The organism is Enterococcus sp. DIV1279b (assembly GCF_050531515.1).
Lineage (GTDB): Bacteria > Bacillota > Bacilli > Lactobacillales > Enterococcaceae > Enterococcus_D > Enterococcus_D casseliflavus.
Map to the genome: position 1 here is coordinate 642501 of NZ_CP172891.1, position 57671 is coordinate 700171.

52 protein-coding genes, 2 tRNA genes and 1 other annotated feature (2 of these 55 cut by a window edge) are annotated in these 57671 nt (G+C 44.2%); of the genes, 41 read left to right on the forward strand and 13 right to left on the reverse strand.

Annotation, left to right across the window (positions count from 1 at the left end):
- On the reverse strand, window positions 1-918 hold the 5' portion of the coding sequence (locus IGI71_RS03045; protein ID WP_275851999.1) for an ISL3-like element ISEfa11 family transposase. The gene continues 378 nt to the left of window position 1, outside the view; 918 of the gene's 1296 nt are visible here — the first part of the coding sequence; it begins with the start codon at window positions 916-918; its stop codon lies beyond the left edge, outside the window.
- A gap of 227 nt (window positions 919-1145) precedes the next feature.
- On the opposite strand from IGI71_RS03045, the gene IGI71_RS03050 reads away from it, so the two are divergent.
- Entirely contained in the window at window positions 1146-1796 is a 651-nt protein-coding gene (locus IGI71_RS03050) for an HAD hydrolase-like protein (protein ID WP_005225128.1), read from the forward strand.
- A gap of 48 nt (window positions 1797-1844) precedes the next feature.
- On the opposite strand, the gene IGI71_RS03055 is transcribed toward IGI71_RS03050, so the two are convergent.
- Window positions 1845-2201: an iron-sulfur cluster biosynthesis family protein gene (locus IGI71_RS03055; protein ID WP_015509034.1), complete on the reverse strand. Its 357-nt coding sequence runs from the start codon at window positions 2199-2201 to the stop codon at window positions 1845-1847.
- Between the two features lie 392 nt (window positions 2202-2593).
- Between IGI71_RS03055 and IGI71_RS03060 the strand changes: the two genes are divergently transcribed.
- Both IGI71_RS03060 and IGI71_RS03065 read left to right on the forward strand, forming a co-directional pair.
- Complete coding sequence (locus IGI71_RS03060) at window positions 2594-3028, forward strand: universal stress protein (RefSeq protein WP_005225130.1); 435 nt, start codon at window positions 2594-2596, stop codon at window positions 3026-3028.
- Window positions 3029-3665: 637 nt separating this feature from the next.
- Complete coding sequence (locus tag IGI71_RS03065) at window positions 3666-3905, forward strand: hypothetical protein (RefSeq protein WP_081117386.1); 240 nt, start codon at window positions 3666-3668, stop codon at window positions 3903-3905.
- Between the two features lie 95 nt (window positions 3906-4000).
- On the opposite strand, the gene IGI71_RS03070 is transcribed toward IGI71_RS03065, so the two are convergent.
- A tRNA-Thr gene (locus IGI71_RS03070) sits at window positions 4001-4073 on the reverse strand.
- A 194-nt stretch (window positions 4074-4267) separates the two neighbouring features.
- On the opposite strand from IGI71_RS03070, the gene IGI71_RS03075 reads away from it, so the two are divergent.
- Window positions 4268-4341: transfer RNA gene (locus tag IGI71_RS03075), tRNA-Asn, on the forward strand.
- Between the two features lie 115 nt (window positions 4342-4456).
- Here IGI71_RS03075 and IGI71_RS03080 read toward each other — a convergent pair.
- The gene (locus IGI71_RS03080) at window positions 4457-5845 is read right to left on the reverse strand and encodes a hypothetical protein (RefSeq protein ID WP_225001137.1); all 1389 of its coding nucleotides are present in this window, start codon (window positions 5843-5845) and stop codon (window positions 4457-4459) included.
- Complete coding sequence (locus IGI71_RS03085) at window positions 5842-6231, reverse strand: GntR family transcriptional regulator (RefSeq protein ID WP_081116804.1); 390 nt, start codon at window positions 6229-6231, stop codon at window positions 5842-5844. The genes IGI71_RS03080 and IGI71_RS03085 overlap by 4 nt, the downstream gene beginning before the upstream one ends.
- 164 nt (window positions 6232-6395) lie before the next feature.
- Here IGI71_RS03085 and IGI71_RS03090 point away from each other — a divergent pair, with 164 nt between their 5' ends.
- The 6 genes from IGI71_RS03090 (at window position 6396) to IGI71_RS03115 (ending at window position 13152) form a co-directional block, all read left to right on the forward strand.
- Window positions 6396-7412 carry an acyltransferase family protein gene (locus tag IGI71_RS03090; protein ID WP_231472833.1) on the forward strand — a complete coding sequence of 339 codons (1017 nt, stop codon included), beginning with the start codon at window positions 6396-6398 and terminating at the stop codon, window positions 7410-7412.
- 119 nt (window positions 7413-7531) lie between these two features.
- The gene (locus IGI71_RS03095; RefSeq protein WP_005225135.1) at window positions 7532-8860 is read left to right on the forward strand and encodes an aminopeptidase C; all 1329 of its coding nucleotides are present in this window, start codon (window positions 7532-7534) and stop codon (window positions 8858-8860) included.
- Between the two features lie 344 nt (window positions 8861-9204).
- Window positions 9205-10593, forward strand: a complete 1389-nt coding sequence (locus tag IGI71_RS03100; protein WP_010747447.1) for an L-cystine transporter — start codon at window positions 9205-9207, stop codon at window positions 10591-10593.
- A gap of 158 nt (window positions 10594-10751) precedes the next feature.
- A complete protein-coding gene (locus IGI71_RS03105) occupies window positions 10752-11531 on the forward strand; it encodes a tyrosine-protein phosphatase (protein ID WP_010747448.1) in 780 nt (259 codons plus the stop codon).
- A gap of 16 nt (window positions 11532-11547) precedes the next feature.
- Window positions 11548-12378: a fructosamine kinase family protein gene (locus IGI71_RS03110; protein ID WP_156236506.1), complete on the forward strand. Its 831-nt coding sequence runs from the start codon at window positions 11548-11550 to the stop codon at window positions 12376-12378.
- Between the two features lie 15 nt (window positions 12379-12393).
- On the forward strand, window positions 12394-13152 hold the full coding sequence (locus tag IGI71_RS03115) for an acyl-ACP thioesterase domain-containing protein (RefSeq protein WP_015509041.1): 759 nt from the start codon (window positions 12394-12396) through the stop codon (window positions 13150-13152).
- A 50-nt stretch (window positions 13153-13202) separates the two neighbouring features.
- On the opposite strand, the gene IGI71_RS03120 is transcribed toward IGI71_RS03115, so the two are convergent.
- Complete coding sequence (locus IGI71_RS03120) at window positions 13203-14171, reverse strand: asparaginase (protein WP_005225140.1); 969 nt, start codon at window positions 14169-14171, stop codon at window positions 13203-13205.
- A gap of 88 nt (window positions 14172-14259) precedes the next feature.
- Between IGI71_RS03120 and IGI71_RS03125 the strand changes: the two genes are divergently transcribed.
- From IGI71_RS03125 to IGI71_RS03135, 3 genes are all read left to right on the forward strand, one after another.
- Entirely contained in the window at window positions 14260-15090 is an 831-nt protein-coding gene (locus tag IGI71_RS03125) for a DUF72 domain-containing protein (RefSeq protein WP_005225141.1), read from the forward strand.
- 8 nt (window positions 15091-15098) lie between these two features.
- On the forward strand, window positions 15099-15959 hold the full coding sequence (locus tag IGI71_RS03130; RefSeq protein WP_231472834.1) for a Cof-type HAD-IIB family hydrolase: 861 nt from the start codon (window positions 15099-15101) through the stop codon (window positions 15957-15959).
- Between the two features lie 96 nt (window positions 15960-16055).
- Complete coding sequence (locus tag IGI71_RS03135; protein ID WP_231472835.1) at window positions 16056-16586, forward strand: HAD family hydrolase; 531 nt, start codon at window positions 16056-16058, stop codon at window positions 16584-16586.
- 71 nt (window positions 16587-16657) lie between these two features.
- Here the strand turns inward: IGI71_RS03135 and IGI71_RS03140 are convergent, their stop codons facing one another.
- Entirely contained in the window at window positions 16658-18007 is a 1350-nt protein-coding gene (locus IGI71_RS03140) for an aspartate kinase (protein WP_005237529.1), read from the reverse strand.
- 358 nt (window positions 18008-18365) lie between these two features.
- Here IGI71_RS03140 and ezrA point away from each other — a divergent pair, with 358 nt between their 5' ends.
- The 10 genes from ezrA (at window position 18366) to IGI71_RS03190 (ending at window position 31060) form a co-directional block, all read left to right on the forward strand.
- Window positions 18366-20087 (forward strand): septation ring formation regulator EzrA, encoded by a 1722-nt coding sequence (gene ezrA, locus IGI71_RS03145; protein WP_430616173.1) that lies wholly within the window; start codon window positions 18366-18368, stop codon window positions 20085-20087.
- Between the two features lie 186 nt (window positions 20088-20273).
- The gene (locus IGI71_RS03150) at window positions 20274-21416 is read left to right on the forward strand and encodes a cysteine desulfurase family protein (protein ID WP_074934654.1); all 1143 of its coding nucleotides are present in this window, start codon (window positions 20274-20276) and stop codon (window positions 21414-21416) included.
- A gap of 47 nt (window positions 21417-21463) precedes the next feature.
- The gene (thiI, locus tag IGI71_RS03155; protein WP_005225147.1) at window positions 21464-22672 is read left to right on the forward strand and encodes a tRNA uracil 4-sulfurtransferase ThiI; all 1209 of its coding nucleotides are present in this window, start codon (window positions 21464-21466) and stop codon (window positions 22670-22672) included.
- Window positions 22673-22826: 154 nt separating this feature from the next.
- Window positions 22827-23480 (forward strand): redox-sensing transcriptional repressor Rex, encoded by a 654-nt coding sequence (locus IGI71_RS03160; RefSeq protein ID WP_015509044.1) that lies wholly within the window; start codon window positions 22827-22829, stop codon window positions 23478-23480.
- Window positions 23481-23545: 65 nt separating this feature from the next.
- Window positions 23546-24037: a thiol peroxidase gene (tpx, locus tag IGI71_RS03165; protein ID WP_231472837.1), complete on the forward strand. Its 492-nt coding sequence runs from the start codon at window positions 23546-23548 to the stop codon at window positions 24035-24037.
- Window positions 24038-24094: 57 nt separating this feature from the next.
- Window positions 24095-24329, forward strand: a binding site (T-box leader).
- A gap of 781 nt (window positions 24330-25110) precedes the next feature.
- Window positions 25111-27756: a valine--tRNA ligase gene (locus IGI71_RS03170; RefSeq protein ID WP_428210925.1), complete on the forward strand. Its 2646-nt coding sequence runs from the start codon at window positions 25111-25113 to the stop codon at window positions 27754-27756.
- A gap of 147 nt (window positions 27757-27903) precedes the next feature.
- On the forward strand, window positions 27904-29217 hold the full coding sequence (locus tag IGI71_RS03175) for a bifunctional folylpolyglutamate synthase/dihydrofolate synthase (protein ID WP_231472842.1): 1314 nt from the start codon (window positions 27904-27906) through the stop codon (window positions 29215-29217).
- The gene (locus IGI71_RS03180) at window positions 29210-29884 is read left to right on the forward strand and encodes an HAD family hydrolase (protein ID WP_231472843.1); all 675 of its coding nucleotides are present in this window, start codon (window positions 29210-29212) and stop codon (window positions 29882-29884) included. The genes IGI71_RS03175 and IGI71_RS03180 overlap by 8 nt, the downstream gene beginning before the upstream one ends.
- An 83-nt stretch (window positions 29885-29967) precedes the next feature.
- Window positions 29968-30660: a RadC family protein gene (gene radC / locus IGI71_RS03185; RefSeq protein ID WP_005225154.1), complete on the forward strand. Its 693-nt coding sequence runs from the start codon at window positions 29968-29970 to the stop codon at window positions 30658-30660.
- Between the two features lie 199 nt (window positions 30661-30859).
- Window positions 30860-31060, forward strand: coding sequence for a cold-shock protein (locus IGI71_RS03190; protein WP_005225155.1), 201 nt, complete (start codon window positions 30860-30862; stop codon window positions 31058-31060).
- Window positions 31061-31204: 144 nt separating this feature from the next.
- Here IGI71_RS03190 and rnjA read toward each other — a convergent pair whose 3' ends face one another.
- Together rnjA and IGI71_RS03200 are read right to left on the reverse strand one after the other, a co-directional pair.
- Window positions 31205-32884, reverse strand: coding sequence for a ribonuclease J1 (rnjA, locus tag IGI71_RS03195; protein ID WP_005225156.1), 1680 nt, complete (start codon window positions 32882-32884; stop codon window positions 31205-31207).
- A gap of 1 nt (window position 32885) precedes the next feature.
- Complete coding sequence (locus IGI71_RS03200; protein WP_005225157.1) at window positions 32886-33098, reverse strand: DNA-directed RNA polymerase subunit epsilon; 213 nt, start codon at window positions 33096-33098, stop codon at window positions 32886-32888.
- Window positions 33099-33499: 401 nt separating this feature from the next.
- Here IGI71_RS03200 and IGI71_RS03205 point away from each other — a divergent pair, with 401 nt between their 5' ends.
- From IGI71_RS03205 to IGI71_RS03215, 3 genes are all read left to right on the forward strand, one after another.
- A complete protein-coding gene (locus IGI71_RS03205) occupies window positions 33500-35233 on the forward strand; it encodes an ABC transporter ATP-binding protein (RefSeq protein WP_010747462.1) in 1734 nt (577 codons plus the stop codon).
- A complete protein-coding gene (locus IGI71_RS03210) occupies window positions 35230-36987 on the forward strand; it encodes an ABC transporter ATP-binding protein (RefSeq protein WP_231472845.1) in 1758 nt (585 codons plus the stop codon). Before IGI71_RS03205 ends, IGI71_RS03210 begins: the two co-directional genes overlap by 4 nt.
- A gap of 62 nt (window positions 36988-37049) precedes the next feature.
- Window positions 37050-37643: a gamma carbonic anhydrase family protein gene (locus IGI71_RS03215; protein ID WP_231472846.1), complete on the forward strand. Its 594-nt coding sequence runs from the start codon at window positions 37050-37052 to the stop codon at window positions 37641-37643.
- A 61-nt stretch (window positions 37644-37704) separates the two neighbouring features.
- Here IGI71_RS03215 and clpP read toward each other — a convergent pair whose 3' ends face one another.
- Window positions 37705-38295, reverse strand: a complete 591-nt coding sequence (gene clpP, locus IGI71_RS03220) for an ATP-dependent Clp endopeptidase proteolytic subunit ClpP (protein WP_005225161.1) — start codon at window positions 38293-38295, stop codon at window positions 37705-37707.
- Between the two features lie 175 nt (window positions 38296-38470).
- Between clpP and IGI71_RS03225 the strand changes: the two genes are divergently transcribed.
- The 6 genes from IGI71_RS03225 (at window position 38471) to glnA (ending at window position 44187) form a co-directional block, all read left to right on the forward strand.
- Window positions 38471-38989, forward strand: coding sequence for a hypothetical protein (locus tag IGI71_RS03225; protein ID WP_005231097.1), 519 nt, complete (start codon window positions 38471-38473; stop codon window positions 38987-38989).
- A gap of 222 nt (window positions 38990-39211) precedes the next feature.
- Window positions 39212-39961, forward strand: coding sequence for a glycerophosphodiester phosphodiesterase (locus IGI71_RS03230; RefSeq protein WP_231472848.1), 750 nt, complete (start codon window positions 39212-39214; stop codon window positions 39959-39961).
- Window positions 39958-40875, forward strand: a complete 918-nt coding sequence (gene miaA, locus IGI71_RS03235; protein WP_087626943.1) for a tRNA (adenosine(37)-N6)-dimethylallyltransferase MiaA — start codon at window positions 39958-39960, stop codon at window positions 40873-40875. Before IGI71_RS03230 ends, miaA begins: the two co-directional genes overlap by 4 nt.
- Window positions 40872-42116, forward strand: coding sequence for a GTPase HflX (hflX, locus tag IGI71_RS03240; RefSeq protein WP_231472849.1), 1245 nt, complete (start codon window positions 40872-40874; stop codon window positions 42114-42116). The genes miaA and hflX overlap by 4 nt, the downstream gene beginning before the upstream one ends.
- Window positions 42117-42406: 290 nt before the next feature.
- On the forward strand, window positions 42407-42787 hold the full coding sequence (locus IGI71_RS03245; RefSeq protein WP_231472850.1) for a MerR family transcriptional regulator: 381 nt from the start codon (window positions 42407-42409) through the stop codon (window positions 42785-42787).
- Between the two features lie 59 nt (window positions 42788-42846).
- A complete protein-coding gene (gene glnA / locus IGI71_RS03250) occupies window positions 42847-44187 on the forward strand; it encodes a type I glutamate--ammonia ligase (protein ID WP_430616174.1) in 1341 nt (446 codons plus the stop codon).
- Window positions 44188-44503: 316 nt separating this feature from the next.
- Here glnA and IGI71_RS03255 read toward each other — a convergent pair whose 3' ends face one another.
- Window positions 44504-44893 (reverse strand): YxeA family protein, encoded by a 390-nt coding sequence (locus tag IGI71_RS03255; RefSeq protein WP_231472851.1) that lies wholly within the window; start codon window positions 44891-44893, stop codon window positions 44504-44506.
- A 234-nt stretch (window positions 44894-45127) separates the two neighbouring features.
- Here IGI71_RS03255 and IGI71_RS03260 point away from each other — a divergent pair, with 234 nt between their 5' ends.
- Window positions 45128-45730 carry a LysM peptidoglycan-binding domain-containing protein gene (locus IGI71_RS03260; protein ID WP_231472853.1) on the forward strand — a complete coding sequence of 201 codons (603 nt, stop codon included), beginning with the start codon at window positions 45128-45130 and terminating at the stop codon, window positions 45728-45730.
- A gap of 122 nt (window positions 45731-45852) precedes the next feature.
- Here IGI71_RS03260 and IGI71_RS03265 read toward each other — a convergent pair whose 3' ends face one another.
- Complete coding sequence (locus IGI71_RS03265) at window positions 45853-47016, reverse strand: epoxide hydrolase family protein (protein ID WP_231472855.1); 1164 nt, start codon at window positions 47014-47016, stop codon at window positions 45853-45855.
- 227 nt (window positions 47017-47243) lie between these two features.
- Between IGI71_RS03265 and nagB the strand changes: the two genes are divergently transcribed.
- Window positions 47244-47945 carry a glucosamine-6-phosphate deaminase gene (gene nagB, locus IGI71_RS03270; RefSeq protein WP_005225171.1) on the forward strand — a complete coding sequence of 234 codons (702 nt, stop codon included), beginning with the start codon at window positions 47244-47246 and terminating at the stop codon, window positions 47943-47945.
- A 231-nt stretch (window positions 47946-48176) separates the two neighbouring features.
- Window positions 48177-48887: an MgtC/SapB family protein gene (locus IGI71_RS03275; protein ID WP_034858162.1), complete on the forward strand. Its 711-nt coding sequence runs from the start codon at window positions 48177-48179 to the stop codon at window positions 48885-48887.
- 61 nt (window positions 48888-48948) lie between these two features.
- Here IGI71_RS03275 and IGI71_RS03280 read toward each other — a convergent pair whose 3' ends face one another.
- A complete protein-coding gene (locus IGI71_RS03280; protein ID WP_231472856.1) occupies window positions 48949-49773 on the reverse strand; it encodes a DUF92 domain-containing protein in 825 nt (274 codons plus the stop codon).
- 136 nt (window positions 49774-49909) lie between these two features.
- Between IGI71_RS03280 and IGI71_RS03285 the strand changes: the two genes are divergently transcribed.
- The 6 genes from IGI71_RS03285 to IGI71_RS03310 form a co-directional block, all read left to right on the forward strand.
- On the forward strand, window positions 49910-51217 hold the full coding sequence (locus IGI71_RS03285) for an NAD(P)/FAD-dependent oxidoreductase (RefSeq protein ID WP_231472857.1): 1308 nt from the start codon (window positions 49910-49912) through the stop codon (window positions 51215-51217).
- On the forward strand, window positions 51207-52649 hold the full coding sequence (locus IGI71_RS03290) for a helix-turn-helix domain-containing protein (RefSeq protein ID WP_231472864.1): 1443 nt from the start codon (window positions 51207-51209) through the stop codon (window positions 52647-52649). The genes IGI71_RS03285 and IGI71_RS03290 overlap by 11 nt, the downstream gene beginning before the upstream one ends.
- Before the next feature lie 131 nt (window positions 52650-52780).
- The gene (glpK, locus tag IGI71_RS03295; protein WP_005225176.1) at window positions 52781-54301 is read left to right on the forward strand and encodes a glycerol kinase GlpK; all 1521 of its coding nucleotides are present in this window, start codon (window positions 52781-52783) and stop codon (window positions 54299-54301) included.
- 3 nt (window positions 54302-54304) lie between these two features.
- Window positions 54305-56134, forward strand: a complete 1830-nt coding sequence (gene glpO, locus IGI71_RS03300) for a type 1 glycerol-3-phosphate oxidase (protein WP_231472865.1) — start codon at window positions 54305-54307, stop codon at window positions 56132-56134.
- Window positions 56127-56843 carry an MIP/aquaporin family protein gene (locus IGI71_RS03305; protein WP_428210930.1) on the forward strand — a complete coding sequence of 239 codons (717 nt, stop codon included), beginning with the start codon at window positions 56127-56129 and terminating at the stop codon, window positions 56841-56843. The genes glpO and IGI71_RS03305 overlap by 8 nt, the downstream gene beginning before the upstream one ends.
- Window positions 56844-56933: 90 nt before the next feature.
- Window positions 56934-57671 carry the 5' portion of an alpha/beta hydrolase gene (locus IGI71_RS03310; RefSeq protein ID WP_194185653.1) on the forward strand. 318 nt of this gene lie beyond the right edge of the window, so the window shows 738 of its 1056 coding nt (coding positions 1-738); the start codon lies at window positions 56934-56936; its stop codon lies off the right edge, out of view.

Sequence of the window (57671 nt, forward strand, 5' to 3'; positions counted from 1 at the left end):
GAAACTTTTCCATGTTTTGTATTCATAATGGTTGATGTTTGCACGATTTTTTAGCAAAAAGCGCCAGTTCTTTTTCAGTTTTTCTGCCTGGCTTTTCTGTCCGGCTTTACGAAGTTCATTCATTTCACGGATACGCAACTCATTGAACGCTTGATTCATGTGTTTGACAATATGAAACCGATCAATCACTACTTTCGCATTTGGCAGAACACGTTTGGTGAGCTGGAAGTAGGCGGCGTTCATGTCTGTCACCAAGAATTCTACTTCTTCCGGATTGGTACAACCTAAAAAATAACTTGTTAATCGGGGTAATTTACGCGTAGGCAAAACATCTATTAGTTTTCCTGTTTCGCCATCTGCGCAAATAAAGCTCATTTTATCTTCTATGGAAGCATGCGAACGAAATTCATCAACCATCAATACTCTTGGGAGAATCTTCTTAGATTGCTTTGGTAAATAGCTTTTAAACTCTTTCAATGTACGAATAACGGTGGTCAAAGATACCTGACAGCTTTTCGCAATAAAAGATAAAGATACTTTTTCAGTCAGTAAAGAAGCAATTTTATATCTAACATGATTTGCGATTGAATGTCTGGGTTGGACAAAATAACTTTGAGCAGTCCAATGGGTGCGACAGTTTTTACAGGTATAGCGCTGCTTTTTTAGGCGCATAATCAAAGGCATATGATTGTATTGTTCAAAACGGACAATCGTTTCCTTCTTCCCATTTTTCACTATAATTGCTTTCCCGTTTCCATCTACCACAGTAGAACCACAACTTCTACAAGCACGAGGAGTAGGCGAGAGAACAGCATCGACGACCAACGTCTTTTTCTTCTGAAGGGTCTCGTAAGAGACCTCTGTAATCATCAAATCTTTCTCTATTATTCTCAGCATTTTTTTGATAGAATCATTCATATAGCATATCGTCCTCTCAGTTGTTTATTTTGTGGTGATTTAATCATACTAGAGAACGATATGTTTTTTAATACCTAAAATGAAAATGGGGCTGAAGAATCAATTCTGATTCATCAGTCCCATAAATTATAGAGCCCTTTTTTATTTAGATGAGATCAGAACGAAAAGGAAGAAGTGTTGCTTGTACTGCTGTTTTTTTCTATACTATTAGAAAAGGAGACGATGGCGTGAGAAAGAAAGTACTTTTTGATTTAGATGGAACGATCATTGATTCGAGTGAAGGAATCTATGGATCGATTCAATATGCGATGGAAAAAATGGGAAAAGAGCAATTAGCGCAAGACGTACTGCGGAGCTTTGTGGGGCCGCCTTTGATTGAATCCTTCCGTGGCTTGGGCTTCGATGAAGCTGCTGCCCAGCAAGCCGTTGCCTTCTACCGGGAAAATTATCGTCAAGCGGGCATGTTTCAAGTCCAACCATATCCGTTGATCGAAGAAACATTGCAGGAGCTGGCGCAGGATCACGATTTGTATATCGCTACGTCGAAACCAGAAGTTTTTGCAAAAGAGATCCTGACCCATCTCAAGTATGATGGCTATTTCAAAGGAATCTATGGGGCGGATCTTGAGAATAAACGTGGGGAAAAAGCGGCCGTTATCCGCTACGCGTTAACTGAGATCGAAAAGGAGCAAAAAGCGCAGCAAACCATCATGATCGGCGACCGTGAGCATGATATTTTAGGGGCAAAAGAAAACCAGTTACCGGCAATCGGCGTTTTATATGGGTTTGGGTCAAAAGAAGAATTGCTTGATGCTGGTGCGATCGCTTTAGCCGCTGAGACACAAGAACTCTTAGCGTTGATTCCAGATTCATTATAGAGAAAAAGAGCTGACAAGCACCTTACAAGGCGTTTGTCAGCTCTTTAGTTACGCATTCGTTTGTTTCAACTGTGGAGAGGATTCCAATAAAAGATTGGTATCCAAATAGCCGCTTTCGTTTTTCAAAATCAAAGTTCCTGAAGTTGGGTGAACATCTAGAATCAGATGACCAGTCAAGAACATTTGATCATAGGTTGATGTAAAGAAAGTAAACTGATTGCTTGAGACTAACTCATTGTATGGGTCTAACGGTTCGTCGATCGGTGTGATCAAAAAACGTTCGCCGATCATACAGCATCCAGCTGCTGAAGAAAATTGGTTCGATCCGTCATTACTCGTCAAAATATATAAGTCGTGTCCTTCTGGAAAGCGAGCAGCGGCAGTAGGGGTAATATGTAAGTCCATTTTGCATGATCTCCTTTTTGAAACGAGTGAGCAGCAAGCTGTTTCGTTTCGATAATTGTTGATAAACCAAGTGTATCACTCCTCTTAGGGATGTGACAGCAACTTGCTTTTCAACAAACCAAGCTTAAAGTTTTAGCAAGAAAAAGGCGATAATACCGATTATCAGCAAGAAAAGCCCTAAGTACAAGAGCACAGTGACCGCAGCCTGGAAAAAAGAGCGCATTTCTTTCACCTCGAATCATTCTTCTCTTTATTTTACTGCATAATCACGGAGACAAGTAAGGAACTTCACAAATCTTAAAGGAAGTTTTAGGTCTCTTAAGAGTAGACCTTGTCCTTTTTTGTAACGCTTCCATTTTTTGTGGTAAAATAAAGAAAAGGAGGCGATTTGGATGTTACGTAATTGTCAAAATGTACTTGTTGCCTTGGATGGGTCGGATCAGTCAGAAAAAGCGTTCCAAGAAGCACTCGCGATTTGTCGTATGAACAAAGCCAAATTGTATGTCCTCTCTGTTATCAACAATGCTGAGTTATCCACAAGTGCCTATGCTTTTGCAAAAATTTTTGACCAAGAAAAATTGCGTGTGGAAACGGACATGTTGAAAAAAATCTATGATGCCAATCAGCATGGGGTAGAAGATGTTGAGGTGATCGTTGAAGTCGGCGATCCAAAACGCTTTATCATTCATGCAGCAACAGAATTGTACCCGATTGATTTGATCATTATCGGTGCAACTGGTAAAGGTACATTGACCCGAGCTGTCGTAGGCTCAACCACCGATTATGTCGTCAATCATTCGAAATGTACGGTGTTGGTCGTGAAGTAAAAATTTAAATTAAACGGAAAGAATATGTTATTTTTTAAGCCAGCATCATGCATCTCCTTTCAAAAAAATTCAGTTAGTTGAAAAACCCGCTCTCTTAGCTTTAGGAGAGCGGATTTTTTGTGGTAAAAAAGATGTGTCTAAAATTGAGCTGTGAGCACCGATTGGAAAATTCGTTTTGTTTATTTTATAAAAAATATTTATTTAAATTGATAAAAATTGACTATTAGAAGAAATAGTTTGTTACACTTTTAATAAGCAAAGGATGTAGGAAAAGTATTGGAGAGAGGGGCTGATAATTTATCGACTTTACAGAATGCAGCAGAATACAATCGAATATTGTTGGAAAGGAGAAATAAATGATGTAAAAGATTTTTAAAATTTTAATGATCATGTTTGTTATTTTTATAGTAATTATTTTTCTGCCTACTATTATACTTTTCATAATTAAATAGAAAGAAGGCATTTGAAATGAATTGGTTAAATTGAATTGAAGCTTCACCCCGTGGTAATTGTTCAAGTTTGACTTGCGGAATTAAATCTTGTATTTCAGATTCTTGTTCAAATAATGAGGGACATTGAGAGGATGTTGGAATAAATCTTGTTATATCAATTTTAAACAATAAAAAAGGAGAATGAAATGAAGCGTGTTGCAGAAAACGATTTGGTTGTTTTTTCGATTCTTTTGCTGATTATATGGCTAGGCTTGATCCAAGTGAAAGAATATTCGCAAGAAGCAGCCCTGTCGATCATTTACTTTATTAATCTATATACGCTCTTGTTTAAATTTAAAGATACAGCGAGGATAGTGAAAGCAGTTGTATCGGTCCTACTATTGGGTTTTACGATCTTATTTCTTTTGTATATCGCAGGAAATTAGGGGCGTACGAATGATTAAGTTCAGAAATTATCGCTATACTTTGGGAATTAGATGCACAAAAAAAAGACAACGTCCGACAAACGTTGTCCTACCAAAGCCACTTGACGGGCTTGAACCGTCGACCTCATCCTTACCATGGATGCGCTCTACCAACTGAGCTAAAGCGGCGTGTTATTTAACACAAGATATAGAATACCGTAAAGGCGCTACTTTGTCAATGAGATTTTCGGATATTTCTTGAGAAAAACGCTTTGCGGGAAGGTAAGTTTCAAAAAGGGGATTTTCTTGAAAAAAAGGATCAAAAAATTGATTTTTGCTCTTGCTAAATTATCTGACTATTTGGTATAGTACAGATAGATTCTTCCGGCATAGCTCAGTTGGTAGTAGCGCATGACTGTTAATCATGATGTCGTAGGTTCGAGTCCTACTGCCGGAGTATCAAAAACGACCTTCGTTTCGGAAGGTCGTTTTTTTGTTGGAAAGAGTCCGTTCTTTTGTTGGTTGTGGATAGCCTGGGGATAATGGGTTCCCCAGTTTTTTCTCCAGAACACTCACTCCGCTGAGGAAATCTTCTGTAATAGTTCCTCGTATAAATCCGTCGTTTCGGCGGCTTTTTTATTTGTGTAAAAAACTGTTGGGCCATCGTTAGTAGTGACTTTTAAAATGGGCGTCACCTTCGTGTCGACAAACATTCTGGCAGGTTCGCCGGCAACGGTAAACTGACCGATTTGGTAACTGGCGGTTCCTACACCCATGGTACGAACACGAGGAGACGGCAATGTTTCGATCAATTCCACTGTCTCTATATCTGCCAAAGAGACCGTAGTTTTCCCGGTCATTGGTGCATCGAAGGTGACTTCTTGTCCTTGCACTTCACCAGTGATCGCATCAGCAGTAAAATCTAAGCGATACATCGGAATGATGGTCCCGATCATTAACACAAGTAAGAAGACAGCGGTGATGCCTGCGACGATTTGTCCGCTGCGTTTGCCTAAATTGATGCCGATATTCATCCCAACACGGTCAGGAACGAACAGACGCGCATCATTAGGATTGATGTAAAAACCATATCGCCAGTAAGCATCTTCGCCATAATAGCGCGGTTGTGCTGCTGGTTCTAAGAGCTGATCTTGTTTTTTACGCAGATCAAGCAATAAGAAGAAGGTAAAGACGATCAAGAAAACCACCAAAACAATAAAGAGCACTAAGAGGATAGTACTTAATGCTCCGGTAGCGGACATGGACGCCAGCGGGACAGTCAACAAGAGCAGCGTAATGGTGCAAGTCACGGCGATCATTAAGGACCAATAGCGCTTTGTTAAATCATTGATGTGTTGATCGATAGTTGAATTGCCGCTGATCCCGCGAACGGGTAAGCGGCTGATGATCACCCAGAGATAGACGAACAGCGCAAAAATTGCTAAGGAGACGCCGCCCATCAAGTATCCTGTAGAAAGATCAGGCAAATGCCATGCTTGGTACAAACTGATCATCAACAAAATCCCCGCAGGAACGAGGCTATACCACGGCAGCATCCGTTTATTTTTGGCTTGAACGAGTTTTGTATCGATCCGAATCGGATCGATGGGTAGTTCCCATCCATTGGTAAGGATCAATTGCCGCATTTTCCCGATGTAATGCACTTGCACCAGGTAAGCTGTCCCCAGCAAAGCGGCCATATAAAGCCAGAACAGGGTAAGGATGATGGAGTCAGATAAATTGAACAAAAAAAGGAGACTTGCTACACTAAATGTACCAACGATTTGTAAGATACGCTTGCGAAATTCAGTGATCAAGCTGTGGACGCTAGGATCATCCAGATGCTCAGGGGCAAGGGTATTTTCGAGTAAAACATTTTTGTGGGGTTTACTGATCAAGCGTAAACCAAAGGCGGTCGTCCCGCAGAGGACAAGAGCAATAATGAAAAAAAGATAGGTCATTTGCATTCATTCCTTTCAGGAAATTGGTCCAGCAGTTGTTGAAAATCCATTAAAAGCGTTTGCTTGCTTTTGCCGTGTAAGAGAGCGGTTGCTAGCTGCAGTTGCAAGTTTTGACGATACTCCGCTTCTTGTCCAGAAGTAAACGGTGGTGGCGCGGCAACGGCGGTTCCTTTGCGGCGATCCGTGACTAACAAGCCTTCTTCTTTGAGGGAATTGTAGGCTTTTGAGATCGTCATGGTATTAATGCCGATCTCTTCGGCTAATTGACGGACGGATGGTAGCAATTCGCCAGCGGATAAATCGCCTTTTGCGATACCGACAATGATCTGTTCCCGCAACTGCTGGTAGATCGGTTGGTTGCTTTGGGTTTGAATATCAAATATCATCGAAAACAGCTCCTTTGTATTATATACATTAATACAAAACATACAAAATAGCAACTAGTAATCAAATGAACAAGAATCGTTAGGAAAAAGTAAATAGCTTGTTACAGTTCTGTTTCATGGATCAGGTATCCTTTGACAGATACAACTTAGAGGAGGAACTTTTTATGAGCCAATCGCAAAGAACGGCTTACTTTGATAATGCAAAATTTTTACTGATGATCTTGGTCGTCTTCAGTCACTTACTACAGCCTTTTATCGGCGATCAGAAGTTTTATCATGACCTATATTATTTTATCTTCACTTTCCATATGCCAGCTTTTGTTTTTCTGGCTGGGTACTTTGCCAAACCGTTGACGAAGGGACACAAGCTTCGTGAGCTGATGAAAAAGTTCTTGCTGCCTTATGTCTTTTTTCAGGTGTTTTACACCGTCTATTACTGGTTGATCGGTCTACGGGAGTCGTTAAAAATCCAACTGTTGAATCCGCAATGGGCACTTTGGTTTTTGCTTAGCTTGTTCTTTTGGCAGCTCTCCTTGCTGGTCTTTCAAAAAATGTCCAAAAAGCAGGCGATCTTGCTGAGTATCGGCTTGAGTATCTTCGCTGGCTACGTGCCATTTTTAAATCAAGTGTTGACCTTGCAGCGGACCTTTGTCTTTTTGCCGTTTTTCATCATCGGGTTTTATTTTCCCAAAAATGAGATGCGCTTTTTATTGAAACCAAAGATTCGGACTATCAGTTTGCTTTTCTTACCGATCATCTACACCTTTATCGCGTTTTTTCATGGGATGAACAAGTACATGGTTTTTGGTTCCAAGCCTTATGACGATTACTTGAGCTATCCGTTGTTCGGCGGTCCCTTGCGTGCGGTCTTTTTCGTGATCGGGCTGATGGGGATCATCGGCTTTCTGAGCCTCGTGCCTAGAGAGCACCTCTTTTTTACGAAGTGGGGCAAAAACACCCTGCTGGTCTATCTTTTACAGGGGATCTTCATCAAGGGCTTGCGGGCATTAGCGATCACCGACTTGAACCTGTCGGTATTAGGCTTTGTGACGTTGGTGTTAGCCAGTGTTTTACTGACGATCTTGCTAGCTAGTCGTCCGATCCGCTTCCTTTATGCACGATTTGAACGAGGACTATCCTTTGTTTTACTTGGCTTTTTGCTTTTGATGCTAACTCTTTAAATCCTTGATACGAGCAACCGCTCTTAGAAAGATGATCCTTTCATTTTTCTAGGAGCGGTTGTTATTTGAGAGGCAGAGGCGTAAAATGGAAGGAACGGAAAGTGAAAGGATGAAGAAATATGTCAGAAATTTCAAAAAAGACCACCGCTGCCTTTGCGCAAGCGTATCAAGACAATAATAAACAAACGGCACTGCAACGGAGTGTTGTGAAAAATGGGATCACCGCTTCTGCTGAAAACGTGTCAGCAAAAGTCAACAATGTGCCAGTTTTTTCAGTTGATGTGACAACCGGGAAAGTCTCAAACCAAAAACAATCAGGCCGCTGCTGGATGTTTGCCGCATTGAATACATTCCGTCATAAGATGCTGAATGATTTCAATTTAAAAGAATTTGAATTGTCGCAAAACCATACCTTCTTTTGGGACAAATACGAAAAAGCCAACTATTTCTATGAAAATATTTTAGCAACTGCTAACGAGCCTTTAACAAGTCGCAAAGTTGCTTTCTTATTGCAAACCCCACAACAAGATGGTGGGCAATGGGACATGATCGTTTCGATTTTCCAAAAATATGGTGTCGTACCAAAAACGGTCATGCCAGAAAGCAGCAACTCTTCCAATTCTCGTGACCTAAACAATTACTTGAACAAAAAACTGCGTAAAGATGCGGTTGCTTTGCGTCAGCTAGTGGCTGAAGGCAAAACAGCTGAAGACATCCAAACAGCCAAAGAAGCGATGTTGGAAGACATTTATCGTTTCTTAGCGACTTCTTTAGGCACACCGCCAGAAACCTTTGATTTTGAATACCGTGATGAAGACAAAAACTATCACATTGATCGCAACTTAACACCGCAAAGCTTTTATGAAAAATATGTCGGGGTGGACCTTGATGATTATGTCAGCATCATCAACGCACCAACTGCCGACAAGCCTTACAATCAATCGTATACCGTAGAAATGCTAGGCAACGTGGTTGGCGGCAAAGAAGTCAAATACTTGAACGTCGATATGCCGACCTTCAAAAAATTAGCGATCGCTCAATTGGAACAAGGGGAGTCCGTGTGGTTCGGTTGTGATGTCGGTCAATCTTCTACCAGAGATACTGGGATCATGGCATTAGATGCGTATGATATCAACGACCTATTTGACATCGACTTTACGATGACCAAAGCAGAACGCTTAGATTTTGGCGAAAGCTTAATGACCCACGCGATGGTCTTGACTGGCGTTGACTTGATCGACGGCGAATCAACCAAATGGAAAGTCGAAAACAGCTGGGGTGAAAAAGTCGGAACGAATGGCTTCTTCGTTATGAGCGATGCGTGGATGGATGAATACACCTATCAAATCGTGGTTCGCAAAGAGTTCCTGACAGCAGAACAATTGGCTGCCTTTGAAGCAGAACCAACAGTCTTAGCACCTTGGGACCCAATGGGTGCTTTAGCGTAAGACAGCAATTTCTAATGATTGCCTGAAGATTCTCTGAAATTTTTCAAAAAGACGAAATGAAAAATAACGAACCAGTTGCCGCAATCCAACCGTTAGGAAAGTAGAAATCCTAACAGTGTGGGGTTGCGGCATCGGTTTTTTTTTTATTTTCTGACAAAAAAGCGGTACCATCCCAGAAAAGTGGGAACTTATTTATTGTAAGATGAAGCAAACTTCTTTAAAATGGAATAGTCACTAATGATGCCACACGTCTCATTAGAGTGAACTGTTGAAGAATGGTCACTGGGAACCTTTACTTCCTCTGACAGACTTTGTCATGTTTATTGAACAAAAGGAGGATTCAAATGACAAATCTGTTAACTATTATTGTTGTTCTACTTTTTGCTGCCCTTATTTATGGGTTCTACTTATTGCAAAAGCGTCACGTGAAGTTTTCTACGCGGGTCTTTGCGGCGTTGTTCGTCGGGATCGTTTTTGGTGGCGTGCTGCAGCTGATTTTTGGGACAGGCTCTGACGTTGTCACGCAAGCTCTTGACTGGATCACGATGGTCGGTAGCGGCTATGTAGCTCTCTTGCAAATGCTGATCATGCCCTTGATCTTCGTTTCGATCGTTGGTGCTTTCACCAAGATGAAAGAAAGCGAAAAAATCAAGAAGATCAGTTTTACGGTTCTTGCGACTTTGCTAGGGACAACGGCGATCGCTGCCTTGATCGGGATCGTGATGGTCATGGTCTTTGGTCTTGACGGTGCCAGCTTTACCGAAGGGGCAACGGAAACAGCGCGGATCGCAGAATTAGCGGAACGTTCGACACAAGTCCAAGACCTATCGATCCCACAACAAATCGTTTCCTTCATCCCAAGCAATGTCTTCGCCGACTTTGCGGGTACTCGTTCGACAAGTACGATCGGGGTCGTGATTTTCTCAGCCTTTGTGGGGATCGCCTTTCTTGGTGTCAAACGTAAATCACCGAAAGAAGCGGAAACTTTTGCGAATTTGATGGACAGCTTATATAAAATCGTGATGCGTATCGTCACGTTAGTTTTGCGCCTGACACCTTATGGCGTTTTGGCATTGATGACAAACGTATTAGCTTCAAGTGATTTTGAAGCCATCTTGAACTTAGGCAAATTTATCATCGCCTCTTATGCGGCTTTGATTTTGGTCTTACTTGTTCATTCATTATTGCTGATCGCTGTTCGGGTCAATCCAGTAACGTATTTCAAAAAGGCCTTTCCAGTCTTGAGCTTTGCCTTTACTTCTCGTTCAAGTGCGGGAGCCTTGCCATTGAACATCGAAACCCAAACCAAAGCGTTAGGTGTCGATGAAGCCACGGCTAACTTTGCAGGCAGCTTTGGGTTATCGATTGGTCAAAACGGCTGTGCGGGTGTGTATCCAGCGATGTTGGCAACGATCGTTGCACCAACGGTTGGGATCAATGTCTTTGATTGGCAGTTTATCCTGCTGCTAGTTGCAGTAGTTACGATCAGCTCATTCGGTGTTGCTGGTGTCGGCGGTGGCGCAACCTTTGCTTCATTGATCGTCTTAGGCTCAATGAACTTGCCGATCGCCATCGTAGGCTTAGTTATTTCTGTTGAACCATTGATCGATATGGCACGGACACTCGTTAATGTCAGCGACAGTATGGTTGCAGGAATGGTGACCAGCAGCCGTATCAACGAACTGGATCGTTCGATCTTAGATGATTCTGCCGCCGTGATCGAAGCCGAATAGAAACGTTTTGTAACAAGCGAAAGCAAAGAAAGACTGCGTGTGGTCTTTCTTTTTTTTGTCCGTTAAAGCTCAGCTCATAGAAAAATCTAGGTTTCAGTGCCCTTAATAGCGAAGTTTCTGCTATACTTTTAACTAGAACATCGCGGGAGGGATAAGCAATGACACAATTGATTCAACTAGAACGAGCAGCAAACGTCAGAGAACTTGGCGGCTATCAAACGACAAACGGCACGACGATCAAACGAAAAAAATTGATCCGCAGTGCGGCGATCAATGAATTAACTGCTTCAGATCAAGCAGTACTGGCAAACTATGGGGTCAATCAGGTCATTGATTTTCGCTCCATCGCTGAAGCCAATGCACAGCCTGATCGACCGATCGCCACAGCAAAGCAGCTTTTTTTACCTATTTTTAAAGAAGACGAAACGATGGTTTCCTTGTCGCCAGAAAGCTTGAAGCAGCGCTTGGAAGATGGGGAAGATGCCGAAGAGCAGATGAAAAAAGTCTACCGTCACTTTGTTGAAAGCGACTATGCCCGCCAACAATATCGGCAGTTCTTTGATCATGTGATCGCTAATGCGGAAGGCGAAGGTGCAACCTTGTTCCACTGTACCGCTGGCAAAGATCGCACAGGCTTTGGCGCCTTTTTATTGCTCCATGTGTTGGCGGTGGCACCAACGACGATCAAAGAAGATTATTTAGCGACCAATCGCTATTTAGCGCCAATGCTAAAAGAAAAATTTGCCCCAATGACCCAGCATTTGCCGCAAGAGTTGTTAACGGCGATCACGGTTTTGATGAGTGCCAAAGAGAGTTTTCTTGATGAAAGCTTGGCTGCGATCGATCAGCACTTCGGTTCGGTTGATCAGTATCTCCTGCAAGGACTAGGGGTGACGAAAGAAGAGCAAGCGTATTTGAATGCCCAACTGACTGAGTAAAGAAAGGGAGATCCGTATGGAGGAAGCATTGTTCGCAGCAATCGGGATGACCGGCTCGCTGACGCCCATCAGTGGTGGGGATGTCAATCAAACGTATCGTTTCACTACAGCAGAAAATCGCTATTTTTTAAAGACCCATCCTCATGTTTCATCGGTGTTCTTTCAAGCAGAGATCAACGGCTTAGCTGAATTAGCCCCTTTCGTGCGGGTGCCAAAAATCGAACATCTCGGTCAGACTGAAGAGAGGGCATTTTTATTGATGGAATGGATCGATGGTGGGGAAGGACAGCAGCGACGCTTAGGTCAAAGCTTGGCTCGGCTTCATCAGCAGACGCAGGAGTCTTTTGGGTTTTACGAAGACAATTACATCGGCTTTTTGCCGCAAGTCAATCCGAAAACCACCGATTGGCTTGATTTTTATACAGTCTGCCGTTTGGATGTGCAAGTCGAATTAGCGAAGCTGGGTAACCGCTGGCATGCCAAACGGGAAGCTGCTTATCTGCGTTTGAAAGAATTTTTGCATGAGAATTGGCGTGATCGTAGCGTCACACCTGCTTTATTACACGGTGATTTTTGGCGGGGAAATGTGCTGTTCGATCAGCAAGGAGAACCAGTGTTTCTTGATCCAGCAGTCGCTTATGGGGATCGAGAAATGGATATTGCGATGTCCCAGCTCTTCGGTGGTTTTCGTCAGGAATTTTTGGAAGGCTATCAAGAAGTCTATCCATTAGATGAGGATTGGCAAGAGCGACTGCCAGTGTATCAATTGTATTATTTATTGGTCCATTTGAATCAGTTTGGCGAAAGCTATGGACCAAGTGTCGATGAAATATTGAGTCGTTTTTAGGAGGCAATTAGAACTATGGCAGCAAAGTATCAAACCACACATGAAGTGGCGTATTATGAATGTGATGTCAACCAAACGATGACGTTTCCAGCCATGCTAGGCATCGCCATCAAGACATCAGAGGAACAAAGTGCGGCGTTAAACCGCGGACCAGAAGTCATCGCTAGTTATGGCTTGACCTGGATCATCACCAGCTATCACATAACGGTGACTCGTTTGCCGCGCGTAGGGGAGCAGATCCAAGTGGCGACCCAGGCGAGAGAATACAATAAATTTTTCTGCTACCGTTACTTCTGGTTATTGGCAGAAGACGGAACGGAACTGGTCAAAATCGAGGCGGTTTTTGCGTTGATGGATCCTGAGACGCGCAAAGTCAGCAGTGTACCAGATGAGATCGTGGCGCCTTTTGGCAGTGAAAAAATCAAGCGAATCAAACGCTATCCGAAGATCACCCCTATCACGCAAGGACAATTTTTGCCTTATCGGGTGCGTTTCTACGATATTGATAGCAATCAGCATGTCAACAATGCCATGTATTTCAATTGGCTGATGGACGTCTTAGGCTATGAGTTTTTAACAAAACATGAAGTGACACAAGTGACGATCCGTTTTGATCGGGAAGTGGCTTACGGCCATTTGATCGAAAGCCATTTTCAAATCAATGAGAAGACAGTCGATGAAGCCGGCGAGGCTGTGCCGCTGCAAACGATCCACGAGATCAAGATCGGTGAGGATACTTACTGCGAAGCCATCTTTACTTGGCGAGAAAAATAAAACAACCCTTTTGCCTCCATTAGCGGAATGGCAAAAGGGTTTTTGTTTGGTTAATTCTCCATGAAATCAGGCAGTTCATCCATGGTCAACCCACGGTTTTTCGCTATCAGCAATTTGATGCGGGCTTTTTGGCTATTGATGCTATTGCAGAAAATCACCCCAAGAGCTTGCAATTCGATCCCGCCACCTAAGTAGTCATAGACCGGCTCGGCAACTCCGTTGAAGCAGCGAGAAACTAAGACGACTGGAATGTTTCTAGCGATCAGTTTTTTCAAAGGCTCTATGGTTTGCGGCGGCAGATTGCCAGCGCCTAAAGCTTCGATCACTAGTCCATCGATCAGCGAGTCGGCTAAAGCATCGAACAATTCCCCAGTCATTCCCGCATAGGCTTTGACGATCGGAAACAGACCATCGACACGATCAACATCCAAATGGCGGTTATTTAACAGCTCTTGCATGAACAAGATACGGTGCTTTGTGACTAAGCCGATCGGACCTAATGTCGGGGTGCGGAACGTCGCAATATTGGTGGTGTGGGTCTTCGTAACATAACGTGCGGAATGGATCTCATCGTTCATGACGACTAAGACGCCTTTTCCTAAGGCATCAGGTGATTTCGCCACCCGAATCGCACTTTCAAAGTTATAAAGCCCGTCACTGCCGATTTCATTACTTGAGCGCATGGCACCAGTCACCACGATCGGTAACTGACCGCCGATTGTGGTATCTAAAAAGAAGGCTGTTTCTTCCAGCGTATCGGTTCCGTGAGTGATCACGACCCCATCGACACCGCTTAAATGCGCCAGCTGGATACGTTCTTTCAACTGCAGCATTTCTTTTGGGGTCATATGAGGACTGGGAATATTAAAAATGTCTTCGACGATCAATTCAACATCGTCGTCAATGTGGATCGGTGCATCCATCAGCGGATTGCTGACATCAGGGCTGACGCCGCCTGTCAGGGTGTCTTCTTTCATGGCGATGGTGCCGCCAGTGTGCAACACGAGAATTCGTTTCATTTTTTCATCACCTGCAATGATTTATTTACTCTTAACTCAAAACTATTGTATACTATTAAAATAAGAAAACAAGGAGCGATGGGAAAAAATGATTCGAATTGGTTGTACCACATTTAGTGAACATGGCAGTCTCGTGCAAAGAAAAAACTCGAAATTATTTGAGTATGCCCGTTATTTTCCGCTAGTTGAGCTGGATACCACCTATCATTTTTTGCCAAAAGAAAAAGACGTGCGCAACTGGTTGACCCAGATTCCCGAAAATTTCCGCTTTGTGTTGAAAGTCCATCAAAGTGTGACCACCCAAGGGGATTTGCCAGATCAGTTGACCATGACCGAAGCACTGCAGCTTTATAAAGAAGCGATCGCGCCAATGGTAGAAGCAGGCAAACTCTTTTGCCTATTGGCGCAGTTTCCCAACAGCTTTAAATGTACGAAAGAAAATGTCGCCTATTTAGACCAAGTGCGAGAATGGTTTGCGGGCTACCCAGTGGCGATCGAGCTGAGAGACAGCAGCTGGTATCAGCCGAAACTGTATCCGGGAATGATCGATTATATGAAGCGAAAACAGTTTTCCTTAGTAGTTGTTGATCAGCCGAAAAAGCTATCGACCACCATTCCCCTTGATCCAACCGTGACCAATCCCGCGTTTGTCTTGTGCCGTTTTCATGGACGCAACGACAGCGGCTGGACAGCGACGGGACCAGATGCCAAAAATCTGCGGACCTTGTATCGCTATGACCAAGCCGAACTAACGGAGTTAAAACAAGCGGTCCAAGCCATCGAAGCCAATGCCAAAGAAGTCGCAGTGGTCTTCAATAATAATGCCGGTCGTGATGCCGCTGACAATGCTCGCGCATTGATCGATGCGCTGCAGATCGATTACGAAGCATTAAATCCTAATCAGTTGAAATTATTTTGAGGAGTCATATGATAAAAGCAATCTTTTTTGATATTGATGGCACGCTGATTGCCAGCAACGGCAAGGCGCTTGCCAGTACCCGTGAAGCCATCAAACAGGCTCAAGCCAATGGCGTCCTCTGCGGCATTGCCACCGGACGTGGTCCGGTTGATTTAGAGAAGGTGATCGATTACTTGTCGTTAGACATGTTTATCACCTATAACGGCCAATATGTCTACACGAAGGAAAACCTGATTTATGCCAAACCTTTTCCAAAACAAACGCTGGAAGCGATCGTAGAATACGCAGATGAAAATTACCGCCAAGTCATGTTTGGCGGAGAAACCCAAGTGGCTGGCAGCTTGACGATCCGTTTAAGCCAATCACCCGTCATGCAGCGCTACTTACGCTATGTACCGAAAAAATTTCCCGTCGGTTTTTTAAAGAAAGTCTTGCAGCGCTTTAGTCCCAATCGCAACGCCAAACGCTATGAATCGTTGGATATTTTACGAGAGCCCATCTATCAGTGCATTATGCTGAGCCCTGAGTCAGAGCGCGAAAAATTACGGTCCAAGCTGCCGCAATGTGATTTTAAGCGATCCAATGCCTATTCTGTTGACATCGTGCCGAAAAACGGTTCGAAAATCAAAGGCATCAAAGAGTTTTTGGCCTATGAAGGGATCGCGATGGAAGAAGCGATGGCATTTGGGGATCATTTTAATGATGTGGAAATGTTAGAAGGCGTGGGGATCGGGGTTGCGATGGGCAATGCCCAGCCCATCACCAAAGCTAGTGCCGACTTTGTGACGGATACTAACGATCATGACGGCATCAAGAAAGCCTTGATCTATTTTGGCATCATTGCCGAGGATGCCCAAGCCAGGGAATAAAAAAAATAGGCAAGTAGCCAATCTATGAAGCAACGTAGAAGACAATGCAGAACCATAAAACAAAACCATGAGAAAAAGCAGAAAGAAGCGAGCAAAATGAGTCCATTTGAAATGACGGAAGAGTTTCATAAAACCTTTGATCCAACGCGACCGCCATATCCACAAGCTTTTTCAGCGGAAAAAGCCCAGTTTCGTGCTGGTTTTAAAATTGAAGAATTAGTTGAGTTCCTTTATGCTGCCAGCAACAATGACGAAGAGACCTTTCAAGCAGGCCTGGAGCATTTGCATCAAGCGATCGATCAAGCCCAAGCCAAGCTGGCTGCCAAACAACAGCCTGTCAGTGATTCTCTAGTAGAACAAGTCGATGCGCTTTGTGATCTGCTGTATTTTACCTATGGCTCTTTTTCACTGTTAGGGGTCGATCCAGCGCCGATCCTGGCTATCGTTCATGAAGCCAACATGGGGAAACTTTTTCCAGATGGGCAGCCCCATTATGATCCTGAGACCCACAAAGTCATGAAGCCGAGCGATTGGGAAGAACGGTATGCTCCTGAACCGCGAATCAAGGCAGAAATCAACCGCCAATTGGCACAAAAACAAGCGCAAGCCCAAGAATCGTCAGAATAAAAACCAAACGTGCCAGTTGCCCGTTCCGATTGCTTATCAGCAAAAGGAGTGGTGCAACTGGCACGTTTGGTTTAATCAAAGAAAGTGTAGTAAAGGGTTCTGACAGCGGCTTTTTCTTGTTCTTTGTGGATACCGAACATGATACTGACCTCAGAGGACCCTTGGTTGATCATCTCTAAGTTGATATTTTTCCGCGCAAGGGCAGCGGTACTGTCAGCAGTGATCCCGACTCGTTGACGCATTCCTTCACCAACGACGACGACCATGGATAGATCGTGGGTCATTCGCAGTTCATCGGGATCGATCTCGTAGGCGATCTTGCGCAGCAGTTCTTCTTCCAATACTGGATTCAACTGGTTGGAGCGCATAATGATCGAGATATCATCGATTCCTGAAGGCATGTGTTCATAATTTAAATCAAATTCACGGAAAATCTCTAAGACCCGTAACGTGAACCCAACTTCGCGGTTCATCAAGTATTTGCGAATATAGATCATACAAAAGCCTTCGTCACTGGCAACGCCGATCACGGGCTGATCTAAATTGTCTCTTTGGTTGGTGATCAAGGTACCAGGATGACTTGGATTATTGGTGTTTTTGATCACCACGGGAATTTTCGCATGGTATGAAGGCATCAAGGCCTCATCGTGCAACACAGTAAAGCCCGCATAAGACAGCTCTCGCATTTCTCGGTAGGTCACTTCTTTGATGGACTCTGGATGATGAACATAGCCTGGATGAGCAGAAAAAATCCCATCGACATCGGTAAAGTTTTCGTACAATTCTACTTGCAGACCAGCCGCCACGATGGCACCAGAAATATCTGATCCTCCTCGAGAGAAGGTACAGATCTCGCCGGCTTCTGTGTAGCCAAAGAAGCCAGGAATCACTAAGATTTCAGGACTGTCGCGCCATTGTGCGATCTTGGCGTACGACTTGTTCAAGATACGGGCGTTTTGAGGTTCATCCGTCACCAGCAGCCCAAGTTCTTGGGGATTCATGTAGCGAGCAGCTAACCCACGGCTTTGTAAAATCCCTGCGATCAATTTGGCGTTGTTGTCTTCGCCGCTTGCCAAGACCGTATCATAAAGATGCGGATTGTCTTGGGTAGGCAGCGTTTGAAAAGCCGCCAATGATTGCCAGATGCGGTCTAAATGGACTTGTTCGATCCCAAAGGGGGCGGCGATCGCTGTATAGCGGGCATAGATTTCTTCTATTAAATCAGTGATTTCTTCTTGGGCACACAGACGGGTACAGACAGCTAGTAACAGATCGGTGACTTTCTGATCATCGCTGGAACGCTTACCAGGCGCTGAAACAACGACAAACCGTCTTTTAGGATCACTTTCAATTATCGCAACAACTTTTTCGACTTGTTCGGCTGAGGCAAGGGAACTGCCTCCGAATTTCGCTACTTTCATTTGACATTACTCCTGTTCAAGCTTTTTACTAGAGTACAGTTTCAATAGGGAGAAATCAAGCGGTTTCTTGAAAAAAATCGGAAAAATCAGAAAAAAAGTCACTTGTTGATGTAAATTTCACGATTTATTTTCATTATCGCTGGAGAAGCCGTGATTTATTTTATTCGATGCGAAAAAAGTCGATCTTTTTTGCCTCAATCTAATGCTTGATTTTTTTCTTTATGCTATAATCTAGCGTAGATGCTTTTTTATAAAGGGACTATCTGTCCTTTTTATACTCAACGAACTTATCAATCAATCTGCTGATCAGCAGGTTTTAGACGAAACATGTATATTTGAAAATTGGAGGAACCACAAAATGGGAACTAATATCATCTTTGGAATTGTCATTGCCATCATCATCATTGCGGCGGTCTTGTATGCAATTGGCTTTTTCATGCGGAAGAAAAACCAAGAAAAGCTGAATGACTTGGAAAAACGCAAAGAAAATCTGTTTGACTTGCCGGTGATCGAAGAAGTCGATGAAGTAAAAAGAATGCACTTGGTTGGTCAAAGTCAAAACACCTTCCGTGAGTGGAACCAACAATGGACAGATATCTCTACAAAATCTTTTGCTGAACTTGAAAGTCAAATCTTTGAAGTGGAAGAGCTGAACGAACGCATCCGCTTTTTTAAAGCAAAAGGGGCGATCGTCCAAGCCGAAGCGACCATGGATGAGATGGAACGCCAAGTGGAAGAGATTCGCGCAGGCTTGAAAGAATTACGAGAAAGTGAAGAACGAAATTCACTGGAAGTTCAAAAAGCGCTGGACGTTTACGAAGACTTGAAGAAGAAGCTGCGGGATCAAGGCGAAGAATTCGGTCCTGCCTACAATGAGCTGCAAAAACAAATCAAAAACATTGAAATTGAGTTCACCCAATTTGTTACCTTAAATACTTCTGGCGATCCTGTGGAAGCACGGGAAGTGTTAGACCAAGCGGAAAAACACACCTATGAAGTGGAAGACCTAATGAAACGGATCCCAGCGGCGTACGAAGAATTAAATCGTACCTTCCCTGATCAGTTGAAAGAAATCCAAGAAGGTTATAAAAAATTATTAGAACAAAAATATGTGTTCCCAGAAGCAAACTTCCAAGAAGAAATCAACCGTGTGAAAAAACGGGTTGAAAACTCCATGAACGATCTAGCGAAAACAGAAGTCGCTTCCGTTGAAGTGGCAAGCCGTGATACTGCAAGTGATATCGATGCCTTGTATACGGTGATGGAACGTGAGATCAATGCCAAGAAATATGTCATGAAAAATCGTCAGATCATCGAAGACTACATTGACCACGCAACGAAGAACAACCGTCAGTTGTTGATCGAGTTGGATCATACGGCACAAAGCTATACTTTGAATCATAATGAATTGGGTCGCGTCCGCGGCTTCCAAACCGAAGTGGACGAATTGGCTCGCCGCAACAACGAGTACTTACCGAAATTGGAAAAACATGAGATTCCTTATTCAGAAGTGCAAAGCTTCTACAAAGATGCCTACAAAATTTTGGATGATGTGGAAAGCCAGCAAGTCGAAATCGATGATTCTCTTGCGGAATTACGTCGTGGCGAAAAAGTTGCACAAGAAAAAGTGGAAAGCTTCGAATTCCGTCTACGCAACTTGAAACGGTTTGTTGAGAAACAACGCTTACCTGGTTTGCCAGGCGAGTATTTAGAATTCTTCTTCGTGGCAACGGATCGTGTCGAAGAACTAGGCAAAGAATTGAACAAGATTCGCATCAACGTGCAAGAAATCAATAAATTGGTTTCTGTCTGTGAAGAAGATCTTGATCTTTTAGATGAACAAACAAAAGACTTAGTGGATGCTGCGGCATTGACTGAGCAAATGATGCAATATGCCAACCGCTATCGTCATTCTCATCCAGATATCAAGGCAGCGATCGACAAATCACTTTACTTGTTTAGTAAAGAATATCGCTATCAAGATGCGCTAGATGAAATCGGCACAGCGTTGGAACGAGTAGAACCAGGTGCCTTCAAACGGATCGAAAACTTCTACATCAATAATCGCGACTTAGTATAATACGAAAGCCAGCAGTGAAAAACTGACTGGCTTTTTTCATGGAAAGAATGGCTCGCTGCATGAGTACCGCTTACGAAGGATGGAAAAGTTTCCTTTAAAAAAAGCCAAAGCCAGCGAGTCACCTTGAAACTCAGCCCAAGAGCAGTTATAATGGGAAAGAATTTTTTTAGAGAAAGGGTCCTATCATTGATCTATTTTGACAACAGTGCAACAACCGCTATTTATCCACAAGCTTTAAATACATATGTCCAAGTCAGTCAGCGAATTATCGGCAATCCCTCAAGCCTGCATGATTTAGGAAATCAAGCCAATCGTCTGCTGCAGCAATCTCGTCAGCAGATCGCCGATCTGTTAAACGTTTCTTCCAAAGAGATCGCATTTACCAGTGGGGGAACTGAAGGAGACAACTGGGTCATCAAAGGGTCTGCTTTAGCGAAAAAAGCCTATGGGAATCACCTGATTATTTCCAGTATTGAACACCCTGCCGTCAGTGAAACAGCGGCTCAATTAGCCGAGTTAGGGTTTGAGGTCAGTGTGGTGCCTGTCGATGCCCAAGGCTTTGTCAACGTGTCTGAATTAGCAAACATGATTCGCAAAGAAACGATTTTGGTTTCGGTGATGGCGGTCAATAATGAGGTAGGGTCGATCCAACCGATCCATGAGATCGCAGCTGTGCTAGCGGACCACCCAACGATCCATTTTCATGTAGATGCCGTCCAAGCCATCACAAAGGTGCCGCAAGAACAATGGTTCAATGAGCGGGTCGATTTTGCCGTGTTCTCTGCGCATAAATTTCATGGACCTCGTGGCGCAGGCTTTATCTATTGGAAACAAGGTCGTAAGCTGGCGCCATTGATGACCGGCGGTGGGCAAGAGCAAAACCAGCGCAGCGGTACCGAAAACGTACCAGCAATCGTTGCTATGGCAAAAGCCCTACGTTTAGCGACAGAACAAAAGGCTGAAAAGCCGAACCATGTTCAATTATTAAAAGGCTATTTGCAAGAAGCACTGGCTGGGTACGAAAAAGTCACGCTTTTTTCTGGCACAGAAGGGTTTGCGCCGCACATACTTTGTTTTTCATTAAAAGGAATCCGAGGAGAAGTCTTAGTCCATGCCTTTGAAGAAAAGCAGATCTATCTTTCGACGACGAGCGCTTGTTCCTCCCGTAAAAAGATGGCCAGCAGTACGCTTCATGCGATGCACGTTCCAGAACAGTTAGCAACATCGGCTGTTCGTATCAGTTTAGATGAGAGCAATACAATGGCAGAAGTCGAGCAGTTTCTGATCGTCTTCCACCAGTTGTACCAAAAATTTTCGAAAATCAATTAAGCACGACAGACCACTATAAAATCAATCCAAATCAAAGGAGTTTTCTCGTGAATTATTCAGAAATCATGGTTCGTTATGGCGAACTGTCAACAAAGGGCAAAAATCGTCGTAGTTTTATTATGCAATTAGCTTCAAACGTCAAACGTACCTTAGCAGATTATCCCCATGTCAAAGTTCATGCCGAGCGAGATCGCATGCACTTGCTATTGAACGGTGAAAACAGCCAAGAGATCATTCCTAAGCTGCAAAAAGTCTTTGGGATTCAAAACTTTTCCCCCAGCATTCGGGTCGAAAAAGATATCGAAGTATTAAAGAAAGCCGTTCAAGACGTCATGGCAGAGATCTATACGGGCGTTGAGACCTTTAAAATCACAGCCAAGCGCAGTGATCATTCGTTTGTGCAAGATAGCAACCAGTTGAATTTGACCTTAGGGAATGCGGTGATCGACCGTTTTCCTGATATCAAAGTCCAAATGAAAAAACCAGACATCAATTTGCGTGTAGAAATACGGATCGATGGTGCTTATTTGTCTTATGAAACGATCCAAGGAGCCGCTGGGCTGCCAGTGGGCACCAGTGGAAAGGGAATGTTGATGCTTTCTGGCGGTATTGATTCGCCAGTCGCAGGCTACTTTGCCATGAAACGCGGCGTTGAGATCGAAGCGGTCCATTTTGCAAGTCCTCCTTATACGAGTGAACAAGCGTTGCAAAAAGCCAAAGATTTAACGAAGAAGCTTGCGCCTTATGTGGGAAGCATCCAGTTTATCGAAGTTCCGTTTACAGAAATCCAAGAAGAAATCAAAAATCGTGTGCCACAAGGCTATTGGATGACCATCACCCGTCGGATGATGCTGCGTTTGACGGATGCGATACGAGAAGCTCGTCATGGCTTGATCATCTTAAATGGTGAATCATTAGGACAAGTGGCTTCACAAACTTTGCATAGCATGGTCGCCATCAATGAAGTAACCAATACGCCGATCGTGCGCCCAGTGGCAACGATGGACAAATTGGAAATCATTGAAGTTGCCGAAGCCATTGATACCTTTGAATTATCAGTTCAGCCATTTGAGGATTGCTGCACAATCTTTGCACCTCCTCAACCAAAGACGCGCCCAAGACTGGATAAGGTCCACCAATATGAAGAACGTCTCGATATCGAAGGGATGATGGAACGTGCGATGGCTGGGTTGAAACTGGAAGCAATCACGGCAAATCAAGAAAAAGCAGCAACGGAATTCGCTGAATTTTTATAATAAAACCCCGATTTTAATGTTACGACCACAACTGTTTTTTAACATTTGTGGTCGTTTTTCATCGAGTGAGAGAGTTTGTGAATATTTTCTTGCTATTGAAAATGGAACATGCTACACTCAATATGTGAATCATTTAACAAGGAGGGTGGACAGGATGGAAGCATTAAGAGATAAAAAACTTCCGAAAGCGACGGCAAAACGTTTGCCAGCTTATTTACGACACTTAAAATTACTGGATGCCTCTGGTATTCAGCGAATCAAATCGAAAGAGTTTGCAGAAATCACGCAAGTTCCTTCGGCCACGATCCGCCGAGATTTTTCTCATCTAGGAGAATTGGGCAGAAGTGGCTATGGCTATGATGTTCCCTATCTGATTGAGGTATTGAGCTATATCTTAGAAACCAATGAAGAGAAAAAAATCGCCTTGATTGGTTATGGAAATTTAGGAAAAGCGTTAGCCAACAACAATTTTCGCAGAAATGAAAATCTTTCCGTGGTCGCGGTTTTTGACAATGATCCAGAAATGATTGGTCAGACCATTAGTGGGCGTTATGTCTATGGAATGGATCAATTGGCGGAAGTCGTAGCAGATAAAGGGATCACCGTAGCGATTTCGACCGTTCCTAGCCGTTATTCACAAATGGCGATCGATGCGATCGTGGATGCTGGGATCACAGCGATTTTAAATTTTGCCCCTGATCCCGTCATCGTGCCAAAAGACGTCAATATCCAATACATTGATTTGACGACAGAATTGCAAACATTGATCTTTTTTGATACGACCTACTCGCAAAAATCGAAAGTCTGAGCAAATCCTTTTCGTTTTTTGACAATCTTTCTTATACTGGGAGAAAATGCTATAGGAGAGATGTTATGCAAGTTACACGCAAAGAAACGGTTTATGAGATGCCTGGCAACCAACCAAAAGTAGGGGATAAAGCAGCTGATTTTCGCTTGAAAAGTTTAGAGGACAAGGAATACACACTGACTGATTTTTTAGGAAAACCAACGATCATCAGCGTGGTTCCCGATATCGTGACACGCGTCTGTGCATTGCAGACCAAGCGTTTCAACCAAGAGGCAAGTCAATTGGATGACATCCATTTTGTCACGATTTCTAACAATACAAAAGAAGAACAAGCGCAATGGTGCGGCCAAGAAGGTGTCGACATGATCATGCTTCATGATCCGGCGAATACCTTCGGTGAGGCCTATCAAATCATGATCCCAGACTTCGGTCATTTTGCCCGAGCAATTTTCGTTTTAGACCGTGAAGGCGTGATCCAATACGTTGAGATCGTGCCTGAGATCTCCCACGAACCGGATTATCAAGCAGCCATTGATGCTGCGAAAGCAAACCTCTGATTGACTTTCAAAAAAGTTCATTGTAGAATGTAGCAAGATGAAACAAGAATCTATGATAGCAAGACAATGTTCAAGAGGAGTATCAGTGACCCTGGCGGTCAGAGAGAAGTCGGTCGGTGCAAGACTTCCCCAGACACTGAAAAGGTAGCTTGAAGGTCTTTGATCCGAACCACGGTTTGTTTCTTGCAGATAAAGCCGCACAGTAAGATCAAGCGCGTCGTGAACGTTACCTCACGTCAAAGTGGCAGAGCAATCTGCAATTTAGGTGGTACCGCGTATCAGCGCCCTAATGCCTCGGCATTAGGGCGCTTTTTGCTGTGAATCACTGCGAGTGGCCCACAAAGTGGGACAGAGCAGATGATGAACAGTACTAGGCGACCGTAGGGAGCGTAGTAACCATACTAGGAATCACAATGAGTGGCCCACAAAGAGGGACAGAGCAGATGATGAACAGTACTAGGCGACCATAGGGAGCGTAGTAACCAAATTAGGAATCACAATGAGTGGCCCACAAAGAGGGACAGAGCAGATGATGAACAGTACAAGGCGACCATAGGGAGCGTAGTAACCAAACTAGGAATCACAATGAGTGGCCCACAAAGAGGGACAGAGCAGATGATGAACAGTACTAGGCGACCATAGGGAGCGTAGTAACCAAACTAGGAATCACTGCGATTGGCTTGCGGAGCAAGACAGAATAGATGATGAACAGTACTAGGCGACCATAGGGAGCGTAGTAACCAAACTAGGAATCACTGCGAGTGGCTTGCGAAGTAAGACAGAATAGATGATGAACAGTACAAGAAGTCATCAAAATTGGTTCACGAAGCGAGTCAGATCGGTTGCCAAAAACCCTAAGACATAATAGAGGATCACGGAAGTGTGCCTTGACCTCTGTAAGCAACGTTTTTTTTACGAGCAACACGCGTGGCGTCAACAAACAGCTGATAATCATCTCTACCACGGCACTAATCCTGAACGATTCAAACATTGTCATGCTTTACCCAGCAACAGGCACAAAAAAACCACACCAACCATTACGTCTAAAAAACGTAACTTTAGGAGGACCAACTATGACAGAAACTGAAAATCTATCCACCAAGTACAATCCCCAAGAAGTAGAAGCGGGGCGCTACCAAGATTGGTTAGAACATGACCGTTTTAAACCAAGCGGCAACAAAGAAGCAAAACCTTATTCTATCGTGATTCCACCACCAAACGTAACAGGAAAATTGCACTTAGGTCATGCCTGGGATACCACGTTACAAGACATCATCATTCGTCAAAAACGGATGCAAGGGTATGACACCTTATGGCTACCAGGTATGGACCATGCCGGGATCGCTACCCAAGCCAAAGTAGAAGAAAAGCTGCGGGAACAAGGGATTTCTCGCTATGACCTTGGTCGGGAAAAATTCGTTGAACAAGTATGGGATTGGAAAGAAGAATATGCCGGTCACATTCGGGAACAATGGGCGAAACTAGGCTTATCCCTAGACTATAGCCGTGAACGATTCACGTTAGATGATGGATTATCCGAAGCGGTTCGTAAAGTTTTCGTGACGCTATATGAAAAAGGCTTGATCTATCGTGGCGAGTACATCATCAACTGGGATCCGCAAGCCCGCACGGCATTATCTGATATTGAAGTGATCCACAAAGACATCGAAGGTGCTTTTTACCATATGTCTTACGAATTAGCAGATGGCAGCGGTGTGGTGGAGATCGCAACGACTCGTCCAGAAACGATGCTGGGGGATACAGCAGTCGCGGTTCATCCAGAAGATGAACGTTATCAAGCATTGATCGGTAAAAAAGTGATCTTGCCTTTGGTCAATAAAGAGATCCCAATCATCGCAGATGAGTACGTGGACCAAGAATTTGGAACTGGGGTCGTAAAAATCACTCCTGCCCATGACCCGAATGACTTTGAGGTCGGTAACCGCCGTGACCTACCACGGGTCAATGTCATGAATGATGACGGAACAATGAACGACTTAGCAGGTACTTATGCAGGCATGGATCGTTTTGCTGCTCGTAAGCAAATCGTGAAAGACTTAGAGGCGTTAGGTCGTCTGATCAAAATCGAAAAAATGGTCCATAGTGTAGGGCACTCAGAACGGACAGGCGTAGTAGTCGAACCTCGTTTATCGACACAATGGTTCGTAAAAATGGAACCATTAGCAAAACAAGCCATCGACAACCAAGAAACCGACGATGCGGTGGACTTTTATCCGCCACGTTTCAACCAAACATTCTTACGTTGGATGGAAAATGTCCATGACTGGGTGATCTCTCGTCAGTTGTGGTGGGGCCATCAAATCCCAGCTTGGTACCACAAAGAAACGGGAGAAATGTATGTAGGACTTGAAGCGCCAGTGGATGCCGAAAATTGGCAGCAAGATCCAGACGTATTGGATACCTGGTTTAGTTCTGCTTTATGGCCGTTTTCAACAATGGGGTGGCCAGATGAAAACAATGAAGATTTCCAACGCTACTTCCCAACGAATACATTAGTGACCGGATACGACATCATTTTCTTCTGGGTAAGCCGTATGATTTTCCAAAGCTTGGAATTTACTGGCAAACGACCATTTGAAAATGTCTTGATCCACGGATTGATCCGTGATGAACAAGGTCGCAAAATGAGTAAGTCGCTTGGAAATGGGATCGATCCGATGGAAGTCATTGAACAATACGGTGCCGATGCATTGCGTTGGTTCTTATCAAATGGCTCTGCACCGGGACAAGATGTGCGTTTCAGCTATGAAAAAATGGATGCCGCTTGGAACTTCATCAATAAAATTTGGAATGCTTCCCGTTTCGTCTTGATGAATGTCAGCGAAATGACTGCCGAAGACATTGATTTTTCTGGTGAAAAATCAGTGGCGGATCGTTGGATCTTGACGCGCTTGAATGAAACGATTGAAAAAGTCACTGACCTTTTTGAACGCTTCGAATTTGGGGAAGCGGGTCGTCAATTATACAACTTTATCTGGGATGACTTCTGTGACTGGTACATTGAAATGTCGAAAGAAACCTTATACGGTGACAATGAAGCAGCGAAACAAGTCAATAAGAGCATCTTAGTCCATGTTCTTGACCAAATTTTACGCTTGTTGCACCCAATCATGCCATTTGTTACAGAAGAAATCTGGAGCAAACTGCCGCATACAGGGGAATCATTAGTCGTTGCTGAGTATCCACAAGTGGCACCAGAATGGACCGATGAAAAAGCGGCGCAAGGGATGGAAGTGTTGAAAGAATTGATTCGTTCGGTTCGAAACATCCGTGCAGAAGTAAACACACCACTTTCGAAACCAATCACTTTGCTGATCCAAGCAAATGAACCTGAGATCGAAGAATTCTTGATCGCCAACAAAAACTATATCGAACGCTTCTGTAATCCAGAAGAACTAGAAATCTCTAACAGCTTACAAGCCCCTGAATTGGCGATGTCAGCTATCCTATCAGGTGCGACGATCTACTTGCCGTTAGCTGGGTTGATCAACATTGAAGAAGAAATCGCGCGTTTGGAGAAAGAACTAGCGAAGTTCACCCAAGAAGTTCAACGGGTACAAGGCAAACTGGCGAATGAACGCTTCGTTGCCAATGCACCAGAGGAAGTCGTAGCACAAGAACGCAGCAAAGAAGCCGATTATCTTGAAAAACAAAAAGCAGTCCAAGAACGGATCGAGCAATTGCGCACGATTCAATAGGAAGCGTCGACTGTCTGCAAACAAGCATCTCTTGTAGATGCTTGTTTTTGCGTAATCGATAGAACCCGTCAAACAAATTTCTCGTTTAAAGGAAAGAAATTGGGAAAGCTGTGGGATTTTTGATAAAATAAGAGCGAGGTGAAGGAGATGACAAGCGAAGAAGCAACAGCGTGGATCCATTCGCGTTTGGCATTTGGGCAAAGACCCGGATTGATGCGTGTCGAAGCATTATTAAAACGAATGGGCAATCCTGAAAAAAACATAACCATGATCCATATCGCCGGCACGAATGGCAAAGGATCAACCGTCAGCTATTTGCGCAGTCTTTTAGAAGAAGCTGGGCAGCAAGTGGGGACTTTTACTTCCCCGCACATTGAAGCGTTCAATGAACGGATCGAAATCAATGGACAATTTATATCAGATGAGGATTTGGTCGCTTGGGTGGAGAAAATCCAGCCGCTGGTTGCTGAAATCGATCGTGATGAAACCCTGACGGGCATCACTCAGTTTGAGATCATTACTGCCATGGCGTTAGGCTATTTTGAAGAAAAAAAGGTCGATGTTGCGATAATGGAAGTTGGCCTAGGGGGACTTTTAGATAGTACCAACGTTATTTCCCCGATGTTGACAGCGATCACGACGATCGGCATGGATCATATGGATGTCTTAGGCGATACCATTGAAAAAATCGCTGCCCATAAGGCGGGGATCATCAAGCCACAAATTCCCCTTGTGACTGGCAATATCGTTGAAAGCGCGCTTTCGGTGATCGATTTGAAAGCTGCAGAAGCACAGGCACCTGCGTATCATGCAGGGGAAGAGTACCGTGTGACCTATCGTCATCCTGATGAAGAGTGGGGCGAATTGTTTGATTTTGAAAATGAGCATGGCAAAATCAAAGGCTTGAAAACGCCGATGTTAGGCCGCCATCAACCAGAAAATGCCGGTGTTGCAATTCAATTGTATAGCCTGTATTGCGACCTGCGGCAGCTGCCGTTTTCAGTCAAAGAAATTCGCAATGGGTTAAGAAAGGCCTATTGGCCCGCCCGAATGGAACGAATCAGCAGTGAGCCACTAGTGATTATCGATGGTGCCCATAACGTACATGCCATGGCTCGTTTAGTAGATACAATGAAAGAAGAGTTCAGCGACTATCGCATCCATGTGCTGTTCTCAGCCTTAGAAACCAAAAACGTCAATGAGATGCTTCAGCAATTGCTGGCAATTCCGCAAGCCGAGATTTATTTAACGACCTTTGATTTCCCAAAAGCATTGCATTTAGCAGACGGCTATCAGGAACTAGATGAAAAACGAATCTCAACCGTCTCTTTATGGCAGTTTGGCTTGGCAGAATTATTAGAAAAAATGACCAATGAAGATTTGCTGCTGGTGACAGGATCGTTGTATTTTGTTTCAGAAGTTCGTGAATTGTTGTTGGCAATAGGAGGAAGAAATGGCTAAGTTACGTGGTGTGATTTTCGATATGGACGGCTTGATTTTTGACACGGAGCTGCTCTATTACCAAGCAACTCAAATCGTGGCGGATCAAATGGGGATTCCCTATACAAAAGAGTTGTATTTAGCTTATGTGGGGGTCTCGGATGAAGAAGTCTGGGCAGCTTACCATGAGCGCTTCGACGAAGCCTTTGGCTATCAAATGATCGAAGACTTTATCCAAGCGGCTTTTCAGCAAACGCTGGAAATGTTCCAACGGGGCGAGGCTGAATTGAAGCCGGGCATCCACGAGTTATTGCATTATCTTGATGAGAAAAAGATTCCCCGAGTGTTGGCGTCTAGCAACCAGCGCAAAGTGATCGATACCTTGCTGGAAGCAGCAGGCTTAACGGCGAAATTTCCTGAGATCGTCTGCTTTGATGATGTCACACGGGCAAAACCAGATCCTGAGATTTTTGAAAAAGCCCACGCATTATTGGCGGTACCAAAAGAAGAATTGGTGATCCTTGAAGATTCGGCTAACGGTATTCATGCTGCTCATGGGGCAGGGATCTCAGTCATTATGATTCCCGATTTGATCGCGCCGACGACCATCATTGAAGAAAAAGTCTTGAAAGTCTTACCATCACTAGAGGATGTCTCAGATTTTCTAGAAACCGCCTTTTCAATCTAACTGTGATTTTTTGCGCACCTGATTCATGAAATACTCTCTCCTTTGCGTATCTTTTATTAGACCGACGCAAAGGAGTTTTTTTTATGATCAATGAAACAGTGATTCCCCAAAGCTCGTTTCCCCGAGAGCGTTTAGTAGAATATGGAGTCGATGCCCTTTCGAATCAAGAATTATTGGCCATTTTGCTGCGAACTGGCTCACGTCCTCTGAATGTCCTCGAGTTAGCGGCCAGTGTCTTGAATCGTTTTCAAGAATTGTATGAATTAAAGCAAGCGACGATCGATGAATTACAAGAAATTCGCGGCGTCGGACAAATCAAAGCCATCGAGATCAAAGCGATGGTTGAATTAGGTGTGCGAATCCAGCGCTCCGCTCAACCAAAGTACGGTAAGGTCAACTCTAGTATGGCGATCGCCCATCAGTTGATCCAAGAGTTGAAGGATTGTCGTCAAGAGCATTTACTAGGGCTTTATTTGAATACGAAAAATGAGATCATTCAGAAAAAAACGATCTTCATCGGATCGTTGAATCAGTCTATCGCTCACCCACGGGAGATTTTTCATTGGGCGGTACGTTACAGTGCCGCCCGAGTGATCGTCGTCCACAACCATCCCAGCGGCAGTCCCCAAGCCTCAGAGGCAGATCTGCTGTTTACACGCCGCTTGATCAAGTGCGGAGACTTGATGGGGATCGACATACTGGATCATTTGATCATTGGCGACAATGCCTATGTCAGTTTGCGAGAAGAGGGGCTGTGGCAACAGGAAGACGTGTGAAAATAAGCCGAGTTTGCGAACATTATTAAAAATAAAGGTGAATTGTCTAATCGTCTGTCTTGCAAAAAAATACGGGCAAGTGTAAAATATTATTGTAATTTTGTTTGCTGAATAGATGTTGAAACGCACGTTAGGCCTCTATCGCACAAAGGCAATGTTACACACAATTAAGTGCTTATGCACGAGGAGGTTTTTTTTAATGGAACAAGGTACAGTAAAATGGTTCAATGCTGAAAAAGGGTTTGGTTTTATCTCTCGCGAAGACGGTACAGACGTATTTGTACACTTTTCAGCGATCCAAGGTGAAGGATTCAAAACTTTAGAAGAAGGTCAAGCAGTAACTTTCGACGTGGAAGATTCTGATCGTGGACCTCAAGCAGTTAACGTAAACAAAGCGTAAGCTTTCAAACAAACTGCCAGTAAGAGCACTTTGAAATCAAAAACCCCAAAAGACCATCGATTCGATGGTCTTTTTTTTGCTTTTTATAACGGAAAGGAAAAAGGGTAGTTCTCAGTAACCTGAGAACTACCCTCGCATGTGAGACTATAAATCGTCCGGCGTCATGATCATCGAAAGGATCATTGGATGACGCTCGGTTTTTTCAAATAGGAATGGCTGTAACGCCGAAGACATCGCTTCTCTTAATTTGTGTTCTGTTGGGTCTGGTTGGTTCAAGACTTCCCGCAATGCACGGAAGAGGATCTGCTGTGCTTCATTGATCATCTCGCCAGATTCCCGCATATAAACAAACCCACGAGAAAGGATATCTGGTCCAGCAAGGACTTCTTTCTTCGCTACATCGACTGTCGCGACTGCTAAGACGAGGCCTTCCTCTGAAAGAATGCGACGATCTCGTAAGACGACATTTCCGATATCACCGATACCGCTGCCGTCAACATAAACATCATTGGCATTGAAATGACCAGCCAAGCGAGCGGTATCCGCTGTTAAGGCCAACATGTCACCATTTTCCATAATGAAACAATTTTCTTTTGGTACACCGACATCTTGTGCCAACTGGGTGTGGATGTTCAGCATCCGAAATTCCCCATGGACAGGCATAAAGAATTTTGGCTTCATTAGACGCAACATCAGTTTTTGTTCTTCTTGGCCACCGTGACCAGAAGTATGGATGTTGTTCAATTTGCCATGGATCACGTTTGCGCCAGCTTCCAACAATAAGTTGATCAGCTGATTGACACTCGTGGTATTTCCTGGGATCGGTGAGCTTGAGAAAATCACGGTATCATCTGGGTGAATTTGGATTTGACGGTGAGTCCCGTTGGCAATCCGACTCAAAGCAGCCATTGGCTCTCCTTGAGAACCCGTACAAAGGATCATGGTTTCGTTTGCAGGCAAACGGTTGATCTCATGAGATTCCACAAAGGTTCCATCTGGCACCTTGATATAGCCAAGGCGCTGTCCGTTGACGATTGCATTTTCCATACTGCGTCCAAAAACGGCGATTTTACGTCCAGTCGCAACCGCCGCATCTGCAGCTTGTTGGAGACGGAAAATGTTGGAGGCAAAGCTGGCAAAAATGATCCGACCATCGATTTTTTCAAAAATCTTTTGGATCGAGCTGCCGATCGTTTTTTCTGATTTGGTAAAGGTCGGAATTTCTGCATTGGTACTATCGGAAAGGAGGCAAAGGACGCCTTCTTCACCAATTTTTGCCATTTTGTGCAAGTTTGCTGGTTCGCCCACAGGCGTAAAGTCAAACTTGAAATCGCCAGTTGCGACGATATTGCCAGAAGGCGTTTTGACAACGACACCTAAAGCATCAGGGATACTGTGGGTCGTTCTAAAGAAGCTGATGGATGTTTTACGGAAACGAATCACCGTATCTTCATTGATTTCGTGTAATTCCGCGTCCCGCAATAAGCCATGCTCATCTAATTTGTTGGTGATCAAAGCAAGTGCCAAGGGTCCCGCATAGATCGGGATATTGGCTTCCCGCAACAAGTAAGGGATTCCGCCAATATGGTCTTCGTGACCATGAGTGACGATCAAGCCTTTGACTTTCGGTAAATTTTGAACGATGTAGCTATAATCGGAAATGACATAGTCGATCCCAAGCAGTTCATCTTCGGGGAATTTGATTCCCGCGTCAATTAAGATGATCTCATCTTGGAATTGAACCCCATAACAGTTTTTTCCGATTTCGCCAAGTCCACCGACGCCGAATACGCCAGTCTCATTATTTTTCAGCGAAACTTTCATCTTAAAACTCCGCTAATTTGAAATCAGCGTTTTCTTTTTCGTAAGCTAAATGTTTTTCATCTAGTTCTTGAACGAACTCGATGTTGTATGGGGTATTTTGTTCAACCAGACGGCGTGCGATCACTGCATCGTCTGCTTCAATGTACAAAGAGTGGGTTTGTTCTCTCTTTGGGTTGCGGTCTTTTGTTTCTTGGTAATAAATTTTGTAAATCATATCTTTTCTCCTTTATCTGCTTTTCGCAGTAGTCTATTTGGTTGATGAATTCGCTGCATCACAAAATCGAGGTCCGAATAAAGTGACCTGAAAAGAAGGCTTCGAGAGCCGCTGCATGCTTTTTTCAGACAATCGTTGTGAGAAAAAAGAGAAAGCCTCGTCTTTGCTTTCCAAATGTCGTCATAAAAAATTCACCGGGTTTGTAAGTCGTTCCACTACAAGTATCCCTAGTTTATCACAGAAAAACGAATAAGTATAGAAACACGTCGTTTTGAAAAGGCTTACTGAAAGGAAATGAAAGGACTATCGCTGAAGTTTGCTTTTTTTCGTTGAAAGTGCATTACAATAAGAATATTCCTATGCTATAGTAGAAGTAATGAAGTAAAAAAGGAGGGGATTTTTTGAAATTAATGTGGCACTACACGATGAGAAACAAGAAACTGCTGGTTTTTAATTTCATCTGTGTTTTTGGTTTTATTTTGATTGAATTAGGTTTGCCGACGTTATTGGCAAGAATGATCGACAAAGGGATCGCCGCTGGTGATCGCGACTACATATGGAAAATGGGTGCGGCGATGATCGCGATCACCATTGTGGGGATCACGATGAACATTTTGTTAGGCTATTTCACGTCACGTATCACCACTAACATTGTGGCAGATATTCGTGACGATCTTTTTGAAAAAGTCCAAGGCTATTCACATACCGAATATGAAAAAATCGGGGTTTCATCATTGATCACCCGTGTGACCAATGATGCGTATCAAATCATGCTGTTTATGCAAAGCATCTTACGGACAGGTTTGATGACACCCATGATGTTTGTGGTCAGCTTGTACATGGTCATGCGGACAAGTACACAACTAGGGTTGTATGTTTTGGGGGCATTGCCGATATTGCTGATGGCCGTCATCGCCATTGCCAAAATCTCGGAACCCTTATCCACTAAACAACAAGCCAATCTAGATAAAATCAATGGCATCTTGCGGGAAAATCTCTCTGGTTTACGAGTGATCCGTGCCTTCGTCAATGAAAAATTTGAAGAAAAACGCTTTGGCAAAGTCAATCAAGCCTATGCTTCTAGTTCTCGCAGCTTGTTTCGCTTGATGGCAACGGCACAACCAGGCTTTTTCTTCTTATTCAATATCGTGATGATTTTGATTATTTGGACGGGAAGTATTCAAATCGATCAAGGGCAACTGCAGGTCGGTGACTTGATTGCATTTATCGAATACATCTTCCATGCGCTGTTTTCTTTCATGCTGTTTGCGACTGTCTTTACGATGTATCCACGAGCGGCGGTTTCTGCTCGTCGAATCCAAGAAGCGTTAGATGCGACTTCTGAAATCAAAGAGCCAGAACAGCCAGTGACAGAAACTAAGACGAAAGGCTTCTTGGAATTCAAAAATGTTACCTTTGCTTATCCAGGACATGCTCAAAGTCCAGTGATCCGTAATGTTAGCTTTACCGCTTCACCAGGGGAAACCGTGGCGTTTATCGGTAGTACTGGAAGTGGAAAATCAACCTTGATCCAATTGATCCCACGTTTTTACGACGTCAGTGAAGGCCAAGTTTTGGTGGATGGTGTTGACGTTCGGGATTACAGCTTAACGACGTTGCGCAACAAGATCGGGTTTATCCCTCAAAAAGCGTTGCTATTTACAGGGACGATCGCAGAAAACCTACGCTATGGGAAAGAAGATGCCACGCAAGCAGAGCTGGAACGAGCAGCCGAGATTGCGCAAGCGGCAGATTTCATTTCTCGCACACCAGATGGCTTTGATGCTCACTTGGCAGAAGGCGGAACCAACTTCTCTGGCGGACAAAAGCAACGCCTAGCGATTGCCCGTGCGGTGATCCGCCAACCAGAGATCTATATTTTTGATGATAGTTTTTCTGCATTGGATTACCAAACGGATGCAAAATTGCGGGCACGCTTGAAAAAAGAAACCACAGAATCGACCGTTTTGATCGTTGCTCAACGAGTAGGAACGATCATGAATGCCGATAAGATCGTCGTCTTGAACGAAGGCGATGTGGTTGGCATCGGCACCCACAAAGAACTGCTGCAAACTTGTCCAGTATACTACGACATTGCGGCGTCACAATTATCAGAGGAGGAGTTGGCACAATGAAAGCAATCTCTTCTTTAAAACGGTTAGGTGCTTACATCAAACCGTACAAAGTACAATTTATCCTAGTCTTGCTGTTTACTGTTGCAACCGTCGGCTTCAATGCGGCAATGCCGTATGTTTCTGGATTACCGACGACAGAGATCAGCCGCAACATCGCTGCTGGCGAAGGCGTTAATTTTGATTACGTGATCCTTTGCTTGATCTGGATCGCAGTCGTTGGTGTCGGTTACTGTTTCTCGCAATTGATGTCAGGGCTGCTGATCACCAACGTTGTCCAATCTGCGATGCGAGATCTGCGGCAAGACATTGAAGAAAAAATCAATCGTTTGCCCGTTTCTTACTTCGACCGTAACCAACAAGGGAATATCTTGTCACGGGTGACCAATGACGTGGATGCCGTCAGCGGTGCGATGCAGCAAGCCTTGATCGGGATCGTCAATGCCTTCTTAGGAATCGTTATGGCGGTTTCCATGATGTTTTACATCAATACCTACATGGCATTGGTTTCATTGATCATGATCCCAGCCTCCTTATTGATTTCTCGCACGATCGTCAAAAAGTCGCAAAAAGACTTCCAAGGCATGCAAAATGCGTTAGGGGATCTGAACGGCTACGTACAAGAAAACATGACTGGATTCAGTGTGTTGAAAGTGTATGGACGGGAAAAGCAAACACTTGAAGGGTTTAAAAATGTTAACCACCAGTTGCGCTATTACGGCTTTCGTTCTGCTTTTGTGTCAGGCTTGATGATGCCGCTGGTGCAAATGACCGCTTACTTTACCTATATCGCAATGGCAGTCATGGGGAGCTTTTATGTGATCAGCGGCGTGATCGTTGTTGGTCAGCTGCAAGCGTTCATTCAATACATTTGGCAAGTCAGTCAGCCAATGGGGAACATTACCCAGCTGTCCTCCGTCTTGCAAAGTGCCTCAGCAGCAGCAAAACGGGTCTTTGAAATCTTAGATGAGGAAGAAGAGCCAGTCAATCAAACCGATATCCAATTGCCAGAACAAATCAGAGGCGACGTGACCTTTGAACATGTCGGCTTTGCCTATGATCCGAAAAAACCGTTGATCAACGACTTGAACTTTGAAGTCAAAGCTGGACAAACCGTGGCGATCGTGGGACCAACAGGTGCTGGGAAAACCACCTTGATCAATTTGTTGATGCGTTTTTATGATGTCAATGAAGGGGCCATCAAGATCGACGGCATCGACACGAAGAAGATGGAACGTCACGATGTTCGGTCACTGTTTGGGATGGTTTTACAAGATGCATGGTTGTATGAAGGCACGATCGGCGACAACATTCGCTTTGGGAAATTAGATGCCACCGATTATGAAGTCGTTGATGCAGCGAAAACCGCCAACGTCGATCACTTCATTCGCACGATGCCAGACGGCTACGAAATGATCATCAACTCTGAAGGGGACAATGTCTCCTTGGGGCAAAAACAATTGTTGACCATCGCTCGGGCAGTCATCTCTGATCCGAAGATTTTGATTCTCGATGAAGCCACCAGTTCGGTGGATACCCGCTTAGAAGCGCTGATTCAAAAAGCAATGGATAAAGTGATGGAAGGTCGTACCAGCTTTGTGATCGCCCATCGTTTGTCAACGATTCGTGAAGCAGATCTGATCTTAGTGATGGATCAAGGGTCGATCATTGAAAAAGGCAATCACGAAACCTTGTTGGCAGCTGGCGGCTTTTATAGCCAACTGTACCAAAGTCAATTTTCAGAAGAAGCCGAGTAAGCCCAAAAGAGCGTCCAGTCTGACTGGCGCTCTTTTTGCATTGTCGCAAGGGTGATGCTATAGTGAAAAAAGAAAGCGCAGATCCGTTTATGGATTGGAAGGAGAAGTTGATGGACAAAGAACAATCAGGGAATGAAACCCACAAAACAGTTTCGCCAGCCTCGTCGCAAGGAACACCTTGTTTTGTGGCAAAAAATGCGACGATCGTAGGAAACGTGACTCTAGGAAAAGAGAGTACGGTCTGGTTTCAAGCAGTGATTCGAGGCGATGCCAATCGCATCGAAATCGGCGCGCGTACCAATATTCAAGATGGAACGATCATCCACGTTGATCACGATGCCCCGACGATCGTGGAAGACGATGTGACTGTTGGGCATCAGTGTATGCTTCATGGCTGTACCATCAAAAAAGGGGCGCTGATCGGCATGAGCTCGATTGTTTTGAATCATGCAGTGATCGGTGAAAATAGTTTGTTAGGTGCTGGTTCGTTAGTAACGGAAGGAACCGTCATTCCGCCCAATGTGTTGGCGTTTGGTCGTCCTGCACGAGTGATCCGTCCGTTGACAGAAGAAGAAATCGCCAAAAATCAGGCAAACATCACGCATTACGTGGAAAATGGGTATGCTTACCAACAGGGCGAATATGGTGAAGTCTGACGCCGAACCAAAAGACGCAAAAAGGTGTACGAATTGCTTCGTACACCTTTTTTATGCAAGCTTATTTCAATTTGTTTGATTCCATGATCTCGTCGATCAAGCCGTAATCTTTGGCTTCTTGTGCGGTCATGAAGTTGTCGCGATCGGTGTCGCGTTCAATCACTTCGATTGGTTGACCAGTACGTTCTGACAAGATTTTGTTCAGACGTTCGCGGGTTGCCAAAATGTGGCGGGCAGCAATTTCGATCTCAGTTGCTTGTCCTTGTGCGCCACCTAATGGTTGGTGGATCATGATCTCTGCATTTGGTAATGCAAAGCGTTTGCCTTTTTCACCAGCGGTTAATAAGAATGAACCCATAGAAGCAGCCATCCCCATAACGATGGTTTGGACATCGGCTTTGATAAAGTTCATGGTATCAAAGATCGCTAGACCAGCAGTAACGCTTCCGCCAGGCGAGTTGATGTACAAGTAGATGTCTTTTTCAGAATCTTGCGCGTCCAAGAATAAAAGCTGAGCAATGATCGAGTTTGCTAAGTCATCGGTTACTTGACCACTCAACATAATGATCCGGTCTTTTAATAGACGAGAATAGATGTCATACGCTCTTTCACCGCGAGATGATTGTTCAATGACTGTAGGAATTAAATTCATAGTGATAGTCCTCCTAAAAATCGTTATAGATATAGTTTAGCATAAAGTTTTCGCAATATCTAAGAGATAGTATACCGATTAGGTCAAGAAAGGTCAAATAAAAAGTTCGTTATCTTTTTTGCGAAACTTTCAAATATGATACAATATGAAAAAAGGAATGAGGAAGGATCGAAGAATGGCAGTAGCAATAGCAGGTTTGATCGGCGTCTTAGTAGGCGCATTGTTAGTAACCATCATTTTTAATTTACGCATTCGGTATGAGGAACAAAAAGAAAAACAACGCCGTTTGTTGGAGCATAAAGTCAAAGAAATCGAAACGTTGGTTTTATTGAATCAAAAAATCAGTGAGATTCTACAAAAACGTGTCATGCTGATGGATGAGTATGTCAGCTTTGATGCCTTTGACGACTGTTATATCACCATCGATGATTTTGCCTATCTACAATCTTTTGCGGCGCAAAACAGTTTTTATCTACCGAATTTTTTCTTGGAAGAATTTTTCAAAAAAATCGGAACACGTCGGGTGATTTTATCCCCAGAGGAAACTGTTAAAATCGGTGGGTATACCTATAAAGGCGGTCGGATCATTATGGAAAATTTCCTTGATCAATTAGTCGAAATGGTCAATGAGCGTAAAACCCAAATGAAAAACATGACGAGCGAACCGTTGACCTATTTTTCAAAAACGATTTGATTCTACTGGTCAGCCGTTTTCCTTGGTTAAGGAACCAAACCAGAGTATCGACGGTTGCGCTTTTTTAACTGATCACACACACTCTTACTGCGATCATAGTAAGGGTGTTTTTCTTTGACCGAAACAAAGCGTTATTATTCATTAAGAGGATCGAAACAAACAGAGGCTTTTTGGTTCTAGGAGATTCCATGGTAAAATAAAGAGTGAGAATGGAGTGAAAGAATGATGGTACAAATCGTTGCCCACCGCGGGAGTAGCGGCAACCGACCTGAAAACACGCTACCAGCATTTGCGGAAGCGGTGCGGGTCAAAGCTGATATCATTGAGTTAGATGTACATCTATCAAAAGATGGCGGCTTGATCGTCATGCATGATGAAACGGTTGATCGAACGACCAACGGCAAAGGTCGGATCTGTGACCTGACGGTTGCTGAACTAAAAGAACTCAATGCTGGCAGCTGGTTTTCTGAGGAATTCCAAGCCGCCAAAGTCCCCACGCTAAAAGAAGTGTTGGATTTACTTGCAGCGAAGAATTATCGTGGCATTTTGACGATCGAATTAAAAACCGATCATTATGAGTATGAAGGAATCGAAGCCAAAGTATCCGACTTAATGAATAGTCAAGAATGGCCCTTTACTCATTGGTATTGTTCCTTCAATATCGAGACCTTGGATCGGATCCATGCGATCGAACCGGATGCGACCCTTGATTTTATTATGGGACGCGGGGAAGACAAACCACCGTTGGCGCTCAGCCGACCGTATATCGAAGGAATTCATCCTGCCTATCGCTGGATCCAAGAGACAGCAACAGTCTTGACTGATTTTCCGATCGCGATCCGTCCGTGGACTGTCAACGAAGAAGCGGCGATTCGCACCTGCTTGGCTCTGGGTTTGACGGGGATCATCACCGATTTTCCAGAAAAAGCTCGGGCAATTGTGCAACAGGTTCGCGAGGAAACAAAAGGATGAAAAAAGTCTTAGTAATCGTGGGACCGACCGCAGTTGGTAAAACCGCCTTGAGTATCCAGTTAGCCCAAAAATACCAAGGGGAGATCATCAGCGGGGATTCCATGCAAATTTACCGTCAGTTAGATATCGGTACCGCCAAAGTGACGAAGGAAGAAATGGCAGGGATTCCTCATCATTTGATCGATATTCGTGCAATGACGGAAGCATACTCTGCCGCTGATTTCCAGCAAATGGGGCGTGAAGCCATCGAGACGATCCAGCAGCAAGGAAAGCTGCCGATCGTTGTAGGGGGAACAGGGTTATACATCCAAGCGCTTTTGTATGACTTTCGTTTAGGGGCAGAAGAAGGCGACCCTACGATTCGTCAGCGTTACGAACAAGAAGCAGCAGCCATCGGCAAAGAAGCTTTATGGCAAAAGCTGCAGGCGGTCGATCCCTTGGCAGCAGCGAAGATCCACTACAACAATGAGCGGAAAGTGATTCGTGCGTTGGAGGTTTTTGAAACGACTGGCGAAAGTATCGCTGCACCAAAAGAGACACCACAAGCTTTGTACGATTTCTTCATGGTCGGTTTAACCACTGAGCGAGAAGTGTTATACCAGCGAATCAATCAGCGAGTGGACTTGATGATGGATCAAGGCTTGATCGAAGAAGCAAAAGCTGTTTTGCAGTATCCAGAAACGCAAGCCGCCAAAGGGATCGGCTACAAGGAATTTTTGCCCTATTTTCAAGGGCAGGCCACATTGGAGGAGACCGTTGAGCAAATCAAGCAAAACTCACGCCGCTACGCCAAGCGGCAGCTGACGTGGTTCAATAACCGAGCACAGCCCCGATGGATTGATTTAGTGAGGCAACCTGAAGAACAACGTACCCTTGAAACAGAAATCGACCAATGGTTGGAGGAGAAAAGATGAGCCAAGAACGTGTGATTCTTGTCGGAGTAGAAACGGAGAAAAACTATCTTCATTTTGATTCGTCAATGAAAGAATTGAAAAGCTTAACAAAAACCGCCAATGGTGAAGTTGTTTTTTCACTGGTGCAAAAACGGCAGCAAGTCGATCGACAAACCGTGATCGGCAAGGGGAAAGTTGCGGAATTGCAGCAGTTGGCAGAAGCACATGAAGCAGATCTAGTGATCTTCAATCATGAACTGACACCAAGGCAAAGCCAGTTGATCGGTGATGCGCTAGAAGTGCCAGTGATTGATCGCGTCCAGCTGATCCTTGATATTTTTGCGATGCGTGCCCGTTCCAAAGAAGGAAAGCTGCAAGTAGAATTGGCGCAGCTGGATTATTTGCTTCCACGCTTGATAGGGCAAGGAAAGAACATGTCTCGGCTAGGGGGCGGAATCGGAACGAGAGGACCAGGGGAAACCAAGCTGGAGACCGATCGTCGACACATCCGCAACCGCATCACCATCATCAAACGGGAATTGAAGGAAGTGGCAGCCCATCGAGACCGGACACGCCAAAAGCGCAAAGACAGCCAAGTCTTTCAAATGGGCTTGATTGGTTATACCAATGCTGGAAAATCAACTATTTTAAACATTTTGACCAGTGCGGATACGTATGAACAAGACCAGTTGTTTGCGACACTTGACCCTTTGACGAAACGCTGGCGGATGCCAGAAGGATTCGAAGTCACCATTACCGATACGGTTGGTTTTATCCAAGAATTGCCGACCCAATTGATCGATGCGTTTCATTCCACACTGGAGGAAAGTCAAAACATGGACTTCTTGCTGCATGTCGTCGATGCCAGTTCCGAAGAACGGGTCCAGCAAGAGGAGACGGTCTTAAAATTAATGGAGGAACTTTCTTTGACCCAATTACCGATGTTGACGGTCTACAATAAGGCGGATCGCATCGACGCCGATCAGTTTATCCCAACGCTCTTTCCCAATGTCTTGATCTCAGCAAAGAGTACCAAAGGCAAAGAACGCTTGACTCAGGAGATCAAAATGGAATTGATGCAGATCATGCAGCCTTATCATCTAGTGCTGCAAGCCGATGAAGGCAATGCGCTGAATCGTTTAAAACGGGAGTCGCTAGTGTTGAGCAATGCCTTCGATGAAGCAACACAGACCTATCATATCAAAGGATTTGCGCTGGAGGATACCTATCCACTACGCAGAATGGCGCAAGAACAGGAATAAACAGAAAACGGTGCAGCCGATGCACCGTTTTTTTGTGGTGACAAAATTATGGGAGTATAAGTGGTTTGACTTTCTTCAAGTGCAAAACCCGAACATTTTTGGCTAAGGTACCATTTCTTCCAGAAAAAGGACTGCTTGAACATGCGATCAAATCAAGGGCCCAATGGAAAAATCAAAAAAATTTGCATTCATGTCACTTTTTCTAACATGAGGGGTTGACACACAAAAAAAGAATTGGTATAGTTTCCATAAAGTTACGCAGCATCATTGAAACGGAGGGGAGCCAAGTTATGCGGGAAAAAGAATTGCGGCGCTCAATGTCAGTCTTTCCTATCGGAACAGTCATGAAATTGACCGATCTCACCGCCCGTCAAATTCGTTATTACGAAGAACAAGAATTGATCCACCCGGAACGCAGCGATGGCAATCGACGAATGTATTCGCTGAATGATATTGATACCTTGCTAGAGATCAAAGACTATCTTTCCGATGGACTGAACATGGCGGGAATCAAACGAGTTTATGAAATGAAAGTTGCCAAAGAAAAAGAAGCGAAGAACAAACCGCCGCTGACCGATGAAGATGTACGTCGAATTTTTTATGATGAACTCTTGGCTCAAGGTGGATTGAATCAAAAACAGCCATACCAGCAAAAAGGTCCACGAATGTAGAGCATTAGTAGATCGTTGCTGTGATATAAAAAAAGAATTGGGAAAAAGGAAGGGATACTATGCCAAAATTTGAAAGAACTGCCGAAGACATCAAACAAATCGTAAAGGATGAGAACGTGCGCTTTTTACGCTTGATGTTTACTGATATTTTAGGAACGAACAAGAACGTTGAAGTACCTGTAAGTCAATTAGATAAAGTACTGGAAAACAAAATGATGTTTGACGGTTCTTCTATTGAAGGGTTTGTCCGTATTGAAGAAAGTGACATGTATCTGTATCCTGATTTGTCCACCTGGATGATCTTCCCTTGGGAAAGTGAACATGGCAAAGTGGCTCGTTTGATCTGTGATATCTACAATCCAGATGGCACCCCATTTGCAGGCGACCCTCGTGGCAACTTAAAACGGGCATTAGCTGACATGCAATCCCTTGGTTTTACTTCTTTCAATCTTGGACCAGAACCCGAATTTTTCCTATTCAAATTAGATGAAGCAGGCGAAATCACAACGGAATTAAACGACAAAGGCGGCTACTTCGATTTTGCCCCAACCGATCTAGGGGAAAACTGCCGTCGCGATATCGTATTAGAATTAGAAAGCCTTGGTTTTGAAGTTGAAGCGTCTCACCATGAGGTGGCACCAGGGCAACACGAGATCGACTTTAAATATGCGAATGCAGTGGAAGCATGTGACAACATCCAAACCTTCAAGCTTGTCGTGAAAACCATTGCTCGTAAACACGGCTTGCATGCGACCTTCATGCCAAAACCATTATTCGGCATCAACGGTTCAGGCATGCACTGCAACATGTCCTTGTTCAAAGGTGATGAAAATGTCTTCTTTGATGAAGAAGGACCAATGCAATTAAGCCAAACAGCGTATCACTTCTTAGGCGGTTTGATCGAACACGCCCGTGCTTACACGGCTGTCTGCAACCCAACCGTCAACTCTTACAAACGCTTAGTGCCAGGTTACGAAGCGCCTGTATACGTGGCATGGTCAGGACGCAACCGTTCACCATTGATTCGGGTGCCAGAATCAAGAGGCTTGTCAACGCGTTTGGAATTGCGTTCGGTTGACCCATCCGCTAACCCATACTTAGCAATGGCTGTTTTATTACAAGCAGGACTTGATGGCGTTAGACGTGAGTTGACACCACCACCAGCTGTCGACCGCAACATCTATATCATGAACGAAACAGAACGTGCAGAAGCACAAATCGAAGATCTGCCATCAACGATCCACAATGCCATCAAAGCATTGCGTAAAGACCAAGTGATGATCGATGCCTTAGGCAAACACATCTATGCCAACTTTGTCGAAGCAAAACGATTAGAATGGGCAGCCTTCCGCCAAACAGTCTCCGAGTGGGAAAGAGAACAATACTTGGAACTCTATTAAAATCGCAAAAAAAGCCGCTAGAGATAAACAATCTAGCGGTTTTTTTATGATGGCACCAGCTTGTATCCTCTTGATTCTGGTTTTATTTATTTCCGATCATCAATAGCTGCTTGATCAAAGTTTGAGAAAAAAACCATTGCGAAGCTAGAGCGGTTCTGTCTATGAGAAGCGTAACTCTTGACCATTGGTAAAAATCAAAAAATACCAGTCGGGCGAGGACTGGTAAGAGGAAGAAAAATAGTTTTGGTATAAAGCTAGCATAGACCGTCAAAGTAAAATGAACCTTAAAAAGTAGAAAGTTTCTTGTAAGAAGTCCTTATTCGTCAAAGGTTTCCAGCTCAGACAGTATTTTTGCGGGGACTTCTGATTGAGGGACTTCGTTGGGACCAGAAATGATGCGGGTCTTACTGATTTCTGCTTTGACTAAAGTATTTGGAGCCAATGGTTTTACATTTTCGCCCGTCAGGTCATAGGTCATGAGTTCTTTTTCACCATTTTTCTTTACGAATTCAAAGGTGTATTTGTAGGTAAAAGAGCCATCTATTTTTTCACCAGAATCGCTGTAGGTTTGTGTCTTTTCAGGGACTTTGTTGGGCGTGATAGCATAAGCCGTGATGCCGCGATACGTTGTTGCATAGTACATGTAGCCGAAATAGCCGGCTACGACAATAATCAAAACGCCAAGCGTTAATAGTAGTTTTTTCATGGGTGTCATTCCTTTCCATTACTAGCATCACTATAGCATGTGGCCACTAAAAGCACTCATCGAAAGGGATAACAATATTGTAAGTTTAGCATTTTTGAATAAAAATCCTGTAACTTTCTGTTTAACAATTGTGATAATGAAAAATATTTCTGAAACCTTCCTGCAATATTGTAATGTTATTCTCTTACTTGTGCCCGATAGCGGGACAAATAATCAAAAGAGAGGTTTTTTCATTTGAAAAAATTTGCATTTACAGTTGTTGCAGGATTTGGTTTATTCGTTGGCGGAACAGTTGTTTCAGCAGCAGAACAAACCCATGTTGTCAAACCAGGAGACACTCTATCTGGGATCGCTGCTACTTATCAAACAACGGTCGAAGACCTTTTAGCTTTAAATGATTCGATCGAAAATCCAAATATGATTTTTGATGGCGAAACATTGTTGGTTTCTAACGATGGCCAATCAGTAGAAAACAAAGAAACAAGTACGAAAGAAAGCACAGAAAAAAGTGAGTCTACAGCGACTTCTAACGTGAGTCAAACTCGTTCAAGCGTTCCTGGTGCTGGTTCTGGTGTCTTGAATCCAGTGGATGGGATCAACTATTTCAATGGTGTGAGAGAATCGTACTACTCACAAAAAGTCTTGCCAGGAGGCGGATTGAATATCCCTGGTCGCCATGTAGCATCAGACGGAACCATCCGTGATGCCGATGGGTACATCGTTGTTGCCAGTGATAATCAACCGAAAGGATCGACTGGTCAATCATCTTTAGGTGCCTATAAAGTCTATGACACAGGTGTCGGTCATAGCGGTATTGATGTTTATACGAATTGGTAAGCAAGAAAACTTGATCTAAAAAATACTATACTATAACTGAAGCGAGCATTTAGTTTTTGAACAGCTCGTCGCAGACGCTAAAAAAGCTGCGCCCATCAACTTTTAGGGCACAGCTTTTTTATTTACTCCTTTGTTGTATCAGTTACTGTAGAAAAGAAAGTGCAGATATGGTCTGCAAGCAAAGCTGGACATTCAGCAGCAGCGAAATGCCCACCAGTGTTAAGCTCTTCCCAGCGAAGGATCTTCGGGAAAAGTCTTTCTACGTACTCTTTTGGCGGACGTTCATGAGCTTTGGAAGTTAGTAAAACACCTAAAGGTACAAATGAACGTTCAAATTGGTTAGGCCACTGTGTATATTGACCTTCATAGTAGAAGCGATTTGAAGAATTGATCGTTTCGGTAAACCAGTAAATAGAAACATTGGTTAAGAGTGTATCCAAGTCAAAGTGATAGTGGGTGTCTTCCTCATTCTGCATTGACCATAAATACCATTTTTCAATAATGAAGGCAGCTAAACCTACAGGTGAATCATTGAGTCCATAAGCATACGTTTGTGGTTTTGTACCTAAACTATGAGCATAGCCACCTTCTTTTGCATACCAACGTTTACAAAGTGCCAAATATTCTGTTTCTGCTGTGCTCATAGGCGTTTCATCTGTTATACGAGGACTAGGGTTTCCCGGTGAGGTGGTATGGTAGCCAATCACATTATCTGGGTGATCCAAACATAGGAGACCGGCGATACTTGCTCCTAAATCATAACCATGAATTCCGAATTGATCATAGCCCAACCTCTTCATAAGTTTTAACAAAATCTGCCCAGCCTTGCGATCTTCAAAATGTCCCTCTTTTGGGATGTCAGAAAATCCATGTCCAGGAATTGAAGGAATAATGACATCAAAAGAAGCTTCTGGTGAACCGCCAAAGGATTCTGGATCAGTTAGGAACGGAATCAAATCCAAAAGCTCATAAATAGAACTCGGCCAACCATGGGGAATCAACAATGGTGTCGGATTGGGACCGTGCCCACGTTCATGTATAAAATGAATCGTCAATCCATCAATCGTAGTTGTGAAATTGGCAAAAGCATTTATTTTCTTTTCCGTATGACGCCAATCAAATTCGTCTTGCCAATAAGAAATAATCGTTTTCATATCATCTAAAGGAATACCATAATTCCAGCCAGCATTGGCAAGTTCATCGGGATACCTTGTTAGCGCTAGGCGTTTTTTTAAGTCACTCAATGCTTTTTCTGAAATCCTTACTTCAAAAGGGCTAATTTCCATGGGACCTCCTAATAAAAATGTACTTGTTAAGAATAGGATACATGAACGTATGTTCTTTTTACAGTTTTTCGCTTGATTAGTCAAAATTGAATCTGATTTTTAGGATGAAAAAGTCAGATTCGGCTATCAAAATAGTAAAAATCGTCATCTGGTCTAGACTAATTATTGTAATCAAACACAACCTGTGGTATTATTGGACTATACCAAATAGAAACGGAGCGCTGATCATGGAAATTATTCGCGTTAAAGATGCTGCTCAAGGCGGAAAGAAAGCTTTTGAATTGATTCAAGAAGGTATGGCAAATGGCGCCAAGGTCCTAGGCTTAGCAACAGGAAGCACGCCAGAAACCCTTTATGCAGAAATGACTGCCAGTGAAGTTGATTTTTCAGAAATGACTTCAGTCAACTTAGATGAATACGTAGGACTAGGCGGCGAAGACGAACAAAGCTATCGCTACTTCATGAATGCTCATTTATTCAATAAAAAACCATTCAAAGAAACCTTCGTACCAAACGGCAAAGCGGAAGACTTAGAAGCAGAATGCCAACGCTACGATAGCGTGATTGCGGATCACCCAGTTGATATCCAAATCTTGGGTATCGGTCAAAACGGACATATCGGCTTCAACGAACCTGGTGCATCTTTTGAAGGAACGACCTCAGTCGTTGATTTAACTGAATCGACCATCAATGCCAACAAACGCTACTTTGATAAAGTCGAAGACGTCCCAACGACGGCAATTTCAATGGGGATCGGTTCGATTATGCAAAGCAAAAAAATCATTTTGATGGCATTTGGCGAAGTCAAAGCGGATGCGATCCAAAAAATGATTGAAGGACCCGTAACCAACGAATTACCGGCTTCTGTTTTACAAAAGCATGATGACGTGATCGTGATCATCGATGAGGCTGCTGCCAGCAACCTGTAAAACAAAATCAGCCCTTTTCAGAAATAAGTCAGAAGGAAAAATGAGCATCCACGCAGCTTCCCCTTGCGCTTGTGCAGTAGCGCCAGCGCAGCTGCGAGCAATGGTTTGTAGCTTACTTGCTTATTTTCTGAGGGGGCTTTTTTTATTTGACTGATTCGGCGCTGTTTTTTTCTTTTTTTCATCAGAGATGCTATAGTTAAAAGAGAGAATACGAAGAAAAGAGGGATGCAAATGGTTGATATGCATTTATCCATTCCTGAAGTAGCGCTGAGATTGCTGCTGGCAATGATCATGGGAGGAGCGATTGGGTACGAGCGGCAATACAAAAGCCGACCAGCTGGTCTTAGAACCCATATCTTGGTTTGCATGGGGGCTTGTGTCATTGCCTTGATCCAAGTGGAGATCGCCACAGGTGCCATGCGAGATGCGCTGGATCATCCAGATTTAGCAGGCGTGATTCGTTCAGACGAAGCACGATTGATCGCACAAGTCGTTAGCGGGGTCGGTTTTCTAGGCGCCGGAACGATCATTGTGACGAAGCGCTCGGTGACGGGGTTGACGACGGCTGCTTCCTTATGGGCGATCGCAGGTTTAGGAATTGCCATCGGGATGGGCTTTTACACCATCGCATTAAGCAGTTTTATCGGGATCTTCTTTGCATTGACGATCGTTAAGCGGATCGTCCGTGTACCAACAGCAAAAAAATTAGAGATCCAGTACATCCATCGCACCGAGACCAAAGAGTTTTTGACGGAGTACTTCCAAGAGAAAAATATCGTGATCGAAGATGTCAATTTTGATGTCAAATTCATGGAAGACTATCGCATTTATACCAACATTTATACGATTGATCTCCCCCGAGGACTAGGCTTTTCTGAAGTGATCGAAGAATTGTCTGTCTACAAAAATGTCACGAAGATCCGCTTAGTGGATATTGCTTAATCGGTATTGAGTCAAAAAGCAGCAAGACACCTCACATTAGTGAGGTGCTTTGCTGCTTTTTTTATGATGCGGTAGACATTTTTAAGTAAAAGAAACACACCGTCAAAATAACGATCACTATTGAACTCAGCAAATTGACCCCTTCATTCGTTACAAAGGTAAGACCGCCGACTTGCTTGGTTGCAACGTCGTGGTGGACTTTTTTTTCGGTGTATTGGTGACAGACAGGGCATTGATAGCGCACCTGAATCGTTGCGCCCAGTAAGCTGTCCAAGAGACTACCGCCAAAGCCTAAAGCAGTCAAGGTCAACCAGAGATCAAAGGAGAACGGCTTGCCGTTCAACCATAAGGCTGCTGCGAATAAACCAGTGATGGCGAGACTCCCTGCTAGGGAAGCGGCAGTTCCCAACCAACTGACACCGCCGGAAAGTCCCGGTGGTAATTTTTTTCCCGTTAGTAAGTGACGCGGTGAACTTGGACTCAGCACGCCGATTTCTGAGCCCCAAGTGTCAGCCGTACAGCTAGCGATTCCCGCCACAAATCCCCAAAGGAATAGCGGTTCTTTCGTCCAAAAGGCAAGCAGTAGAGCAAAGATGCTTGGTGCGATGTTTGCAAAGACTTGTTTTGCATCACGGCGAGCACCTTTGGCAAGCACAGCTGACTCTGGCTGATTGCGCATTTTCTTTAAAAGACCAATGATGCCAGAGCTGGCAAAGAAAAAGCCAATCAAAAAGATGCTGTACCACGGACCAAAGCCAATGACCAGTGTGCCGCAAAGAATCGCAGCCAGTGCGCCAGAAACAGTTAGCCACTGAAAGACGAATGCTGCCGCTGCAACGAATGTACTGGCAAACAATCCCAGCATGAATTGATAAAAGAAAACCATTTGAACACTCCTTTGCGTATAGTGTAGCATAGGTCTCATTTATTTTACCGCAGTTAACAAAAAAATAGTCAGCCTGATAGCTTTTTACTCGTCAAATGAGAGCGTTTCATTTAAGCTAAAGGAGAGAGGTGATCCAATGAAAATCATTATCATAGGCGGGTCCTTTGGTGGTGTCAGCTGCGCCCGTGAAGCACGCCGATTATACCCTGACGCAGAGATTTTATTGATAGAAAAAAAAACCCATCTTGGGTTTGTTCCAAGCGGTTTGTTATTGCTGATCGAAGGCAGGATCGCATCGCTGGAAGAAGCATTCTTTTGTACGAAGGAGCAGCTGGAGGCAGAAACGATCGACGTTGCCTTAGAAGAAACGCTTCTGGAGATTTTTCCTTCGGATCATCGGATTCGAACGGATCAGCGAGAACTAAGTTATGATCGACTCGTCTTGGCAGCAGGCTCCAGTCAAGATTCCACTGTTTTGCCACAACCAGAAGAAGCACTACTGACCTACAAGGAATATGAGGCAGCCAAGCATTTCTTGCAGCAATTGCCCCAAGCAGAGTCGATTACCATCGTAGGTGCTGGTCAAGCGGGGATGGAAGCGGCGAATACCTTGACTGCGATCGGAAAAAAAGTCAGTGTGATCGAATCAATGTCATATCCTTTATTCAAGTACTTTGATCACGATTTTTTGCAGCCCTTTTTAACGGAGATCGAAAAAATCCCCAACTTGCAGCTGCATTGGTCCAAGCCAACTTTGGCAGTCGTTAAAACGGAAACAGGCTTTCGGATCGAAACCGCCGATCAAGGCTATGAAAGCGATCTGGTATTGACGACAGTCAACGTTCATCCTCGCTTGCCAGAGGCATTTGCGGTCTTTGAATTACACAGTGATCAAACCATCTGGACAGATGCCTACTTGGAAACCTCTGCCACGGATATTTTTGCGGTCGGCGATTTGATCCAAATTCCGAATGCTATTACGAAAGACACGGTCTATATGCCCTTAGTCAACAATGCTGTTCGCTCAGGAATCGCAGCAGCTCGCAATCTGGCAAGCAAAACCACCCCGTTTCGTGGCGGATTGCGGACAGTCGGTACGCAACTGTTTGAATGGTACTTAGCAAGCACCGGCCTGACCGAGTCGGATCGGTTTTTCTTCGAATCTCCGATCGTCTGTCATGCGTTTACTGCCGCCAGTTCCTTGTTTGATCCAACACAGGTTCATGGAAAAGTGATGATCGAACAAGCCAGCGGCCGAATCGTTGGTGCGCAGCTTTTATCAAAAGCCAATATTTTGGAAAAAATCAATTTACTAGCATTTGCGATCGAGCAGCAGGCAACGATGGAGGAGTTGACCCAAAAAGACTTTTTCTTCCATCCACGATTCACTAATGTAATCGACGAAACTTTTCTGTGGTCGGGAAGTGATGCCGATGAGACTTGATCAGTTATTAGAAAAAAAAGAAGCAAAGCAATTGCAGCTGCTCAAAAAGCTTTTACTGGTGGGCGGAAAAATGGAGCTGCACGAGCTGGCGAGCTATCTTGGCATCAGTAAGCCTTCCTTGGAAAAATATGTGGAGGAGTTGCAAGATGAGCTGGCTCACTACCAAGAGCAGTGTCAGTTGTATTATCGAAAAGGTGTCCTGGTCTTTGAAATGAGTCCCACTTTTTCCCTCAATCAAATCGAATGGGCGTTTTATCGGTCAGCATTGAAATTTCAAATCCTCGAGCATCTTTTGCAGCATCAAGAGGTGACCACTGTCCAGCTGGCACAAAAATTAGCGGTCAGCGAGTCATCCTTGTTTCGCAAAATCAAAGAGCTAAATGGCTTGCTAGCAGAATTCGAGTTAGAGATCTGGCAAGGAAAGCTGATTGGGGAAGAAACGCAAATTCGTTATTTCTATTTTGAACTCTTTTGGTATGTCCATTCTTTCGACAGTCAGCCGCTGCCGATCGATGAAAAATACGTCGGTCTGATCACACGAGGTCTGAACATGACCTTCACGAAAGAAGCCCAACAGCGCTTGTCCCTATGGCTGAGGATCATGAAGGCGCGACTGAAAATTGCTACTCAATCCTTTCAAGTCTTACGGGAGAAAATGGTACCCTACACGAAAGATCCTTTGTTTCAGCAATTACGGGAGTTGGTATTTCGTGGGTTTGGCCATTATGCATTAGAAGTCAGAGAAGAGGAGGCGATGCTGCACTTTGTCTTTTTACTGTCGTTCTCGGTGTTATCCGAACACGATCTGCAAGTGTATATGCTGCAGCGTTCTCGGTTTACACCAACTGCCTTGACGGATACCTTGATTTTGGAACATATTTTGCATCTCTACCGCCCATCGTTTGTTCCCCGTGAAATCGAAGCCACTTGTTATGGTCACCTGCTGCAGATCCACAGCCGCGTGTATTTTTTCAAAGGGGCTGTGGAGGTTTTTGATCGAGAAAATATTTGGCAGTTAGAAGCGCAGCTATCCAGTCGTAACATCCAGCAAATCAGTCACGAACTATTGGATAAGGCTTTAGCAGAGCTTGATATCAAGCCATCTGATAAAAATAGTTTGTTGATGATGACGATGGTCAAATACTTGAGTGTCATCACGATCATCGATTATCAAATCAATCGGGAGTTTCGCGTCGGGATCGCTTTGAAAATGGATGAACTGTTTAAAGAAGCCCTCTACTATATGTGGCTGCTGTATCTCAAAAATTTGAATGGCGTAGTCGTAGAACGCTATCGCCCAGAACAAGAATATGACTTGATCTTGGCAAATTATGCTATTGAGACGAAAACACCGACTTATCGAATCAGTGAACTAGGTACCGCTTATGATCGGGAAACGATCAAAAAAATGATCCGCGAACGCTTTCAATAGTGGATTTCGTCAATTTCTTAGAAATTTGAAAAAAAATTGACGAACCACATTGCGAAAGTTCAGCTAAAATAAAAGCAAGTCAGAAAGCGCTAACAAGAAAAGCGTATAAAAAACTAAAGGGAGCGAACCAAATGGCAGAAAAAAATTATGTAATGGCGATCGACCAAGGAACCACTAGTTCAAGAGCAATTATTTTTGATCGTAATGGGAAAAAAATCGGCAGTTCACAAAAAGAGTTTCCGCAATACTTTCCAAAATCGGGTTGGGTAGAACACAACGCCAACGAAATTTGGAACTCTGTCCAATCAGTCATCGCAGGGGCATTTATTGAATCAGGTATCCGACCAGAAGCAATCGCCGGCATCGGGATCACCAACCAGCGTGAAACGACAGTGGTTTGGGACAAAACGACAGGCCAGCCGATCGCAAATGCAATCGTTTGGCAATCCCGCCAATCTTCACCGATCGCTGACCAATTAAAAGCAGATGGCCATACAGAGATGATCCATGAAAAAACTGGGTTAGTCATTGATGCGTATTTCTCAGCGACCAAGGTGCGCTGGCTTTTAGACAATATCGAAGGGGCACAAGAAAAGGCGGATAATGGCGAGCTACTTTTCGGAACGATCGATTCATGGCTTGTGTGGAAACTGACAGATGGACAAGTCCATGTCACCGACTACTCCAATGCTAGTCGGACGATGCTTTACAATATCCATAAATTAGAATGGGATCAAGAAATCTTGGATCTTTTGAACATTCCAAGCTCGATGCTACCAGAAGTCAAAAGCAACTCAGAAGTCTATGGTCACACCCGCAGCTACCATTTTTACGGCAGTGAAGTACCAATCGCTGGAATGGCTGGGGACCAACAAGCCGCCCTCTTTGGACAAATGGCCTTTGAAAAAGGCATGATCAAAAATACTTACGGCACTGGGGCATTTATCGTCATGAATACGGGTGAAGAACCACAATTGTCTGACAATGACCTACTGACGACCATCGGGTATGGCATCAACGGCAAAGTCTATTATGCCTTAGAAGGAAGTATCTTCGTTGCTGGATCAGCGATCCAATGGCTGCGGGACGGTCTACGAATGATCGAGTCTTCTCCGCAATCAGAAGAAATAGCTGCCAAAGCAAAAGGCGATAATGAAGTGTATGTGGTGCCTGCCTTTACTGGATTGGGTGCACCTTATTGGGATTCAGATGCAAGAGGAGCCGTCTTTGGCTTGACTCGTGGGACGACGAAGGAAGATTTTGTTCGGGCAACATTGCAAGCTGTTGCGTATCAATCAAAAGATGTCATCGACACGATGAAAAAAGATTCTGGCATCGATATCCCATTGCTGAAGGTCGATGGCGGTGCAGCCAAAAACGATCTATTGATGCAGTTCCAAGCGGACATTTTAGACATTGACGTGCAACGAGCAGCGAATCTGGAAACAACCGCATTAGGTGCAGCTTACTTGGCAGGGCTAGCGGTTGGCTTCTGGAAAGACTTGGATGAATTGAAATCAATGGCAGAAGAAGGGCAAATGTTTACACCAGAAATGCCAGCAGAAGAAAGAGACAATTTGTACGAAGGCTGGAAACAAGCGGTGGCAGCTACTCAGACCTTCAAATTCAAAGCGAAGAAAGAAGGCGAGTAAGCCATGACCTTTTCACATAAAGATCGGAAGCAAACCATTCAAGAAGCGGCAAAGACCACCTATGATGTATTGATCATCGGTGGTGGGATCACTGGCGCGGGGGTTGCTGTTCAAACCGCAGCCGCTGGGATGAAGACGGTTCTTTTGGAAATGCAGGATTTTGCCGAAGGAACGTCTTCGCGGTCCACCAAACTCGTTCATGGTGGTATTCGCTATTTGAAAACCTTTGACGTGGAAGTGGTCGCTGACACCGTGCGGGAGCGGGCGATCGTGCAGCAAATTGCTCCGCATATCCCGAAACCAGATCCAATGCTTTTGCCAATCTATGATGAACCAGGGGCAACCTTCTCCTTGTTTTCTGTCAAAGTGGCGATGGATCTTTATGATCGCTTAGCGAATGTGACAGGCAGTAAATACGAAAATTATCTGCTGACGAAAGAAGAGGTCTTAGAACGCGAACCTCAGCTGCAGGCGGAAAACTTAGTCGGTGGCGGTGTCTATCTTGATTTTCGCAACAACGATGCCCGCTTGGTGATCGAAAACATCAAACGAGCACAAGCCGATGGGGCAGCAATGATCAGTAAAGGCAAAGTCGTCGGCATCTTACATGATGAGCAAGGCATCATCAATGGGGTAGAAGTGGAGGATCAACTGACAAACGAGCGCTTTGAGGTTCACGCCAAAGTCGTGATCAACACGACAGGCCCTTGGTCAGACATCGTTCGTCAATTAGACAAGAATGATGAGTTGCCGCCACAAATGCGTCCGACGAAAGGTGTCCATTTAGTGGTCGATCGTGAAAAACTAAAAGTGCCGCAACCAACCTATTTTGATACTGGGAAAAATGATGGTCGGATGGTTTTCGTGGTACCAAGAGAAAATAAGACCTATTTTGGCACAACCGATACGGATTATACAGGCGATTTCGCCCATCCAACGGTCACGCAAGAAGATGTTGATTATCTACTGACCATCGTGAATGAACGCTTCCCTCACGCTCAGATCACCCTGGATGATATCGAAGCGAGCTGGGCAGGATTGCGTCCGTTGATTGTGAATAATGGCGGGTCTGATTACAATGGCGGCGGTAAAGGCAAACTATCGGATGAAAGCTTTGAGCAGATCGTTGAAAGCGTCAAAGAGTATCTTGAAGATGAGCGGCAGCGACCAGTCGTAGAAAAAGCCGTAAAACAAGCACAAGAACGAGTAGAAGCCAGCAAAGTGGATCCATCGCAAGTTTCTCGCGGCAGCAGTTTGGAACGCTCAAAAGACGGACTATTGACGTTGGCAGGGGGAAAAATCACCGATTATCGCTTGATGGCGGAAGGAGCAGTCAAACGGATCAATGAATTGCTCCAAGAAAGCGGTGCATCCTTCGAGTTGGTGGATTCAACCACGTACCCAGTTTCTGGTGGTGAGCTTGATGCAGCCAATGTAGAGGAAGACTTAGCGAAGCTGGCTGACCAAGCGCAAGCCGCTGGATTCGATGAAGCCGCTGCGACGTATTTGGCTCATCTTTATGGGTCGAATCTTCCCCAAGTGTTGAACTACAAGACGAAGTTTGAGGGCTTAGATGAAAAAGAAAGTACGGCCTTGAACTATTCCTTGCATGAAGAAATGGTTCTGACGCCTGTCGATTATCTATTGCGTCGGACCAACCATATCCTATTTATGCGAGACACCTTAGATGAAGTCAAAGCCGGTGTCGTTGCAGCTATGATCGACTTCTTTGGCTGGAGCGAGGAAGAAAAAGCAGCCCATGTAGCAGAATTGAACCAAGTGATCGCAGAATCAGATTTAACAGCCTTAAAAGGAGGAAAAAAAGATGAATGAAACAACCCAGATCTTTAGTGAATTTCTAGGAACGGCTATTTTGGTTTTGTTAGGGGATGGTGTGTGTGCGGCTGTCAATCTGAAAAAGAGTAAAGCAGAAGCCTCTGGCTGGATCGTGATCGCAATGGGCTGGGCGACAGCGGTAACGATTGCCGTTTACGTTTCAGGGTACATGGGACCTGCTCACTTGAATCCAGCCGTTACATTAGGCATGGCGATGACGGGGAATTTTTCTTGGAGCTTGGCTGTACCGTTTATGCTGGCACAAATTGCTGGTGCGATCGTAGGGGCGATCCTCGTTTGGCTTAACTACTTGCCATTATGGGATGAAACAAAAGACCAAGGCGCGATTTTAGGTACCTTTGCAACAGGGCCTGCAGTTCGTAATTTAGTATCGAATACCATCACTGAAGTGATTGGTACCTTTGTCTTAGTCTTTGGCTTATTGGCTTTTGGTGCCAATACCTTTACGGATGGATTAAATCCCATCATCGTTGGGATCTTGATCTTAGCGATCGGGCTGTCGCTTGGTGGACCAACAGGCTATGCCATCAATCCGGCACGGGACTTAGGACCACGGATTGCTCACCAAATCTTGCCAATCAAAAACAAAGGGACTTCCGATTGGGGCTATGCGTTAGTACCAATCATCGGTCCAATGATCGGGGCAGCGATCGCTGCTGGTTTGTTTATGATGTTGCCATTATAAACGATGTTATTTTAAGGATGATGCCTATTGGTATCATCCTTTTTTAATCTTTAGCAATTGTCATTGAATTTGCTAAAAAAACATGGTTAAATGAAAAAGCTGAAACAGAAAGAAGGAAGGAGCTTTTGCGTGAAAAAAATTCTGCGCTTTTTCATGTGGGTGGCGATGGTCCTGATCGGACTCTTAGCTGCCGTTTTTCTGGCTTTTCAACTCTCCCCACGACCGGGGGCTTTTTTGATCGGTCATCTGTTTAACCAAGAAGTGACCATCAAGGATGAGGCAGCTTATCAAAAAAGTTTGCCGAATGTGACGGTCAAACAGGACTTGACGTATCAATCGGATTATCAACGCAGTACCTTTGATCTATATTATCCCAAAGAGGCACAAGGCCCTGTTCCAGTCATTTTTTGGGTCCATGGGGGCGGCTATGTCGGCGGAGACAAAGAAGGGGTCAAAGAGTTTGCGACCTATGTCGCCGATGAAACCAAAGCCGCTGTGATTTCGATCAATTATGAATGGGCACCAAGTCTGCATTATCCTGGACAGGTCAAACAAGTAGCCCAAGCGGTAGACTCGATCAAAGCAGATGCCCAAGCATACCCCATGCTGGATTTCGATCAACTCTTCTTCGGCGGGGATTCTGCAGGGGCCCAAATCGCTGGGCAATATGTGGCGCTGCAAACCAATCCAGCGTATGCGAAGGAAATGTCCTTTGATCAAGACATTCCTGCATCGGCCCTGAAAGGGTTTATTTCCTATTGCGGACCGCTTGATTTGAAGCAGATCGCCGGGACTTCTTCAGATGATCGCTTTATGAAATTCTTTGTC

What these genes read in the sequence shown, in the direction of transcription:
- glpO (WP_231472865.1), top strand. Translation starts at nt 54,305, where the DNA reads ATGACCTTTTCACATAAAGATCGGAAGCAAACCATTCAAGAAGCGGCA.
- ezrA (WP_430616173.1), top strand. Translation starts at nt 18,366, where the DNA reads ATGGGAACTAATATCATCTTTGGAATTGTCATTGCCATCATCATCATT.
- IGI71_RS03095 (WP_005225135.1), top strand. Translation starts at nt 7,532, where the DNA reads ATGTCAGAAATTTCAAAAAAGACCACCGCTGCCTTTGCGCAAGCGTAT.
- IGI71_RS03120 (WP_005225140.1), bottom strand. Translation starts at nt 14,171, where the DNA reads ATGAAACGAATTCTCGTGTTGCACACTGGCGGCACCATCGCCATGAAA.
- IGI71_RS03200 (WP_005225157.1), bottom strand. Translation starts at nt 33,098, where the DNA reads ATGATTTACAAAATTTATTACCAAGAAACAAAAGACCGCAACCCAAAG.
- glnA (WP_430616174.1), top strand. Translation starts at nt 42,847, where the DNA reads ATGCCAAAATTTGAAAGAACTGCCGAAGACATCAAACAAATCGTAAAG.
- glpK (WP_005225176.1), top strand. Translation starts at nt 52,781, where the DNA reads ATGGCAGAAAAAAATTATGTAATGGCGATCGACCAAGGAACCACTAGT.
- IGI71_RS03065 (WP_081117386.1), top strand. Translation starts at nt 3,666, where the DNA reads ATGAAGCGTGTTGCAGAAAACGATTTGGTTGTTTTTTCGATTCTTTTG.
- IGI71_RS03090 (WP_231472833.1), top strand. Translation starts at nt 6,396, where the DNA reads ATGAGCCAATCGCAAAGAACGGCTTACTTTGATAATGCAAAATTTTTA.
- IGI71_RS03225 (WP_005231097.1), top strand. Translation starts at nt 38,471, where the DNA reads ATGGCAGTAGCAATAGCAGGTTTGATCGGCGTCTTAGTAGGCGCATTG.
- hflX (WP_231472849.1), top strand. Translation starts at nt 40,872, where the DNA reads ATGAGCCAAGAACGTGTGATTCTTGTCGGAGTAGAAACGGAGAAAAAC.
- clpP (WP_005225161.1), bottom strand. Translation starts at nt 38,295, where the DNA reads ATGAATTTAATTCCTACAGTCATTGAACAATCATCTCGCGGTGAAAGA.
- IGI71_RS03180 (WP_231472843.1), top strand. Translation starts at nt 29,210, where the DNA reads ATGGCTAAGTTACGTGGTGTGATTTTCGATATGGACGGCTTGATTTTT.
- IGI71_RS03190 (WP_005225155.1), top strand. Translation starts at nt 30,860, where the DNA reads ATGGAACAAGGTACAGTAAAATGGTTCAATGCTGAAAAAGGGTTTGGT.
- radC (WP_005225154.1), top strand. Translation starts at nt 29,968, where the DNA reads ATGATCAATGAAACAGTGATTCCCCAAAGCTCGTTTCCCCGAGAGCGT.
- IGI71_RS03055 (WP_015509034.1), bottom strand. Translation starts at nt 2,201, where the DNA reads ATGGACTTACATATTACCCCTACTGCCGCTGCTCGCTTTCCAGAAGGA.
- IGI71_RS03130 (WP_231472834.1), top strand. Translation starts at nt 15,099, where the DNA reads ATGATAAAAGCAATCTTTTTTGATATTGATGGCACGCTGATTGCCAGC.
- IGI71_RS03245 (WP_231472850.1), top strand. Translation starts at nt 42,407, where the DNA reads ATGCGGGAAAAAGAATTGCGGCGCTCAATGTCAGTCTTTCCTATCGGA.
- IGI71_RS03080 (WP_225001137.1), bottom strand. Translation starts at nt 5,845, where the DNA reads ATGACCTATCTTTTTTTCATTATTGCTCTTGTCCTCTGCGGGACGACC.
- IGI71_RS03105 (WP_010747448.1), top strand. Translation starts at nt 10,752, where the DNA reads ATGACACAATTGATTCAACTAGAACGAGCAGCAAACGTCAGAGAACTT.
- IGI71_RS03085 (WP_081116804.1), bottom strand. Translation starts at nt 6,231, where the DNA reads ATGATATTTGATATTCAAACCCAAAGCAACCAACCGATCTACCAGCAG.
- IGI71_RS03305 (WP_428210930.1), top strand. Translation starts at nt 56,127, where the DNA reads ATGAATGAAACAACCCAGATCTTTAGTGAATTTCTAGGAACGGCTATT.
- IGI71_RS03060 (WP_005225130.1), top strand. Translation starts at nt 2,594, where the DNA reads ATGTTACGTAATTGTCAAAATGTACTTGTTGCCTTGGATGGGTCGGAT.
- IGI71_RS03280 (WP_231472856.1), bottom strand. Translation starts at nt 49,773, where the DNA reads ATGGTTTTCTTTTATCAATTCATGCTGGGATTGTTTGCCAGTACATTC.
- IGI71_RS03255 (WP_231472851.1), bottom strand. Translation starts at nt 44,893, where the DNA reads ATGAAAAAACTACTATTAACGCTTGGCGTTTTGATTATTGTCGTAGCC.
- IGI71_RS03140 (WP_005237529.1), bottom strand. Translation starts at nt 18,007, where the DNA reads ATGAAAGTAGCGAAATTCGGAGGCAGTTCCCTTGCCTCAGCCGAACAA.
- IGI71_RS03265 (WP_231472855.1), bottom strand. Translation starts at nt 47,016, where the DNA reads ATGGAAATTAGCCCTTTTGAAGTAAGGATTTCAGAAAAAGCATTGAGT.
- miaA (WP_087626943.1), top strand. Translation starts at nt 39,958, where the DNA reads ATGAAAAAAGTCTTAGTAATCGTGGGACCGACCGCAGTTGGTAAAACC.
- IGI71_RS03135 (WP_231472835.1), top strand. Translation starts at nt 16,056, where the DNA reads ATGAGTCCATTTGAAATGACGGAAGAGTTTCATAAAACCTTTGATCCA.
- IGI71_RS03285 (WP_231472857.1), top strand. Translation starts at nt 49,910, where the DNA reads ATGAAAATCATTATCATAGGCGGGTCCTTTGGTGGTGTCAGCTGCGCC.
- IGI71_RS03175 (WP_231472842.1), top strand. Translation starts at nt 27,904, where the DNA reads ATGACAAGCGAAGAAGCAACAGCGTGGATCCATTCGCGTTTGGCATTT.
- IGI71_RS03230 (WP_231472848.1), top strand. Translation starts at nt 39,212, where the DNA reads ATGATGGTACAAATCGTTGCCCACCGCGGGAGTAGCGGCAACCGACCT.
- IGI71_RS03100 (WP_010747447.1), top strand. Translation starts at nt 9,205, where the DNA reads ATGACAAATCTGTTAACTATTATTGTTGTTCTACTTTTTGCTGCCCTT.
- IGI71_RS03125 (WP_005225141.1), top strand. Translation starts at nt 14,260, where the DNA reads ATGATTCGAATTGGTTGTACCACATTTAGTGAACATGGCAGTCTCGTG.
- IGI71_RS03210 (WP_231472845.1), top strand. Translation starts at nt 35,230, where the DNA reads ATGAAAGCAATCTCTTCTTTAAAACGGTTAGGTGCTTACATCAAACCG.
- IGI71_RS03160 (WP_015509044.1), top strand. Translation starts at nt 22,827, where the DNA reads ATGGAAGCATTAAGAGATAAAAAACTTCCGAAAGCGACGGCAAAACGT.
- IGI71_RS03115 (WP_015509041.1), top strand. Translation starts at nt 12,394, where the DNA reads ATGGCAGCAAAGTATCAAACCACACATGAAGTGGCGTATTATGAATGT.
- nagB (WP_005225171.1), top strand. Translation starts at nt 47,244, where the DNA reads ATGGAAATTATTCGCGTTAAAGATGCTGCTCAAGGCGGAAAGAAAGCT.
- IGI71_RS03275 (WP_034858162.1), top strand. Translation starts at nt 48,177, where the DNA reads ATGGTTGATATGCATTTATCCATTCCTGAAGTAGCGCTGAGATTGCTG.
- IGI71_RS03170 (WP_428210925.1), top strand. Translation starts at nt 25,111, where the DNA reads ATGACAGAAACTGAAAATCTATCCACCAAGTACAATCCCCAAGAAGTA.
- rnjA (WP_005225156.1), bottom strand. Translation starts at nt 32,884, where the DNA reads ATGAAAGTTTCGCTGAAAAATAATGAGACTGGCGTATTCGGCGTCGGT.
- tpx (WP_231472837.1), top strand. Translation starts at nt 23,546, where the DNA reads ATGCAAGTTACACGCAAAGAAACGGTTTATGAGATGCCTGGCAACCAA.
- IGI71_RS03110 (WP_156236506.1), top strand. Translation starts at nt 11,548, where the DNA reads ATGGAGGAAGCATTGTTCGCAGCAATCGGGATGACCGGCTCGCTGACG.
- IGI71_RS03290 (WP_231472864.1), top strand. Translation starts at nt 51,207, where the DNA reads ATGAGACTTGATCAGTTATTAGAAAAAAAAGAAGCAAAGCAATTGCAG.